This window comes from Micromonospora sp. NPDC005173, assembly GCF_040608515.1.
Taxonomy (GTDB): domain Bacteria; phylum Actinomycetota; class Actinomycetes; order Mycobacteriales; family Micromonosporaceae; genus Micromonospora.
This window is the reverse complement of record NZ_JBEXIK010000053.1, coordinates 1-44,901: the sequence shown is the minus strand read 5'-3', so window position 1 is coordinate 44,901 and position 44,901 is coordinate 1. Positions and strand designations below refer to the sequence as shown.

General features: G+C 72.2%; 42 protein-coding genes, 1 tRNA gene and 2 pseudogenes. 36 read left to right on the top strand and 9 right to left on the bottom strand.

Going from position 1 to position 44,901, the window contains the following annotated elements:
- The coding region (locus ABZV00_RS32950) for a hypothetical protein (protein WP_355613476.1) at nt 1-1,716 on the bottom strand (1,716 nt) is incomplete at its 3' end.
- On the opposite strand from ABZV00_RS32950, the pseudogene ABZV00_RS32945 reads away from it, so the two are divergent.
- Both ABZV00_RS32945 and ABZV00_RS32940 read left to right on the top strand, forming a co-directional pair.
- Nucleotides 1,609-2,241: pseudogene (locus ABZV00_RS32945) on the top strand (hypothetical protein); the annotation flags it as partial. The gene ABZV00_RS32950 and the pseudogene ABZV00_RS32945 overlap by 108 nt on opposite strands.
- A 443-nt stretch (nt 2,242-2,684) precedes the next feature.
- Nucleotides 2,685-3,710 (top strand): HAD-IIA family hydrolase, encoded by a 1,026-nt coding sequence (locus ABZV00_RS32940; protein WP_355613470.1) that lies wholly within the window; start codon nt 2,685-2,687, stop codon nt 3,708-3,710.
- A 67-nt stretch (nt 3,711-3,777) separates the two neighbouring features.
- Here ABZV00_RS32940 and ABZV00_RS32935 read toward each other — a convergent pair whose 3' ends face one another.
- Nucleotides 3,778-4,116: an SCP2 sterol-binding domain-containing protein gene (locus tag ABZV00_RS32935; protein ID WP_355613468.1), complete on the bottom strand. Its 339-nt coding sequence runs from the start codon at nt 4,114-4,116 to the stop codon at nt 3,778-3,780.
- Nucleotides 4,117-4,227: 111 nt separating this feature from the next.
- Between ABZV00_RS32935 and ABZV00_RS32930 the strand changes: the two genes are divergently transcribed.
- From ABZV00_RS32930 to ABZV00_RS32910, 5 genes are all read left to right on the top strand, one after another.
- Nucleotides 4,228-4,812, top strand: coding sequence for a hypothetical protein (locus ABZV00_RS32930; RefSeq protein ID WP_355613466.1), 585 nt, complete (start codon nt 4,228-4,230; stop codon nt 4,810-4,812).
- 28 nt (nt 4,813-4,840) lie between these two features.
- Nucleotides 4,841-5,137 (top strand): hypothetical protein, encoded by a 297-nt coding sequence (locus ABZV00_RS32925; RefSeq protein ID WP_355613465.1) that lies wholly within the window; start codon nt 4,841-4,843, stop codon nt 5,135-5,137.
- Between the two features lie 38 nt (nt 5,138-5,175).
- Nucleotides 5,176-6,036 (top strand): TlyA family RNA methyltransferase, encoded by an 861-nt coding sequence (locus ABZV00_RS32920; protein WP_355613463.1) that lies wholly within the window; start codon nt 5,176-5,178, stop codon nt 6,034-6,036.
- A 106-nt stretch (nt 6,037-6,142) separates the two neighbouring features.
- The gene (locus ABZV00_RS32915; protein ID WP_355613461.1) at nt 6,143-7,027 is read left to right on the top strand and encodes an NAD kinase; all 885 of its coding nucleotides are present in this window, start codon (nt 6,143-6,145) and stop codon (nt 7,025-7,027) included.
- Between the two features lie 231 nt (nt 7,028-7,258).
- Complete coding sequence (locus ABZV00_RS32910; RefSeq protein ID WP_355613459.1) at nt 7,259-10,987, top strand: S8 family serine peptidase; 3,729 nt, start codon at nt 7,259-7,261, stop codon at nt 10,985-10,987.
- Nucleotides 10,988-11,038: 51 nt separating this feature from the next.
- Here ABZV00_RS32910 and ABZV00_RS32905 read toward each other — a convergent pair whose 3' ends face one another.
- Nucleotides 11,039-12,043: a helix-turn-helix domain-containing protein gene (locus tag ABZV00_RS32905; protein WP_355613457.1), complete on the bottom strand. Its 1,005-nt coding sequence runs from the start codon at nt 12,041-12,043 to the stop codon at nt 11,039-11,041.
- A 101-nt stretch (nt 12,044-12,144) separates the two neighbouring features.
- Between ABZV00_RS32905 and recN the strand changes: the two genes are divergently transcribed.
- The 9 genes from recN (at nt 12,145) to ABZV00_RS32860 (ending at nt 25,051) form a co-directional block, all read left to right on the top strand.
- A complete protein-coding gene (recN, locus tag ABZV00_RS32900; RefSeq protein ID WP_328414239.1) occupies nt 12,145-13,902 on the top strand; it encodes a DNA repair protein RecN in 1,758 nt (585 codons plus the stop codon).
- A 119-nt stretch (nt 13,903-14,021) separates the two neighbouring features.
- Entirely contained in the window at nt 14,022-15,200 is a 1,179-nt protein-coding gene (steA, locus tag ABZV00_RS32895; protein WP_355613455.1) for a putative cytokinetic ring protein SteA, read from the top strand.
- A 27-nt stretch (nt 15,201-15,227) separates the two neighbouring features.
- Nucleotides 15,228-16,169 (top strand): copper transporter, encoded by a 942-nt coding sequence (locus ABZV00_RS32890; protein ID WP_355613453.1) that lies wholly within the window; start codon nt 15,228-15,230, stop codon nt 16,167-16,169.
- 43 nt (nt 16,170-16,212) lie between these two features.
- Nucleotides 16,213-17,079, top strand: a complete 867-nt coding sequence (locus tag ABZV00_RS32885) for a hypothetical protein (protein WP_355613451.1) — start codon at nt 16,213-16,215, stop codon at nt 17,077-17,079.
- 1 nt (nt 17,080) lies between these two features.
- A complete protein-coding gene (locus tag ABZV00_RS32880; protein ID WP_355613449.1) occupies nt 17,081-18,805 on the top strand; it encodes a lipid II flippase MurJ in 1,725 nt (574 codons plus the stop codon).
- A 79-nt stretch (nt 18,806-18,884) separates the two neighbouring features.
- Nucleotides 18,885-20,045 carry a glycosyltransferase family 4 protein gene (locus ABZV00_RS32875; RefSeq protein WP_355613474.1) on the top strand — a complete coding sequence of 387 codons (1,161 nt, stop codon included), beginning with the start codon at nt 18,885-18,887 and terminating at the stop codon, nt 20,043-20,045.
- Nucleotides 20,045-22,534 (top strand): hypothetical protein, encoded by a 2,490-nt coding sequence (locus ABZV00_RS32870; RefSeq protein WP_355613447.1) that lies wholly within the window; start codon nt 20,045-20,047, stop codon nt 22,532-22,534. The genes ABZV00_RS32875 and ABZV00_RS32870 overlap by 1 nt, the downstream gene beginning before the upstream one ends.
- Nucleotides 22,535-22,697: 163 nt before the next feature.
- On the top strand, nt 22,698-24,449 hold the full coding sequence (locus tag ABZV00_RS32865; protein WP_355613445.1) for a CTP synthase: 1,752 nt from the start codon (nt 22,698-22,700) through the stop codon (nt 24,447-24,449).
- A complete protein-coding gene (locus tag ABZV00_RS32860; protein WP_355613443.1) occupies nt 24,446-25,051 on the top strand; it encodes an NUDIX hydrolase in 606 nt (201 codons plus the stop codon). Before ABZV00_RS32865 ends, ABZV00_RS32860 begins: the two co-directional genes overlap by 4 nt.
- Nucleotides 25,052-25,147: 96 nt before the next feature.
- Here the strand turns inward: ABZV00_RS32860 and ABZV00_RS32855 are convergent, their stop codons facing one another.
- Complete coding sequence (locus tag ABZV00_RS32855; RefSeq protein WP_355613441.1) at nt 25,148-25,405, bottom strand: TM2 domain-containing protein; 258 nt, start codon at nt 25,403-25,405, stop codon at nt 25,148-25,150.
- A 293-nt stretch (nt 25,406-25,698) separates the two neighbouring features.
- Here ABZV00_RS32855 and ald point away from each other — a divergent pair, with 293 nt between their 5' ends.
- From ald to ABZV00_RS32795, 12 genes are all read left to right on the top strand, one after another.
- Nucleotides 25,699-26,814 (top strand): alanine dehydrogenase, encoded by a 1,116-nt coding sequence (gene ald, locus ABZV00_RS32850; RefSeq protein ID WP_328414256.1) that lies wholly within the window; start codon nt 25,699-25,701, stop codon nt 26,812-26,814.
- Nucleotides 26,815-26,825: 11 nt separating this feature from the next.
- On the top strand, nt 26,826-27,818 hold the full coding sequence (locus ABZV00_RS32845) for a site-specific tyrosine recombinase XerD (RefSeq protein WP_355613472.1): 993 nt from the start codon (nt 26,826-26,828) through the stop codon (nt 27,816-27,818).
- A gap of 180 nt (nt 27,819-27,998) precedes the next feature.
- Nucleotides 27,999-28,922 (top strand): AAA family ATPase, encoded by a 924-nt coding sequence (locus tag ABZV00_RS32840; RefSeq protein ID WP_328426481.1) that lies wholly within the window; start codon nt 27,999-28,001, stop codon nt 28,920-28,922.
- Between the two features lie 41 nt (nt 28,923-28,963).
- A complete protein-coding gene (locus ABZV00_RS32835; protein WP_355613438.1) occupies nt 28,964-29,983 on the top strand; it encodes a segregation/condensation protein A in 1,020 nt (339 codons plus the stop codon).
- Nucleotides 29,976-30,932 carry an SMC-Scp complex subunit ScpB gene (scpB, locus tag ABZV00_RS32830; RefSeq protein ID WP_355613436.1) on the top strand — a complete coding sequence of 319 codons (957 nt, stop codon included), beginning with the start codon at nt 29,976-29,978 and terminating at the stop codon, nt 30,930-30,932. The genes ABZV00_RS32835 and scpB overlap by 8 nt, the downstream gene beginning before the upstream one ends.
- Nucleotides 30,919-31,689 (top strand): pseudouridine synthase, encoded by a 771-nt coding sequence (locus tag ABZV00_RS32825; RefSeq protein ID WP_355613434.1) that lies wholly within the window; start codon nt 30,919-30,921, stop codon nt 31,687-31,689. Before scpB ends, ABZV00_RS32825 begins: the two co-directional genes overlap by 14 nt.
- Nucleotides 31,690-31,884: 195 nt before the next feature.
- Nucleotides 31,885-32,565 carry a (d)CMP kinase gene (gene cmk, locus ABZV00_RS32820; protein WP_355613432.1) on the top strand — a complete coding sequence of 227 codons (681 nt, stop codon included), beginning with the start codon at nt 31,885-31,887 and terminating at the stop codon, nt 32,563-32,565.
- Nucleotides 32,562-33,965, top strand: a complete 1,404-nt coding sequence (gene der, locus ABZV00_RS32815) for a ribosome biogenesis GTPase Der (protein WP_355613430.1) — start codon at nt 32,562-32,564, stop codon at nt 33,963-33,965. The genes cmk and der overlap by 4 nt, the downstream gene beginning before the upstream one ends.
- Before the next feature lie 196 nt (nt 33,966-34,161).
- Nucleotides 34,162-34,235 (top strand) — tRNA-Pro (locus ABZV00_RS32810).
- Nucleotides 34,236-35,149: 914 nt separating this feature from the next.
- Complete coding sequence (locus ABZV00_RS32805) at nt 35,150-35,737, top strand: hypothetical protein (protein WP_355613428.1); 588 nt, start codon at nt 35,150-35,152, stop codon at nt 35,735-35,737.
- Between the two features lie 583 nt (nt 35,738-36,320).
- Nucleotides 36,321-37,223 carry an SdrD B-like domain-containing protein gene (locus tag ABZV00_RS32800; protein WP_355613426.1) on the top strand — a complete coding sequence of 301 codons (903 nt, stop codon included), beginning with the start codon at nt 36,321-36,323 and terminating at the stop codon, nt 37,221-37,223.
- Nucleotides 37,224-37,601: 378 nt separating this feature from the next.
- Nucleotides 37,602-38,297 carry a L,D-transpeptidase family protein gene (locus tag ABZV00_RS32795; RefSeq protein WP_355613424.1) on the top strand — a complete coding sequence of 232 codons (696 nt, stop codon included), beginning with the start codon at nt 37,602-37,604 and terminating at the stop codon, nt 38,295-38,297.
- Nucleotides 38,298-38,406: 109 nt separating this feature from the next.
- On the opposite strand, the pseudogene ABZV00_RS32790 reads toward ABZV00_RS32795, so the two are convergent.
- From ABZV00_RS32790 to ABZV00_RS32780, 3 genes and pseudogenes are all read right to left on the bottom strand, one after another.
- Nucleotides 38,407-38,490: pseudogene (locus ABZV00_RS32790) on the bottom strand (IS6 family transposase); the annotation flags it as partial.
- Nucleotides 38,491-38,517: 27 nt separating this feature from the next.
- Nucleotides 38,518-39,030: a polyketide cyclase gene (locus ABZV00_RS32785; RefSeq protein WP_355613422.1), complete on the bottom strand. Its 513-nt coding sequence runs from the start codon at nt 39,028-39,030 to the stop codon at nt 38,518-38,520.
- A gap of 214 nt (nt 39,031-39,244) precedes the next feature.
- Entirely contained in the window at nt 39,245-39,877 is a 633-nt protein-coding gene (locus tag ABZV00_RS32780) for a helix-turn-helix domain-containing protein (RefSeq protein ID WP_355613420.1), read from the bottom strand.
- A 59-nt stretch (nt 39,878-39,936) separates the two neighbouring features.
- On the opposite strand from ABZV00_RS32780, the gene ABZV00_RS32775 reads away from it, so the two are divergent.
- From ABZV00_RS32775 to ABZV00_RS32750, 6 genes are read left to right on the top strand one after another with little or no spacing between them, the layout of a single operon-like run.
- A complete protein-coding gene (locus ABZV00_RS32775; protein ID WP_355613418.1) occupies nt 39,937-40,227 on the top strand; it encodes an antibiotic biosynthesis monooxygenase in 291 nt (96 codons plus the stop codon).
- Nucleotides 40,217-41,206, top strand: a complete 990-nt coding sequence (locus ABZV00_RS32770; protein WP_355613416.1) for an ATP-binding cassette domain-containing protein — start codon at nt 40,217-40,219, stop codon at nt 41,204-41,206. The genes ABZV00_RS32775 and ABZV00_RS32770 overlap by 11 nt, the downstream gene beginning before the upstream one ends.
- Nucleotides 41,203-42,039, top strand: coding sequence for an ABC transporter permease (locus ABZV00_RS32765; RefSeq protein WP_355613414.1), 837 nt, complete (start codon nt 41,203-41,205; stop codon nt 42,037-42,039). Before ABZV00_RS32770 ends, ABZV00_RS32765 begins: the two co-directional genes overlap by 4 nt.
- 50 nt (nt 42,040-42,089) lie before the next feature.
- Entirely contained in the window at nt 42,090-42,518 is a 429-nt protein-coding gene (locus tag ABZV00_RS32760; protein ID WP_355613413.1) for a hypothetical protein, read from the top strand.
- Nucleotides 42,519-42,575: 57 nt separating this feature from the next.
- Nucleotides 42,576-42,887, top strand: coding sequence for a TrmO family methyltransferase (locus ABZV00_RS32755; protein ID WP_355613411.1), 312 nt, complete (start codon nt 42,576-42,578; stop codon nt 42,885-42,887).
- Nucleotides 42,884-43,036, top strand: coding sequence for a hypothetical protein (locus ABZV00_RS32750; protein WP_355613409.1), 153 nt, complete (start codon nt 42,884-42,886; stop codon nt 43,034-43,036). Before ABZV00_RS32755 ends, ABZV00_RS32750 begins: the two co-directional genes overlap by 4 nt.
- 124 nt (nt 43,037-43,160) lie before the next feature.
- Here ABZV00_RS32750 and ABZV00_RS32745 read toward each other — a convergent pair whose 3' ends face one another.
- Nucleotides 43,161-43,397, bottom strand: a complete 237-nt coding sequence (locus tag ABZV00_RS32745) for an integrase core domain-containing protein (RefSeq protein WP_355613407.1) — start codon at nt 43,395-43,397, stop codon at nt 43,161-43,163.
- 40 nt (nt 43,398-43,437) lie between these two features.
- Nucleotides 43,438-43,791: a DDE-type integrase/transposase/recombinase gene (locus tag ABZV00_RS32740; RefSeq protein ID WP_355613406.1), complete on the bottom strand. Its 354-nt coding sequence runs from the start codon at nt 43,789-43,791 to the stop codon at nt 43,438-43,440.
- Nucleotides 43,792-43,835: 44 nt separating this feature from the next.
- Here ABZV00_RS32740 and ABZV00_RS32735 point away from each other — a divergent pair, with 44 nt between their 5' ends.
- Together ABZV00_RS32735 and ABZV00_RS32730 are read left to right on the top strand one after the other, a co-directional pair.
- Complete coding sequence (locus tag ABZV00_RS32735) at nt 43,836-44,147, top strand: transposase (protein ID WP_221629431.1); 312 nt, start codon at nt 43,836-43,838, stop codon at nt 44,145-44,147.
- A complete protein-coding gene (locus ABZV00_RS32730; protein WP_355613403.1) occupies nt 44,144-44,818 on the top strand; it encodes an IS3 family transposase in 675 nt (224 codons plus the stop codon). The genes ABZV00_RS32735 and ABZV00_RS32730 overlap by 4 nt, the downstream gene beginning before the upstream one ends.
- Nucleotides 44,819-44,901 lie beyond the last annotated feature (83 nt).

Below are 44,901 nucleotides of genomic sequence, written 5' to 3'. Positions count from 1 at the left end.
GACCGTCGTGAAGGCGGTTTCCGTGGTGGCGACCGTGACGGTTCGCGTTCGGGTGCTCCGCGTGAGGGTGGCTTCCGTGGCGGCGACCGTGACGGTTCCCGGTCGAGCGCGCCTCGTGAGGGTGGCTTCCGCGGTGGTGACCGTCGTGAAGGCGGTTTCCGTGGTGGCGACCGTGACGGTTCGCGTTCGGGTGCTCCGCGTGAGGGTGGCTTCCGTGGCGGCGACCGTGACGGCTCGCGCTCCGGCGCGCCCCGTGAGGGTGGCTTCCGTGGCGGTGACCGTCGTGAAGGCGGCTTCCGTGGTGGCGACCGTGACGGCTCGCGCTCCGGCGCGCCTCGTGAAGGCGGCGGCTTCCGCGGTGGTGACCGTCGTGAAAGCGGCTATCAGGGTGGTGACCGCACCCGTTCCGGCCCGTCCCGTGAGGGCGGTTTCCGCGGCGGCGACCGCGAGGGCGGTTTCCGCGGTGGTGACCGTCGTGAGGGCGGCTTCCGCGGCGGCGACCGTGACGGTTCCCGGCCGAGTGCTCCGCGTGAGGGCGGCTACCGCGGCGGTGACCGCGAGGGCGGTTTCCGTGGCGGCGAGCGTCGCGAGGGTGGCTTCCGGCCCGGCGCGCCGCGTGAGGGCGGCGGTTTCCGCGGTGGCGACCGTGATGGTTCGCGTTCGGGTGCTCCGCGTGAGGGCGGCTTCCGTGGCGGCGACCGCGAGGGCGGTTTCCGTGGTGGTGACCGTCGTGAAGGCGGTTTCCGTGGCGGCGACCGTGATGGTTCGCGTTCGGGTGCTCCGCGTGAGGGCGGTTTCCGTGGCGGCGACCGTGAGGGCGGTTTCCGTGGCGGCGACCGCGAGGGCGGTTTCCGTGGCGGTGACCGTCGTGAAGGCGGTTTCCGTGGCGGCGACCGCGACGGCTCGCGTTCGGGTGCTCCCCGTGAGGGCGGCTTCCGTGGCGGCGACCGCGAGGGCGGTTTCCGCGGTGGCGACCGTCGTGAGGGCGGTGCGCCCCGTGAGGGTGGCGGTTTCCGTGGCGGTGACCGTCGTGAGGGCGGCTACCGCGGCGACCGTGACGGTTCGCGTTCGAGCGCTCCGCGTGAGGGCGGCTTCCGCGGCGGCGATCGCGACGGTTCGCGTTCGGGTGCTCCGCGTGAGGGCGGCTTCCGTGGTGGCGACCGTCGTGAAGGCGGCTACCGCGGCGACCGTGACGGTTCCCGGTCGAGCGCTCCGCGTGAGGGCGGCTTCCGGGGTGGTGACCGCGACGGTGCGCGTTCTGGCGCGCCTCGTGAGGGCGGCTTCCGGGGCGGCGACCGCGAGGGTGGCTTCCGGGGTGGTGACCGCGAAGGCGGCTTCCGCGGCGGTGACCGTCGTGAGGGCGGCTACCGCGGTGGCGACCGTGAGGGTGCTTCCCGGGCTGATGACCGGCCGCGTCGCGAGGGGGAGTTCCGCCGCGACGACCGCGGCGCGGCCTCCGAGTCGTTCGAGGGCGGGCGCAGTTCGGCCCCGGCGTTGCCGGACGAGATCGTCGCGACCGACCTGGACAAGGACGTTCGAGCTGAGCTGCTCTCGCTGAACAAGCCGGTCGCCGAGACGGTGGCCCGGCACCTGGTCGCCACCGGTCAGCTGATCGACGAGGACCCCGCCGAGGCGCTGGCGCACGCGCTGGCCGCCCGGCGGCTCGCGTCGCGCATCTCCGCCGTCCGTGAGGCGGTCGGCCTGGCCGCGTACCACGCGGGGGAGTGGCAGACGGCGATCGCCGAGCTGCGCACGTACCACCGGATGACCGGGTTGCAGAGTCACCTGGCCGTGCTCGCGGACTGCGAGCGCGCCCTGGGTCGGGCGGAGCGGGCTATCGACCTGTTCCGCGGCGCCGACCGGGAGAAGCTGGACCAGGCCGTCGCGATCGAGCTGCTGATCGTCGCCGCGGGCGCCCGGGGCGACCTCGGGCAGAAGGACGCCGCGGTGGCGATGCTCCAGGTCCCGGACCTCACGAGCGAAGCCACCGTGCCGTGGACCGCCCGGCTGCGCTACGCGTACGCCGACGCGCTGCTCGCGGTGGGCCGGCGCGAGGAGGCCCGCGAGTGGTTCTCCCGCGCCGCCGACGTGGACACCGAGGGCGAGACCGACGCCGCGGAGCGGCTGCTAGAGCTCGACGGTGTGGTCATCGAGGGTGACGACGAGGACGAACCGGCCGAGGACATCGCCGCTGGCCCGGGCACTCCCGGTGCGGTGCCGGCACGACCGGACACCGACCTGGCCGCTGGTGACGCCGACGAGGACGACGACGACGACCTCGACGACGAGGACGACGACGAAGACGACGACGACGAAGACGACGACGACGACGAAGACGAAGACGACGACGACGAAGACGACGACGAAGACGAAGACGACGACGACGACGAAGACGACGAAGACGACGACGACGACGAAGACGAAGACGACGACGACGAAGACGACGACGAAGACGAAGACGACGACGACGACGAAGACGACGACGACGACGACGACGAAGACGACCTCGACGACGACGAAGACGACGACGACGACGAAGACGACGAAGACGACGATCGCCAGCCGGGCGAGAGCGCCGAGGCGGACACCGCTGGCGACCGGGCAGTGGCGGCCGGCGACGGCGACGCGGTGAACACCGACGAGACTGCTCCGGCCCGGGGCGACGAGTCGGAGTCGACGCAGCGGTGAGCGCGGACGCCGGGGAGCGGCTGATCGACGGGTACACCCTGGTCGTCTTCGACCTGGACGGGGTGATCTACCTGATCGACCGGCCGATCCCCGGCGCCGTCGAGGCGGTGGCCCGGCTGCACGCCGAGGGACGGGCGGTGGCGTACGCCACCAACAACGCCTCGCGCCGGTCCAGCGACGTCGCCGACCTGCTGACCGGGATGGGTGTGCCGGCCCGGCCGGAGGAGGTTCTCACCTCCGCAGCGGCCTCGGCGGAGCTGCTGCGCGACCGGCTGCCGGCCGGCGCGCCGGTGCTGGTCGTCGGCGCTGAGGCGTTGCGCGCCGAGCTGCGCGCGGTCGGGCTGACCCCGGTCTCCCGGGCGGACGAGAAGCCGGCTGCGGTGGTTCAGGGCTACGGTCCGCAGGTCGGCTGGGCCGATCTGGCCGAGGCTTCGGTCGCCGTGCGGGCCGGCGCGATCTGGATCGCCACCAACACCGACCGGACCCTGCCCAGCGGCCGGGGACCGCTGCCGGGCAACGGCGCGCTGGTCGCCGCGCTGCGTACCGCGCTGGAGCGAGACCCGGACGTGGTGGTCGGCAAGCCGGAGTCGGCGCTGTTCGAGACCGCCGCCCGGCGCAGTGACGGCGGCCGGGCGCTGGTCGTCGGCGACCGGCTGGACACCGATATCGAGGGTGCCCGTCGTGCGGGGTTGGACAGCCTGCTCGTGCTCACCGGGGTCAGCGGCGTACCCGACCTGCTCGCCGCCGAGCCGAAGCGCCGTCCCACGTACGTGGCGCGGGACCTGGCGGGGCTCTTCGACCCGGCTGCGGCGGTGCGGGTCCCGGGTCCGGCGGACGCTGGTGGCTGGTCGGTGAGCGAGCACGACGGCACGCTGGAGTTGGGCGGCTCGGGTCGGGCACTGGATGCGCTGGCGGCGCTCTGCGCGGCGGCCTGGTCGGCCCCGACGCCTCCGCGGATCCGCCCGGCAGGTGACGACGCGGGCCGCGCGCTGGAGAGCTTCGGTCTGCCCACGGGCGGGTGACCCCGGCCCTGGTCGTCTGGGCGACCGGCGTCGGCCGTCGCCAGGTACCCGGCGGGGCCGGCGCTCGTCAGAGCAGCTTGCGCAGCTTCATCAGGTCGAAGGGGTTGGCCTTGATCGACACCCGGCGGGAGGCCACCGCGCCGGTGACGTCCAGGTCGCCGCGGACCAGGGCGAGCAGGTCGTCGCTGGACGTGCTCAGAGCGATCTTGGCTTTCGGGTCGTCGCCGTCGGTCAGCTCGATCAGCCGGCCGTCGCTGATCCGGCCGTGGAACGCGGTGTCCAGGTCGGTGATCCGGCAGGCGAGCGTCCGGTCCAGGTCGATCCGTTCGCGGACCGTATCGGCGTTGTGATCCAGCCGGGCGGCCAGCTCCTGCAATGCCTGTCGGCACTCGTCCACGCTGGCCACGTCTCCCCCTCGCTGATCGCCACGCCGTCCCCGGCACCGTACCGCACAGGACAGTCCGGGGTGCCCGGTAGCGTGACACCTGCACACCCCGCCCCGCGGAAGGACTCAGGCATGCAGGACGCGTGGCGCGCCTATCTCGAACTGGCCATGGGCCTGGCGGAGGCGCCCCGGAAGAAGGCCCAGGACGTGGCGCGTCGCCTCGTCGGCTCGGGCGGCGCGACCGCCGCCCAACTGCAGGCTCTTGGTGAGGAGCTGGTCACCACCGGCGCCGCCAACCGGGAGGCGCTGACCAAGCTTGTCCGCTTCGAGGTCGACCGGGCTCTCGGCGCGGTCGGCCTGGCCACCGCGGACGAGGTGGCCGAGCTGACCCGACGGGTGCGCGACCTGGAACGGCAGTTGCGCGAGGCGCGGGGCGCCGAGCCGGCCATCGCGCCGCCCGCCGCTCCCACCCCGCAGGCCGCGCCGCCGGACGCCGGTCTGGTGCCGTCGGACGGCCCAGCGGGCGCCCCGGTCTCCGCGCCGGTGGCCAAGAAGGCGGTCGCGAAGAAGGCCGTGGCGAAGAAGGCGGTGGCCAAGAAGGCCATCGCGAGAAAGCCACCGGCGACGATCAGCCGGACCACCGACGAGGCCCCGACGCCGTCGGACATGCCGGCCAAGAAGGCGGTCCGCAAGCGGCGGCCGGACGTCACCCCGTGAACGTCGCGCCGACCTGCCGGAGCCCCCGGTGACCGGCGACGGCCGCCCGGGCCCGCCGTCCGACGCCCGCCCGGGCCCGCCGCCGGGTATCCGGCCCGGTCCGCCGGCCAGCGGGGCGTTCGCCGCCCGGCCGAGCCCGCCGTACGGCGCCAGCCCGGGCCCGCAGCCGGACGTCGGGGACGACACGGCGCGGCACCCGGCCGTCGACGCCGCCGTGCAGGCGATGGCCAACGCGGCGACGCTCGCCCCGGCCGACCAGATCGCGCAGTACGAGGCGGCCTACGAGACGCTGCGGGAAACCCTCGCCACCATCGACCAGACCTGAGCGGGACCACCAGGCCTGAGCAGACCGGAGAAGCACCCATGGCACGTCGCAACCGGCTGGACGCCGAACTCGTCCGCCGCGGTCTGGCCCGTTCCCGCGAGCAGGCCGCCGCGCTGGTGGAGGCCGGCCGGGTCCAGCTGCGGGGGGTGCCCGCGCGGAAGGCCGCCGCGATGGTCGACCCCGCCGATCCGCTGCTGGTCACCGGCGCCAACCCGACCGAGGAGTACGTCTCCCGGGGCGGGCACAAGCTCGCCGGTGCGCTGGCCGTGTTCGCGCGCGGTGGGCTGAGCGTCGCCGGCAGGCGCTGCCTGGACGCCGGCGCGTCGACCGGTGGCTTCACCGACGTGCTGTTGCGCGCCGGGGCCGCGGAGGTGGTGGCCGTGGACGTCGGCTACGGGCAGCTCGCCTGGTCGCTGCGCACCGACGAGCGGGTCCGGGTCCTGGAACGCACCAATGTCCGTACGCTCGATCCTGACGCGATCGACGGGCCGGTCGACCTCACGGTGGCCGACCTGTCGTTCATCTCGCTGCGGCTGGTGCTGCCGGCGCTGGCCGCCTGCACCCGCGACGACGGCGACCTGGCGTTGATGGTGAAGCCCCAGTTCGAGGTGGGCAAGGAGCGGGTCGGCGCCGGTGGTGTGGTCCGCGATCCGGCGCTGCGCGCCGAGGCGGTGCTCGACGTGGCCACCGCGGCGGCGCAACTCGGCCTCGGCCTGGCCGACGTGGCGGCCAGCCCGCTGCCCGGGCCGAGCGGCAACGTGGAGTTCTTCGTATGGTTGCGCCGGGGCGCACCACCGGCCGACCCGGAGCGGGTGCGGACCGTGGTGGCAGCCGGGCCGGACGGCCCGACGACGGCCGGCGACGCGCCGGCCGCGGCGGCGGAGGAGGTCGCAGGGTGAACGCGTGCAGCAGCGAGGGCTCCGGCACGGCACGCGGGACACGCGGCCGCACCGGGGCAGTGGCAACGACGGCTGAGCGCCCGGACGCGGCCGAGCGGTCGGTCCGATGAACCGGACCGCGCTGCTGGTGACCCACACCGGCCGTCGGCGCAGCACCGAGCACGCCCGGGCGGTCGCCGCCGACCTGATCGCCGCGGGTTTCGAGGTCCGGGTGGTCGCCGAGGAGGCCGACGACCTCGACCTGCCCGGCGTGGTGCCGGTCGCCGGTCCGGAGGCCGCCGAGGGCGCCGAGATCGTCTTCGCGCTCGGTGGGGACGGCACCTTCCTGCGCGCGGCCGAGCTGGCCCGACCGGCGAAGGCGCCCCTGCTCGGCATCAACCTCGGCAAGGTGGGCTTCCTCGCCGAGGCCGAGATCGACGATCTGGACACGGCGGTCCGCGACGTCGTCGGGCGCAACTACACCGTTGACGAGCGGCTCACGCTCGACGTCACGGCCGAGTTCGACGGCGGCCCCACCATCGAGTCCTGGGCGCTCAACGAGATCAGCGTCGAGAAGGGCGAGCGGGCGCAGATGCTCGAGCTCCTCGTCGACGTGGACGGCCGGCCGCTGTCCCGCTACGGCTGCGACGGCGTGGTCTGTGCCACCCCCACCGGCTCCACCGCGTACGCGTTCTCCGGCGGCGGGCCGGTGGTCTGGCCGGAGGTGGAGGCGCTGCTGCTGGTGCCGATCAGCGCGCACGCGTTGTTCAGCCGTCCGCTGGTCACCGCCCCGACGTCCACCTTCGTGATCACCGTCGACCCGTTCACCACCCTCGCCGTGCTCTGCTGCGACGGCCGGCGGGTCTACGACCTGCCGCCCGGCGCCCGGGTCACGGTGCGTCGGGGCGCCCTGCCGGTACGCATCGTCCGGCTGCGGGCCCGCCCGTTCACCGACCGGCTGGTCGCCAAGTTCGGGCTGCCGGTGCACGGCTGGCGCGGCTCTCGTCGCTGACCCACCGCCGGCCGGCTCGGCACCGCCCTGGGCAGGGCCGACGGCACCCGGATGGTCGGCGGAAACCCGCCGGACACCCGATTGCCCCGCACCCGCCGCCCGATGTCCACCTGGCGACATGTCGCCGGTGCGGCGTGCCGCAGCTAGTGACCATTCGACGCGTTTCGTCGCAGACTCCGATCGGTTGATCTCCCTGAGATCGGCCCCCCCTGGAGTAGAGGAGCGCATCTCATGCACTGGCCCCCACGCTGGCTCAGCGCCGGCGCGGTCGGCGCGTTGGTGGTCGGACTCGCCGCACCGGCGTCCGCCGAACCGCCCGCCCGGCCCACCGGCCCGAGCCCGGGCACGTCCGCCCCGGGCACCGCGCCCGTCCGCATCACCCTCATCACCGGTGACCAGGTCGACCTGGTGCCGTCCGCGCCCGGCCGGGTCGCCGCCACCGTCCGCCCCGGCCCCGGCCGCGAGCGGATCACCTTCCACACCGTGGAGGCCGACGGCGGGCTGCGGGTGCTGCCCAGCGACGTCGTGCCGTACCTCTCCTCCGGGGTACTCGACCCCAACCTGTTCGACGTGCAGGAATTGGCCGCCGACGGGTACGGCGACGCCGCGCAGAGCGCGCTGCCGTTGATCGTGCGTTACCAGGAGCAGAGCGCCGGCCGGGTCCGGCCGCTCGCCGGTGCCACCGACGCCCGTGCGTTGGAGAGCATCAACGGCGCGGCGATGCGGGTCGGCAAGGGCGATCTTGGTGGCTTCTGGACGACGCTGCGTGGCGCGCCGCTGGCGCGTACCGCCGCGGGTTCGCCGGCCCGGCTGGGCGCCGGTGTCGCCCGGATCTGGCTGGACGGGAAGGTTCACCCGACGCTGGAGCACAGCGTGCCGCAGATCGGCGCCCCGACGGCCTGGGCGGCCGGCCGGGACGGCAGCGGCGTTCGGGTGGCGGTGCTCGACACCGGTGTCGACGCTACTCACCCCGACCTGGCTGGCCGGATCGCCGAGGAGCAGGACTTCTCCGGTAGCGGCAGCGCCCGGGACGGGCACGGCCACGGTACCCACGTGGCGGCCACGATCGCCGGCAGTGGAGCAGCCTCCGGCGGGCTGCGCAAGGGCGTCGCGCCCGGTGCGCGGCTGCTGATCGGCAAGGTGCTCGACGACGGCGGCTCCGGTTACGACTCGTCCATCATCGCCGGCATGGAGTGGGCTGCCCGCTCCGGCGCCAAGGTGGTCAGCATGAGCCTCGGCGGTTCCGCGACCGACGGCACCGACCCGATGAGCCAGGCGGTCAATGACCTGACCGCCGAGACCGGGGCGCTCTTCGTGATCGCCGCAGGCAACGAGGGCGCACCGCGTACCGTCGGCACGCCGGGAGCGGCCGCGGCGGCGCTCACCGTCGGCGCGGTGGACCGCGACGACAACCTCGCGGAGTTCTCCAGCCGCGGTCCGCGTCTCGGCGACAACGGACTGAAGCCGGAGATCACCGCGCCGGGCGTCGGCATCATCGCCGCCCGGGCCGCCGGCACCACCATGGGTACGCCGGTGGGCGACGCCTACACCCAGGCGTCGGGCACCTCGATGGCTACTCCGCACGTGGCCGGCGCGGCTGCGATCCTCGCCCAGGAACACCCCGACTGGGTCGCCGGGAAGCTCAAGGACGCGCTGGTCAGCACCACGAAGGCGAACCCGGAGCTGACGGTGTTCGAGCAGGGCGGCGGTCGGGTCGATGTGGCCCGGGCGCTCGGCCAGCGGGTGTACGGCACCGCCACCGCCGACTTCGGCCGGCTGAGCACCGGTGGCGTGGTGGCCGAGCGGTCCGTGACGTACACCAACAGCAGCGCGACCCCGCAGACCCTGCGGCTGGCCCTGGAGCTGCGCAACCTGGACAGCGGCACGGCCGAGCCCGACGGGGTCACCGGTGGTGGCGGTGAGGTGACCGTGCCGGCCGGCGGCAGCGTCGCCGTGCCGCTGCGCGCCGACCCGGCGAAGCTGGGCCGTGGCGTGCACAGCGGGTGGCTGGTGGCCATCGGCGCGGACGGCATCGTGGTGCGTACCGCCGTCGCGCTCACCCTCAGCGGCCCGGTGCACACCCTCACCATGAAGGTGCTGGACATGCAGGGTCAGCCGGGCGTGTCGCCGGTGTTGACCCTCTTCGGCGAGCAGCCCGAGTCCGACTACCTCGGCTGGAGCGGCGGCGAGACGCAGGTGCAGGTCGAGGAGGGCCCGTACCTGCTGGAGGCGCTGATCGAGCACGGCGCCCCGCTGGACGAGCAGATCACCCTGGTCACCGACCCGGAGCTGATGGTCGACCGGGACATGACGGTGATGCTCGACCCGCGGAAGGGCACTCCGGTGCGGATCGAGACGCCGAAGCCGGCCGAGCAGCGCGCGACGATCAGCTTCTACGAGCACCGGGTCTTCGGCAACGGCCGGCAGGTCGACCACGGTGTGATGACCTTCAGCACCATTCAGCAGGTCAACGTCACGCCGACCCGGCAGGTGCGCCAGGGCGAGTTTGAGTTCTCCTCGCGCTGGCAGCTGGTCGCACCGATGGTGGACGCCCGGATCAGCGGGGTGTCCGGTCCGCTGGACATCAACCTGATGGGCTACTCGCCGGCGCCCACCGACCGGCGGAAGCTGCCGCTGGTCTGGGCGGGCACCGGCACCGCGGCCGATCTGGCCCGGGTGCGCGGCGCTGCGGCGCTGCTCACCGAGAGCCCGGACGTCTCGGAGGAGGAGCAGATCGCGGCAGCTGCGGCGGCCGGTGCGAAGACGGTGCTCATCGTCCGGGCTGCGGACCGGAGCGCGTGGACGGTCTGGACCCCGCTGGGGGACCGGCTACCCGTACCCGCGCTGGCGGTGGCGTACGACGACGGGCAGCGGGTGATCGCGGCGGCGCGGAAGGGCCGGGCGACGCTGGACCTGACGTTGACCGTGGACAGCCCCTACCTGTACGACGTGTGGCAGGTCTCGAAGGGCCGGGTGCCGGAGCGGATCGTGCACACGGTCACCGCGAAGAACACCGCCGAGGTGACGGCCCGCTACGGCGACGTCGGTGGTTCGGAGTGGGCCACCGAGCAGCGGTTCAGCTGGCGTCCGTGGCAGGAGACCTCCTGGAACGACGACCAGCGGCTGGTGCGTACCGGCACCACCCGGCAGGAGTTCGTGAGCGCCGGGGACGCCTGGTGGCAGCACCGGGTCCTGCACAAGATGATGTTCTCGAACTGGGGGAAGCTCACCGGTGGTCTGACCCAGCAGCCCCGGCGGTACGCCGCCGACGACCGGGACACCGAGAGCTGGCACGCCCCGGTGATCCGGCCGGCCGTGCCGGCCAACGCCGGGCTGCCGGTGCCCAGCCGCACCGGTGACGTCCTGGACCTTCGGGTGCCCGAGTTCGTCGACGCCGACGGTCACTACAGCCCGGCCGGCGGCAGCGAGGAGTCGGACACCGTGCAGGCCCGGCTCAGCCGCGACGGGAAGCAGATCGCCGACCTCGCCGGTGGCTGGGCGCCGGTGCCCACCACCTCGGAGTCGGCCCGCTACCGGCTCGACCTGACCACGCAGCGGTCCTCGGACGAGTGGCGCTACGCCACCCGCACGGAGACGGCCTGGCAGTTCACCTCGGCCCGCCCGAGCGGGGACGCGGCTCGGCCGCTGTCGCTGCTGCAGGTGGACTACCGGGTCCCGGCCGACCTGCGCGGTGAGGTGGCCGGCCGTCGGCCGCACCAGCTCGGGTTGACGCTGCGCCAGCCGGCGGGTGTGTCGGCGCCGACCGGAACCAGCCTGAAGGTCGAGGTGTCGTTCGACGGCGGGCGCACCTGGCGGGCGGCGCCGGTGCGCGGATCGGGTACCCGGTTCACCGCCGAGGTGCCAACCGGGCAGGGCACGGTGTCGCTGCGGGTGCACGCCCGCGACCGGGCCGGTAACACCGTCGACCAGACCGTGGTCGACGCGTACGGGCTGCGCTGATCTGAGCGGGGTGGGGCGGCCGTGGGCCGTCCCACCCCGATCGGGTCCGACTCAGATCCAGCCCCGGCGGGCGACCTGGAAGGCCAGCCCGGGCCGGGTGTCCACGCCGGCGACGGCCATCAGGTCGGCGAGTCGCCGCTGCACGGTCCGCCGGCTCACCCCGAGCTGGGAGGCGATGGACTTGTCCGGTACGCCGGCCACGAACAGCGACAGCAGCCGCGCCTCGTCGGCGTCCGGCTGGTAGCCGTCGGCGTCGGCCCGCCGGCCGTCGGTCGGCGGTTCGGTGAGCGGGTCTTCCAGCCGTAGCCGGGTGGCCACCCGCCAGTGGCTCTCGAAGAGGGCGAGCAGCGCGTCGAGCAGTTGACTGCGGCCGATCACGGCGGCGCTCGGCTCGCCGCCGTCGCGGTCGGGTATCAGCGGGCAGATCGCGGTGCGAGCGTCCACGATGGCCAGTCGGACCGGCAGTCGGTCCAGGACCCGGGCCTGTTCGCCGGCGGCGACCCCCTTGGCCAGGTCGACCAGCGCGCCCGGTTCCAGCAGCATGTCCCGCTCGTAGATGGCCCGGTAGCTCACCCCGCGGGCCAGCGCGTCGAACTCCTCGACGTTCTCCGGCCCGGCCATGGCCAGGGGGTTCGCCCGGCAGAACCAGAGCACCTCGGTACGCGCCGAATTCTGCAGATCGCGCAGCCGATCCCGGAGCACCCGGGTGCCGGTGATCACCTCGACCAGGTGATCCACGTGGTGCCGACGCAGCCCGGACCGGTACTCCTCGGCCAGTTGGGTGACCCGCCGCCGGGCCGCCTCCAGGTCCTCCTGCCGGCGCAGCAACGCCGCGCCGAGGGCGACATCCGGGGCGGTCGGGCGCAGGGGAGCGTCCGGGTCGGTGTCGGTGGGCTGCACCAGGCCCTTGGTCCGCAGCGCCTCGACCTGGGCGACGACCTGCTCGCGCGGCCGGTGCAGCCGGTGTGCCAGCTCGTCGATTCGGGCCGTGGTGAGCTGGAGCAGGCAGCGGTAGAGCTCCTCCTCAGCCGGGGTCAGGCCGATCACGTCCAACACGGGGCAGAACTGTACGTCGGCCAGGTCGTGGCCGTACTGCGGCCCGTCTGCGGGCCGGTCGGCTGGTCAACTGTCGGGCCTCGCGTCTACTGTCGGGTGCTGTGCTGGAAGAGCTGCGCATCACCGGACTGGGCGTCATCGAGGACACCACGCTGCCGTTGACCGGCGGCATGAACGTCATCACCGGCGAGACCGGTGCGGGCAAGACGATGGTGGTTACTGGCCTCGGCCTGCTCTTCGGCGGCCGGGCCGACGCCGGGCGGGTTCGTGCCCAGCCTGGCCGGGCTGTGGTGGAGGGGCGGCTGCGTCTGGAGGGCCGCGTCGCGGACGCGGTGCACGCCCGGATCACCGATGCCGGCGGCGAGCCCGACGAGGACGGCTCGCTGCTGCTGAGCCGCACGGTGACGGTGGAGGGCCGGTCCCGCGCCCATCTCGGTGGCCGGAGCATGCCGGTGTCGATGCTCGGTGAGGTCGGCGAGCAGGCGGTGGCCGTGCACGGCCAGTCCGACCAGTTGCGGCTGCTGCGTCCGGCCGAGCAGCGGGCCGCGTTGGACCGCTTCGCCGGTCCGGCGCACGAGAAGCTGCTCGACGCGTTGCGTGAGGCGTACACCGGGTGGCGGCGGGTGGTCGACGACCTGGCCGACCGGCGGCGCAACGCCCGTGAGCGCAACCAGGAGGCTGACCTGCTGCGGCTCGGTCTCGACGAGATCACCCGGGTCGATCCGCAGCCCGGTGAGGATGACGAGCTGAAGACCGAGGCGCAGCGGCTGGAGCACGCCGAGGGGCTGCGCACGGCCGCGCAGGTGGCTCAGCAGTGCGTGGCGGGCGGCGCGGAGGCGGCCGACGAGACACCGGACGCGGCGGTGCTGCTCGGCACCGCCCGGCGCACCCTGGAGGCGCAGGCCGGCACCGATCCGGCGTTGGGTGAGCTGGCGGCCCGGCTGGAGGAGGCGGCCACCCTGGTCACCGACGTCTCCGCCGAGCTGTCGGCGTACCTGGCGACGCTCGACGCGGACCCGGCCAGGTTGCAGCACGTCTACGAGCGGCGTGCCGCGCTGCGCGCGCTGACCCGCAAGTACGCCGACGACGTCGACGGGGTGATCGCGTGGGCCGAGCGGGCCCGCACCCGACTGTCCGACCTGGACACCTCCGACGACCTGCTCGACGAGTTGGAGCGCGACGGTCAGCGGTTGGCCGGTGAGGTGGCCGACCTGGCCGGGCGGGTGTCGACCTCCCGACAGGAGGCGGCGGTCCGCTTCGCCGACCAGGTCACCGTCGAGCTGGCCGGGCTGGCCATGCCGCACGCCCGGATCGAGGTGGCGGTGCTGCCCCGCCCGGCGGGGCGGGCCGAGCCGGCCCTGTCGGTCAACGGCGTCGAGGTGGGTGTCGCCCCGGACGGCGGCGACGAGGTGGAGCTGCGGTTGCTGGCCCACCCGGGCGCGCCGTCGCTGCCGTTGCAGCGGGGTGCCTCCGGCGGTGAGCTGTCCCGGGTGATGCTCGCCATCGAGGTGGTCTTCGCTGGCTCGGGTGGCCCGCCCACGCTGGTGTTCGACGAGGTCGACGCGGGGGTCGGCGGTCAGGCGGCGGTGGAGATCGGCCGGCGGCTGGCCCGGTTGGCCCGCAGTCACCAGGTGCTGGTCGTCACCCACCTGCCGCAGGTTGCCGCGTTCGCCGACCGGCACCTGGTGGTGGCGAAGGACACCGGTGGCGCGGTGACCACCAGCGGGGTGCGGGTGGTGGAGGACACCGAACGGGCCCGGGAGCTGGCTCGGATGCTAGCTGGTTTACCCGATTCGGATCTGGGTATCGCCCACGCCGAGGAGCTTCTGGCCGTGGCGGCGAAGGAAAGGCGTCCGTGACGCCGCGTATTGTGATGGCAAGCACACCGGCGTGCGCCGACGTGTGCTTCCCTGGGTAGGCGGCCCTGCTCAGGCATGTCGCGACAGAAAAGCCTGCCCCACATGCCAGGATGGTCACGATGCGTCTACCCACGTTGCGCCGGCACCGGAACGCGGAGCCGGGCAGAGTCCTCGGCACCGCGCGCCTTGATCGCCGGACAAAACGCCTGGTCGGCCGGCTGCGCCCGGGTGACATCGCGGTCATCGACCACGTCGACCTGGATCGGGTGGCGGCCGATTCGTTGGTCGCCGTCGGGGTCGCGGCGGTGCTCAACGCCAAGCCGTCGGTCTCCGGCCGTTACCCCAACCTCGGCCCGGAGGTGCTGATCGCCGCCGGCATTCCGCTCCTGGACGACCTCGGGGAGGGCGTCTTCGAGCGGATCCGCGAGGGCGACCAGGTCCGGATCGAGGGCAACACGGTCTTCGCCGGGGACGAGCCGGTGGCGCACGGAAGCCTGCAGGACGCCGAGTCGGTCGCCAAGGCGATGGCCGACGCCCGGGAGGGGCTCTCGGTCCAGTTGGAGGCGTTCGCCGCCAACACCATGGACTACCTCCGCCAGGAGCGCGACCTGCTGCTCGACGGCGTGGGCGTGCCGGAGATCCAGACCCAGATGCAGGGCCGGCACTGCCTGATCGTGGTGCGCGGCTACGACTACAAGGCCGACCTGGACGTGCTGCGCCCGTACATCCGGGAGTTCAAGCCGGTGCTGATCGGCGTCGACGGCGGCGCGGACGCGCTGGTCGAGGCCGGCTACACCCCCGACATGATCATCGGGGACATGGATTCGGTCACCGACGACGTGCTGCGCTGCGGCGCCGAGGTGATCGTGCACGCCTACCCGGACGGGCGGGCGCCCGGCCTGCCCCGGGTCAACGGCCTCGGCGTCCCGGCTGTGACCTTCCCGGCCGCGGCGACCAGCGAGGACCTGGCCATGCTGCTGGCCGACGAGAAGGGCGCCTCGCTGCTGGTCGCGGTCGGCACCCACGCCACGCTGGTCGAATTCCTGGACAAGGGTCGCGGCGGAATGGCCTCGACGTTCCTGACCCGGCTGAAGGTCGGCGGCAAGCTGGTCGACGCCAAGGGCGTGAGCCGGCTCTACCGGCAGAGCATCTCCGGTTCGTCGCTGCTGCTGCTGGTGCTCTCGGCGATCGCGGCGATGGCTTCGGCGGTGGCCGTCTCCACCGTCGGAAAGGCGTACTTGGGCGTGGCCGCCGAGTGGTGGGACAATTTCGTGTTCCAGCTGTACCGGCTTTTCTAGTTCCCGACCGATCAAGAGGCTGCAAGCGTGATCAACTTCCGCTACCACGTGGTGTCCCTCACCGCGGTCTTCCTGGCTCTGGCGATCGGCCTGGTGGTCGGCACAGCCGCCCTCAACGGCCCGGTCGCCGACTCGCTCAAGCAGCAGGTCACCGGGCTGCGCAAGGACAACCAGCAGTGGCGCCAGACGGTCAACAACATGGAGAAGCAGCTCGGTCTGGAGGAGGAGTTCGCCGAGGAGATGTCCCAGGTCGTCCTGCCGGGCACCCTCGCCGGGCGCCGGGTCGTGGTGCTCAGCCTGCCCAACGGGCGTGACCACACCGAGGGTGTGCTCAAGAAGCTCCAGCTCGCCGGGGCCACCATCACCGGCCGGGTCGACGTGCAGGACAAGTTCATCAACCCGGACAACAACTCCAACCTCCTGGAGCTGGCCGTCACCGCCGCCCGGCCGACCGCGCAGACCACCGGCCTGCCGGGCAACGGGCACGGTGTGGAGACCTCCAGCGCGCTGCTGGCCAGTGTCCTGCTGGACCGGGCCCAGGGCGCCGCACCGGTCAGCGACGCCGACCGGCGGGCGGTGCTCGCCGCGTACAACAACGCCGGCTACCTGACCACCGACAACACCAAGGTCACCGGCTCGGCGGAGGCCGTCGTCGTGGTCAGCGGCCAGCCGTACGTCGACAAGGACTCCGAGAAGCGGGACGAGTCGGTCGTCAAGATCGCCGAACAGTTCGACCGCACCGGGTCGATCGTGGTGGGCGGCAACGGTTCCGTCGGCGGCAACCTGGTCGCCGTGGTCCGCGGTGACCCGGTGCTGGCCCAGACCATCTCCACCGTCGACAACGCCAACACCGTGCAGGGCCAACTGGTCACCAGCCTCGCCCTGGTGCAGCAACTCACCGAAAAGAAGGCCGGTCAGTACGGCGTCGGCGACAACGCCGCCTCGCTGCTGCCTAGACTGCCCCAGTGAGCGAACCACGTACCCCCGTGTCCGAAACCGACGAGGCGACGGCGTGAGTGGGCTGGGCCGGCTGCTGATCGCCGGCGCCGGTGCCGCCGCCGCCCGCTACGCGCTGCGCGAGGTCCGCACCGCCCCGGTCGCGTCCACGCTGGAGCGCACCAACTTCCGCGGCCGGACGGTGACCCTGGCCGCCGGGCCGGCGCTCGCCGCCGGTGCGGCCGCCGCCAGCGCGTTCGGCTCCACCAGCGCCGCCTCCGGTGGGGCCGCCCTGGTCGCCGGCCTCGGCGCCGGCGGCGTCGGGCTGTACGACGACGTGGTCGGCGCGCGCCCGGAGCAGAAGGCGTCCAAGGGCTTCGCCGGCCACCTCGCCGCGCTGCGCGAGGGGCGGGTCACCGCCGGGCTGATCAAGGTCGTCGGCGTCGGCGCCGCCGGGCTGGGAGCCGCCGCGCTGCTCGCCGCCGACCCCCGGGTCGCCGCGCACCCGCGCCGCCAGCGCCACGGCGCGTTCGGCCGCGGCGTGGACGTGCTGCTCGGCGCCGGGGTGATCGCCGGCACCGCCAACCTGCTCAACCTGCTCGACCTGCGGCCCGGCCGGGCCCTCAAGTCCGGGCTCCTGCTCGGCGCGCCACTGACCACAGGCCCGCACGGCGGGATCGCCGCGGGCGCGGTCGGCGCCGCCGCCGGCCTGCTCCGCGATGACCTGAGCGAGGAGGTGATGGTCGGCGACAGCGGCGCGAACGCGCTCGGTGCGCTGCTCGGCGTCGCGCTCGCCGCCCGGACCGGCCCGCTCGGCCGGGCGGGGCTGCTCGCCGTGCTCGCCGGTCTCACCGCCGCCAGTGAGAAGGTCAGCTTCACGTCGGTGATCCAGCGGACCCCGGGGCTGCGGGAGCTTGACGCACTGGGCCGGCGCGCCGACTGACGTGACCAGACCGGCACCCCTCGCCGGCGCCGGCCGGCTGGCCGGGGCAGCCGCGCTCATCGCCGTCCTCACCGTGTTCAGCCGGCTCGCCGGCTTCGGCCGTACCGCCGTGTTCACCTGGAGCCTGGCGCCCACCGACCTCGGCGGCGCCTACGTGGTGGCCAACGCGGTGCCGAACTTCATCTTCGAGATCGTCGCCGGGGGAGCGCTGGCCAGCCTCGTCGTACCGCTGCTGGCCGGCGCGGTCGCCGTCGGCGACCGGACGGCGGTGGCCCGGACCACCGGGGCGTTGCTGACCTGGACGCTGGCCCTGCTGGTGCCGCTCGCCGTGCTCGTCGTGCTGTTCGCCGGGCCACTGATCGGGTCGCTGGGCGACGGCCTGACCGCCGCCCAGCAGCAGAGCGGCGCCCGGATGCTGCGGGTCTTCGCCCCGCAGTTGCCGCTGTACGGCGTCGGCATCGTGCTCACCGGGGTGCTCCAGGCGCACCGCCGCTTCGCCTGGCCGGTGCTCGCCCCGCTGCTGTCCAGCCTCACCGTGATCGTCGTCTACCTGGGGTTCACCGCGACCCAGGGCCGACTGGCCACCGTCGGCGGGGTGACCCCCAGCGGCGAGTTGCTGCTCTCGGCCGGCACCACCCTCGGCGTGGTGGTGCTGTCGCTGTCGCTGCTGATTCCGGTCCGGCGGCTGCGCCTGCGCCTGCGGCCCGGGTTCGGGTTCCCCGCCGACGCGCGGGCCCGGGTCGGCGGCCTGGCGGTGGCCGGCGCGGTCACCGTCAGCGCGCAGCAGATCGCGCTGATCGTCAGCCTCCACCAGGTCACCTACGGCGCGCAGACCAACCCCGGGGTGTACAACCTGGCGCAGACCGTCTATCTGCTGCCCTGGGCGGTGCTGGCGGTGCCGCTGGCCATCGCCGCGTACCCGACCCTGGTCGCCGCCCAGGCCGCCGGGGACGAGGACACCTACCGGGCGACCCTCGCGCCGGCCGTGCGCGGGGTGCTCCTGTTCAGCTGCCTCGGCGCGGCCGCGCTGATCGGCACCGCCGGGCCGATCGGGCAGTTCTTCTTCAACAACGCGTCGACCGCGTCGACCGCGTCGACCGCGTCGACCGCCGCCGCCGCGATCATCGGGTTCGCCCCGGGTCTGCTCGGCTACGGCCTGTTCGCGGTGCTCACCCGGGCGCTCTACGCCCGGGGGGAGACCCGGGCGGCGACCGTGGCCACGGCGGTCGGCTGGCTGGTGGTTCCCGCCGCCGTCCTGCTGCTCGGCGTGCTGCTGCCGCTGCGGGAGCGGGTGCTCGCGGTGACGGCCGCCAACTCGGTGGGCATGCTGGTGCTCGGGGCGCTGCTGGTCGTGGCGGTGTGGCGCAGCGCCGGCCGTCCGGCGTTGGCCGGCGCGGCTCGGGCCGGGGCGGCCGGCGGCCTCGGTGGGGTGCTCGCCGCGCTCGCCGGGCTCGGCCTCACCCGCTGGCTCGACACGCCGGGCGGCGGCACCCCGACGATGGCGGCGGCACTCGGTCAGGGCATGCTGTCCGGGGTTCTGGTCGGGGCCGTGTTCCTCGCCGTGGTCTGGTTCGTCGACCGGCGGGACGTACGGCCACTGCTCGCCGGGGTGCTGCGGCGCCTGGGCCGGGCGGGCCGGCGGGGGTCGCGGGACCGGGCCGGCACGCCGCCGCCGGGCACGGTCCCCCCGGAGCGGGGCGACGGGAAGGAGACGGTGTCTCGGTGAGCGCGAGGAGTGAGCCGGGCCTGCGAGCCCCGCAGTCGCGAACGGCGGCGGCGCGGTGAGCGCGAGGAGTGAGCCGGGCCTGCCCATTCTGCCCACCGGATGGTCGGGCACCATTGCGCTGCTGCTCGCCTCCAGCACCGGCGGAGTGGGCCAGCACGTCCGTTCGGTGGCGCGTGGTCTCGTGGCGGCCGGCGCCAGCGTGCTGGTCTGCGGACCGGCGGCGACGCAGGAGCAGTTCGACTTCACCGGTGTCGGCGCGCGTTTCCAGCCGGTGGAGATCCCGGCCAGCCCGACCCCGGCCGACGCGCGTGCGGTGCTCGCCCTGCGCCGGACGCTCGCCGTCGAGCAGGTCGATGTGGTGCACGCGCACGGGCTGCGTGCCGGGTTGGTGGCCGTGCTGGCCCGCCCGTCCGCCCCGCTGATCGTCACCTGGCACAACGCGGTGCTCGCGGGCGGGCTGCGGGGCGGTGTGTCCCGGCTCGCCGAGCGGGTGGTGGCCCGGGGTGCCCGGGTGGCCCTGGGCGCCTCCGCGGACCTGGTGCAACGGGCTGCCGCGCTGGGCGCCGCCGATGCCCGGCTCGCCCCGGTCGCCGCGCCGACGCTGCCCGCGCCGCGCCGACGTCCGGCCGCCGTCCGGGCCGAGTTCGGTGTCCGCCCGGATCAGCCGCTGATCGTCTCGGTCGGTCGGCTGCACCCGCAGAAGCGCTACGACGTGCTGATCGACGCGGCGGCCCGCTGGCGTACCCGCACACCGCCGCCGGTCGTGGTGATCGCCGGGAGTGGCCCGGCCTACCTGCCGTTGGCCGCCCGGACGTCCGCGGCCCGCGCCCCGGTGACCCTGCTGGGGCACCGCACCGATGTGGCCGACCTGCTCGCCGGCGCGGACCTCGCGGTGGTGACCAGCGACTGGGAGGCCCGGCAGCTCTTCGCGCAGGAGGCGCTGCGGGCCGGCGTACCGCTGGTGGCCACCGCGGTCGGCGGGCTGCCGGAGCTGGTCGGCGACGCCGCCACGCTGGTCCCCGCCGGCGACGTGGACGCGGTCGACGCGGCGGTGCGCGCGTTGCTGGACGACCCGGCGGCCCGCGCCGAGTTGGGCCGGCGCGGCGCCGAGCGGGCGGCGACGTGGCCCACCGAGGCGGACACCGTCGCGGCGCTGGCCGCCCTGTACAGCGAGTTGGCCGCGGACCCTGCCGGTCCGGCGGCCCCGGACTCCGACGCCCCGATGACGGGACACCGGTGATGCTGCGCCGACTCGCCCCCGCCCTGTTGACCGTGCTCGTGGTGGCGCTGGGCATCACCGCGCTGGCGGCCCGCCCACCCCAGGGCACCCCGCAGCGCACCGCCGACTTCGTGGTGCTCGCCGGGATCGCGGGCCTGCGCTGGGAGGACGTGGATCCGCAGAGCACCCCGACGCTGTGGCGGATGGCCCAGGACGGGTCGATCGGTTCCCTGTCGGTGCGCTCCGCGCACCGGCCCACCTGCCCCGTGGACGGGTGGTTGACCCTGGGCGCGGGCAGCTTCGCGGCCTGGAACGGCAGCCGGACGGCCGGCGGCTGCCCGGCGACTGGGGTGGCCGTCGAGCAACCGGACGGCATCGGCGCGAACCTGCCCGACCAGGAGAGCGTGGTCCACTACAACCAGCAGGTGCTGCCCTGGGGCACAGTGCCGGGGTCGCTGGCGGAGTCGGTGCGCTGCTCGGTCGCGGTCGGCCCGGGCGCGGCCGTGGCCGCCGCCCGCCCGTTCGGCCGGGTCGACCGGTACGCCTCCGCGCTGCCGGAGGATCCGCGCGGGCTGCTCGGCTCGTGTGTGCTGAGCATCGTCGAGCTGGGCACGGTCGACGGGTCCGACCCTGCGGTGCGCGCCGAGGAGGCCCGCGCGGCGGACGCTCAGCTGGCTCGGGTGCTGGCCGCCCGGCCGCCGCGGTCGCTGGTGCTGGTCGCCGGGATCTCCGACACCGCCCAGCCGTCCCGGTTGCACGTGGCGGTCGCCGACGGGCCGGGCTGGGAGCGGGGCTGGCTCACCTCGGCCAGCACGGGGCGGGACGGGTATCTGCAACTTGTCGACCTCGCACCGACCGCCCTGGCCGCGCTGGGTCGGCCGATGCCGGAGCGGCTCTTCCTCGGCCGGCCGGCGGTGAGTACGGACGGCCGTCCGGCCGACCTGGCGGAGGCGATCAACGCTCCGGCGGACGCCGACCGGGAGGCGGCCGCCCAGCGGACGGTCTCCGGTGGGTTCTTCACCCTGCTCGCCGGGGTGCAGGTGCTGCTGGCCCTCGCGGTGCTGCCGCTGCTGCGCAGGGCACGCCCGCACGCGGGCCCGAGTGGGCCGACGCCGGTGTCCGGGCGGGTCATGTCGGTGGCGGAGCTGGTGCTGGTGGCGGCGGCGTTGACCGTGCCGGCCGCGCTGCTCGCCGACGCGGTGCCCTGGTGGCGGGGCGAGCACCCCGGCTGGATCTTCGCCGGTGTCACCGCGCTGCTGGTGGCGGCCGGCACCGCGGCGGTCCGGTTCACCCCCGGGTACGCCGGCACCCTCGGCCCGTTCGGCGCGGTGGCCGGCCTCACCACCCTCGTCGTCGGGCTGGACGTGCTCACCGGCGCCCGCCTGCAGCTCAACGGGGTGGTCGGCTACTCGGCGTTGCAGGGTGGCCGGTACGCCGGCCTGAGCACGGTCGGGCTGGGGGTGTTCCTGGCCGGCGCGCTGTTGAGTGGCGGCTGGCTCGCCCAGCGGGTGCACCGCGGTTGGCGGCCGGCGGTGATGGTGGCCGTGGGTGGGCTCGCCGTGGTGGTGGTCGGGAGCCCGTATCTGGGTGCCGACCCGATCGGAGCGATCGCGCTCACCGCCGGGCTGAGCGTGGCCGCGGTGATCAGCGCTGGCGGCTGGTTGACGATCAGCCGGCTGGCCTGGGCCACCATGGCCGCCCTGGCGGTCGGCATCGGCTTCGCCGTGGTGGACCTGCGCCGTCCGGCGGCGGAGCGGGGCAGCCTGGGCCGGTTCCTGTCCGCCGTCGGCGACGGCACCGGCGGGTTCGCCATGCACCGGTCCAGCACGGAAAACTTCGAGACGTTGGTCAACAGCCCGCTGACCGTGCTGGCTCTGGCCGGGGCGCTGTTGGTGTGGTTCGCCCTGTTGCAGCCGTGGGGCGGGCTGATGCGGCTGTTCGGCATCTACCCGGCCGTCCGGGCCGCACTGGCCGGCACCGCGGTCGCCGCGGTGCTCGGTGGTGTGCTCGACGGCGCGGCGCTGGACGTCGCGGGCGCCGCCGCCGCGTTGGTGGTGCCGATGGCCGCGCTGGCCTCGCTGCGGGTGCTCGGGCACGCCGCCGACCGGACCCGTCCGGGCGGGAGCCGCGCTCGTGACGACGGTGCCGACGACGATTCCGGCTCCGGCTCCGGCGGCGCTGGTCCGGCCGGTGGTGGTGACGGCCCGACCGGCGGTGGTGGGCCGCTGGGCGCGGTGCACCCCCGTCCGATCAGCGGCGCACCCGCCGGTCCACCACGGCCGGTCGCGTCACCCGCGGTTCCCGACGTGCCGGCTGACCGGGTCAGCGACGGCTCCAGCGCTGACGAACCGGTTGAGCCGCCCTCGGGCGGGCCGAAGCCGAACGCCCCGGCGGGGTCGCCCGTGGCGCCGGCGCAGCGACCGGCCGATCCGTCGGAGGAGGTCACCCCGACGGTGGCGGGGCCGCCCCGGGAGGGCACCCGGTCGTCGAGCGAGGTGGCCGCTCCCTGAGCGTCGGGCGTCGTCGTGATGGCCCGTTGGTGTCCCAGCCGGGTGCGGCCTGCGAGTACCCGCTCGGGAGGTGTTACCGTGGAATCCCGTGGATCGCGTGATCAATTTTGCTGATCAAGCACGGCGGTCTGCATGACCGCGACAGACGACACGGGAGCAGGCCTTGGCCCCATCAGCACGGACGACCAGGCACATTTTCGTCACCGGGGGCGTCGCCTCCTCGCTGGGTAAGGGCCTCACCGCCTCCAGCCTCGGCAACCTGTTGACCGCGCGCGGGCTGCGCGTGGTGATGCAGAAACTCGACCCCTACCTCAACGTCGACCCCGGAACGATGAACCCGTTCCAGCACGGCGAGGTCTTCGTCACCGAGGACGGCGCCGAGACCGACCTCGACGTCGGGCACTACGAGCGGTTCCTGGACCGGGCGTTGTCCGGTAAGGCGAACGTCACCACCGGCCAGATCTACTCCGACGTGATCGCCAAGGAGCGGCGCGGCGAGTACCTGGGTGACACCGTCCAGGTCATCCCGCACATCACCAACGAGATCAAGTCGCGGATCGTGGCGATGGCCGACCCGGACGACGACGGTCACCTGCCCGACGTGGTGATCACCGAGGTCGGCGGCACGGTCGGCGACATCGAGTCGCTGCCGTTTCTGGAGGCGATCCGCCAGGTCCGCCACGACCTGGGCCGGGACAACTGCTTCTACCTGCACGTTTCGCTGGTGCCGTACCTGGCGCCGTCGGGTGAGCTGAAGACCAAGCCGACCCAGCACTCGGTGGCGCAGTTGCGCAACATCGGTATCCAGCCGGACGCCATCGTGCTGCGCTGCGACCGGGAGATCCCGCAGAAGCTCAAGGAGAAGCTGTCGCTCTACTGCGACGTCGACGCCGAGGCGGTCGTCGCGGCGCCGGACGCGCCGAGCATCTACGACATCCCGAAGGTGCTGCACCGTGAAGGGCTGGACGCGTACGTGGTGCGCCGGCTCGGGCTCTCCTTCCGGGACGTGGACTGGGCCAGCTGGGACGACCTGCTGGAGCGGGTGCACCGGCCCCGGCACACGGTCACGGTCGCGGTGGTCGGCAAGTACGTCGACCTGCCCGACGCGTACCTGTCGGTGAGTGAGGCGATCCGGGCGGCCGGCTTCGGCCACCGGGCCCGGGTGCAGCTGCGCTGGGTGCCCAGCGACGAGTGCGTCACCCCGGCCGGCGCCGCGGCGGCCCTGGCCGGCGTGGACGGCATCCTCATCCCCGGCGGCTTCGGGGTACGCGGCATCGAGGGCAAGATCGGCACCGCCCGGTACGCCCGGGAGAACGGCATCCCGCTGCTCGGCCTCTGTCTCGGCCTGCAATGCATGACGATCGACGTGGCCCGCCACCTGGCCGGCCTGGACGGCGCCAACTCCCTGGAGTTCGACGAGCAGGCCAAGCATCCGGTCATCGCCACGATGGCCGACCAGGAGGACATCGTCGCCGGCAAGGGCGACCTGGGCGGCACCATGCGGCTCGGGGCGTACCCGGCGACGCTGACCGAGGGCTCGATGGTCGCCGAGGCGTACGGCAGCACTGACATCAGCGAGCGGCACCGGCACCGCTACGAGGTGAACAACGCCTACCGGGACGCGCTGACCAAGGCCGGCCTGCACATCTCCGGCACCTCGCCGGACGGTCGGCTGGTCGAGTTCATCGAACTGGACCGGGGTCTGCACCCGTTCTTCGTGGCCACCCAGGCGCACCCGGAGCTGAAGAGCCGCCCCACCCGCCCGCACCCGCTGTTCGCCTCGTTCGTCAAGGCCGCCGTGGCGTACTCGCAGGCCGACCAGTTGCCGGTCGACCTGGACGCTGCCACGGAGGCCCCGACGGCGCGTAAGGCCGCCCGCAACGGCGCCGCGACGAAGGCGACGTCCGCGTCGTGAGCGCTGTCGAGCACCGCTACGAGGTGCGCTCCAGCGAGGAGCGTTACCGGGGCCGGATCTTCACCGTGGTCAGCGAGGAGGTGACCATGCCGGGCGGCGGGACCGCGCGGCGGGACCTCGTCCGGCACGTCGGGGCGGTGGCCGTGGTGGCGCTCGACGACGCCGGCCAGGTGGTGCTGATCCGGCAGTACCGGCACCCGGTCGGGCGGCACCTGTGGGAGCTGCCGGCCGGGCTGATGGACGTCTCCGGCGAGGAGTTGCCGGCCGCCGCGTTGCGGGAGTTGGCCGAGGAGGCCGACCTCACCGCCGGCCGCATCGACGCGCTGGTCGACCTGCACAGCTCGCCCGGGTTCACCAACGAGCTGGTCCGGGTCTACCTGGCCCGGGAGTTGGCCGACGTGCCGGCCGATGAGCGCCATGAGCGCAGCGACGAGGAGGCCGACCTCCAGATCGTCCGGATCGACCTGGACGAGGCGGTCGGCATGGTCCTGGCCGGCGAGATCACCAATGCCTCCGCGGTGGCCGGGCTGTTGGCCGCGGCCCGGGCCCGGGACACCGGCTGGTCGGCGCTGCGCCGCGCGGACACGCCGTTGCCGCGCTGAGAGTCGTCGCCGGGGCCGCACACATGGCACCGGCGAGGAGTACACGCAGAGGGGCCCCGCGGCACGCCGCGGGGCCCCTCTGCGTTGGTCCGACGGTCAGTCGCGCAGCGGCCGGCCCTGCGCGTCCGTGCCGCCGTTCACCAGGATGAGGATGCCGTCGATGACGCCCCAGAGCGCCCCGACGCCACAGGTCACGATGCTCACCACGAGCTGCAGCACAGCGATCTTGGTGTGTCCGGTGTAGAACCGACCGGCGCCGAAGGTGCCGAGCAGGATGCCGAGGATGCCCGCGACGACCTTGCTCTTGTCGGAGTAACCGGGGGCGTACCCCGGCTGGTATTGAGGAGTGGTCATGGGCCGACACACTAGTGATCCACTCGCTCCTTGTCCGCACCGGTATCCGCCAGATGGGACGATAATGGGCGAACATTGTCCTGTCGGCTGAGGTGGCCTCCCACCGCCGGCCCGGTCGGTCGCCCTGACACTCCGTCAGGACACCCGGGCACCGATTGCCACTGTGCTGGCTCGCGGCGGCGCCGGGCGCGCCTAGACTGCCGCCGGCGGGACCGGTGGACCGTGGTGGCAATGGGGCCATCGCGGCACCGAGCAGTCGGGGGAGAGCAGCCCCGAAGAGAGGTGTCTGCATCGTGAAGGTCGGAATCCCTCGCGAGGTCAAGAACCACGAGTACCGCGTGGCGATCACGCCGGCGGGCGTCAACGAGTTCACCCGCAGCGGTCACCAGGTCTTCGTCGAGTCCGGCGCCGGGGTCGGCTCCAGCATCACCGATGAGGAGTTCGCCGCGGCGGGCGCCAAGATCCTGGCCACCGCCGACGAGGTGTGGGAGACCGCCGAGCTGGTGCTCAAGGTCAAGGAGCCGATCGCCGAGGAGTACCACCGGATGCGCGAGGGGCAGGTGCTCTTCACCTACCTGCATCTGGCCGCCTCCAAGGTCTGCACCGACGCGCTGGTCGACCGGAAGGTCACCGCCATCGCGTACGAGACCGTCGAGCTGCCCGACCGGTCGCTGCCGCTGCTCGCCCCGATGTCCGAGGTGGCCGGCCGGCTCGCCCCGCAGGTGGGCGCCTTCTACATGATGCGTACCGGCGGTGGGCGCGGCGTGCTGCCCGGCGGCGTCTCCGGCGTGTACGCGGCCAAGACCGTGGTCATCGGCGCCGGCGTCTCCGGCATGAACGCCGCCGCCATCGCGCTGGGCCTCCAGTCCGAGGTGCTGCTGCTGGACAAGAACGTCGCCCGGCTGCGCCAGGCCGACGCCATCTACCGCGGCCACCTGCAGACCGTCGCGTCCAACGCGTACGAGATCGAGCGGGCCGTGCTCGACGCCGACCTGGTCATCGGCGCCGTGCTGGTGCCCGGTGCCAAGGCGCCGACCCTGATCTCCAACGAGTTGGTCTCCCGGATGAAGCAGGGCAGCGTTCTCGTCGACATCGCCATCGACCAGGGCGGCTGCTTCGAGGACTCGCGCCCGACCACGCACGCCGACCCGGTCTACAAGGTCCACGAGTCGATCTTCTACTGCGTGGCGAACATGCCCGGCGCGGTGCCGAACACCAGCACCTACGCGCTGACCAACGTCACCCTGCCGTACGCCTTGGAGCTGGCCAACCAGGGCTGGCGCGAGGCGCTGCGCCGCGACCCGGCGCTGGCGCTGGGCCTGAACACCCACGACGGCCAGGTCACCTACGGCCCGGTCGCCGAGGCGCACGGCATGAGCGTGCTCCCGCTGGCCGACGCGCTGGCCTGAGCGGTGGCGGGCTGACCGGCATTGCGGCCCCGGTCGGCGCGGGCGAGCAGCCCGCGCCGGCCCTGCGCCGTGCCGTGCGCGGCTACCTCGACCACCTCACCGTCGAGCGTGGCCTGTCCGCGAACACCCTGGCCTCGTACCGCCGGGATCTGGACCGTTACCTCGCGACCCTGGTCGATGCCGGCGTCGCCGACCTCGCGTCGGTCGGCGCCGGCGTCGTCGAATCGCACCTGGCCCGGCTGCGCGCCGGCGACGACGCGCACCCCCCGCTGGCGGTCTCCTCAGCCGCCCGCGCGGCCAGCGCGGTGCGCGGCCTGCACCGCTTCGCCCTGCGGGAGGGCCTGGCCGGCGCCGACCCCAGCCGCGACGTCCGCCCGCCCACCCCGCCGCGCCGGCTGCCCCGCGCGTTGCCGGTCGACGACGTGGTCCGGCTGCTGGAGACCGCAGGCCCGGTCACCGCGACCGGCGACGGCGCGCCGCTCGCGCTCCGCGACCGGGCGCTGCTGGAATTCCTGTACGGCACCGGCGCGCGGATCTCCGAGGCGGTCGGCGCCGCCGTGGACGACCTCGACACCGACGAGGGCACCGCGCTGCTGCGCGGCAAGGGCGGCCGGATGCGGCTGGTGCCGATCGGCGGGTACGCCGTCGAGGCGGTGCGCGCCTACCTGGTCCGGGCCCGGCCCGGGCTGGCCGCCGCCGGCCGGGGCACCCCGGCGGTCTTCCTCAACGCGCGCGGCGGAGCGCTGACCCGGCAGGGCGCCTGGGCCATCCTGCGCCGCGCCGCCGGCAGGGCCGGGCTACCGGTCGACGGGCCCGCCGCGGTCTCCCCGCACACCCTGCGCCACTCCTACGCCACCCACCTGCTCGACGGCGGCGCCGACGTACGGGTGGTTCAGGAGTTGCTCGGTCACGCGTCGGTGACCACCACCCAGGTCTACACCCTGGTCACTGTCGAGCGGCTGCGCGAGGTGTACGCCACCGCCCACCCGCGCGCCCTCGGCTGAGCCCGGTCGGGGTCGGTCCCGACACGCCGGGCCGGTGCCGAACCCCCTGCTGGTCGGTGGCGTACAGTCGGCATCGGCGCGGACCTCCTGGGGCGACACGACCGGGGTGCGCAGCGGCGCCGCGAAGGACGTCGGACGGCTCCGACGCCGGGTGGGTCGTCGGGAGGGGGCAACGAGGACATGGCTGGCAACGGTGACCGTGCCGAGACCTGGACGTCGGAGCTCCGCGAGCAGCAGGCCACGCTCGGTGCGGACCTGGGTCCGGCGGATCCGGCGGCCTACACGATGCGCAAGCCCATCCCCGAGCCGATGCCCACCGATCGGCACGGTCCGGCGCGCATCATCGCGATGGCCAACCAGAAGGGCGGCGTCGGAAAGACCACCACCACCATCAACCTGGGCGCGGCGCTGGCCGAGTACGGCCGCAAGGTGCTGCTGGTCGACTTCGACCCGCAGGGCGCGCTCTCGGTGGGGCTGGGGGTCAACCCGCACAACCTCGACCTGTCCATCTACAACCTGCTCATGCAGGACGACATCCTCGCCGAGGACGTCGTCATCAAGACGGACGTGGCGGGGCTGCACCTGCTGCCGGCCAACATCGACCTCTCCGCCGCCGAGATCCAGCTCGTCAACGAGGTGGCCCGGGAGATGGCCCTGGCCCGGGTGCTGCGCACGGTCCGCAAGGAGTACGACTACATCCTGATCGACTGCCAGCCCTCGCTCGGCCTGCTGGCGATCAACGCGCTGACCGTCGCGCACGGGGTGCTCATCCCACTCGAATGCGAGTTCTTCAGCCTGCGCGGTGTGGCGCTGCTGCTGGACACCATCGACAAGGTGCGCGAGCGGCTCAACTTCGACCTGGAGCTCGAGGGCATCCTCGCCACCATGTACGACAGCCGCACCACGCACTGCCGGCAGGTGCTCCAGCGGGTGGTGGAGGCGTTCGGCGACAAGGTCTACCAGACGGTCATCACCAAGACGGTGAAGTTCCCCGAGTCCACCGTGGCCGGTGCGCCGATCACCACACTGGACCCGGCGTCCTCCGGGGCGCGCAACTACCGTCAGCTGGCCCGTGAGGTGATCGCCGCCCAGTCGGAGCGGTAGCCGGAACGCCCGGTGTCCGTCTCGTGCACTACGGTCGTCCGGTGACCGCGCCACCCCTCGACCCGCCGGCCGGGCCGCCCGAGGCCACCGCCCCGACGGTCGCCGCCGAGCTGGCCGCCGAGGTCGACGGTGTGCTGCCCGCCGGGGACGCTCCCGAGGTCAGCGGCTTCACCGTCCGGCTGGCCAACTTCACCGGCCCGTTCGACCTGCTGCTGCAACTGATCGGCAAGCACAAACTCGACGTCACCGAGGTGGCCCTGCACAAGGTCACCGACGAGTTCATCGCCTACATCCGGGCCATGGGCGACAAATGGGACCTGGACGAGGCCAGCGAGTTCCTGCTGATCGCCGCCACCCTGCTCGACCTGAAGGCCGCGCGGCTGCTGCCCGCCGCCGAGGTGGAGGACGAGGCCGACCTCGCCCTGCTGGAGGCACGGGACCTGCTCTTCGCCCGGCTGTTGCAGTACAAGGCGTACAAGGAGGCGGCGGCGCACATCGCCGAGCTGGAGGCGGTCGGCGGTCGGCGGTACCCACGGGCGGTCAGCCTGGAACCCCGGTACGCCGAGGCGCTGCCCGACCTGGTGCTCGGCATCGGCCCACAGCGACTGCTGAAGCTGGCCGTGAAGGCGATGACCCCGAAACCGGTGCCGGAGGTCTCCATCGCCCACGTGCATATGGTCCGGGTCAGCGTCCGGGAGCATGCGGCGATCCTCGCCGGCCGGCTGCGCCGGGCCGGCACGGCAACCTTCTCGCTGCTCTGCGCCGACTGCGAGGCCACGCTGGAGGTGGTGGCCCGGTTCCTCGGGCTGCTGGAGCTCTACCGGGAGGGCCTGGTGGAGTTCGTGCAGGAGCAGGCCCTGGAGGAGCTGACCGTACGCTGGACCGGCCCGGCCGACGGCGACACGGAACTGCACGTCGACGAGTACGCCGGCACCCCAGCCGACCCGGAGTCAGCCGCCGCGCAGGCGGGGCCGACCGACGCGGAGCCGACCATCGCGCTGGCGGGAGAGGTCGGGGGACCGGACGGGACGGAAACGACGGAGGGTGAGCGGGATGAGTGACGAGGAACGCCAGGACTCCCTGGCCGACCAGGCCGCCGCGTGGGTCCCCCCGTGGGAGCGCCCCCGCCTGCCCGCTCCCACCTCCTCCGAAACCGACGAAGACGCCGTCGGTGAACTGCCCCTCGACACGCCCGTCCCGCCAGAGAGCAACCTCGCTGAGCCCAGTGAGGTTGCTGAGGCCGATGAGCCCGGCGAGTCAACTGAGGTGCCTGAGTCCAGCCACTCCGACGAGTTCGGTGAGGTGGGTGGGCCGGGCCAGTCGGATGAGGCCAGCCGGCCCGACGAGGCGGGCGGGGGCGAAGCGGGCGCGGCCGTGGGGGAGAGCGGCGCTGGGGACGTACCCCATCGGTTGGCGGCGGGGCGGCGGCGGGCGCCGGTCGTGCCGGAGCCCGCGCCGGAGCTGTCCGACGCCGAGCTGCGCGGCGCGCTGGAGGCGATCCTGCTGGTGGTCGACGAGCCGGTCAGCGAGTTGATCCTGGCCCAGGTGCTGGAGCAGCCGGCCGAGCGGGTCGGGCCGATGCTCGACGAGATCGCCGCCGGCTACACCGCCGCCGGGCACGGGTTCGAGCTGCGCAGGGCGGCCGGCGGATGGCGGCTGTACACCCGGCCGGAATACGCGACCTATGTCGAACGGTTCGTGTTGGACGGGCAGTCCGTACGGCTGACCCAGGCGGCGCTGGAGACGCTCGCCGTGGTCGCCTACAAGCAGCCGGTGACCCGTTCGCGGATCTCGGCCATCCGGGGTGTGAACTGCGATGGGGTCATCCGTACGCTGGTAACTCGCGGCCTTGTCGAGGAGTGCGGCGCCGAACCGGACAGCGGGGCGTTCCTCTACCGGACCACCACGCTGTTCCTGGAAAAGCTCGGGCTGAACACCGTCGACGAGCTGCCGCCCCTCGCACCCTTCCTGCCCGACGACGTAGAAGAGCTTGCTGATGCGACCCGATAACCGTTCCCCCAAACCCGACGCCCCCGTCTACGAGGGTGCCGAGCGCCTGCAGAAGGTGCTCGCCGCCGCCGGCGTGGGTTCCCGGCGTGCCTGCGAGGACCTGATCTTCCGCCGCCGGGTCACCGTGGACGGGCGGGTGGCCAAGCTCGGCGACAAGGTCGACCCGGCCACCGCGGTGATCCACGTGGACGGCGAGCGCCTCCAGGTCGACACCCGCCTGGTCTACGTGGCGATGAACAAGCCGCGCGGGGTGGTTACCACCATGGCGGACGATAAGGGACGCAACGAGCTGGCCGAGTTCATTGGCAACCGGGTGGAGCAGCGGGTCTACCACGTCGGGCGGCTCGACGCGGACAGCGAGGGCCTGCTGCTGCTCACCAACGACGGCACCCTCGCGCACAAGCTCATGCACCCCTCGTACGAGGTGCTGAAGACATACCTCGCCGAGGTGGTCGGGCCGATCCCGCGCAACCTGAGCAAGCGGTTGCTGGCCGGCGTCGAGCTGGCGGACGGGCCGGTCAAGGTCGACTCGTTCAAGGTGATCGACACCCTGGGCAAGACCGCCCAGGTGGAGCTGAGCCTGCACGAGGGGCGCAAACACATCGTCCGGCGGTTGCTGGCCGAGGTCGGACACCCGGTCACCCGGCTGGTACGTACCTCGATCGGGCCCATCCGGCTGGGTGACCTGCGGACCGGGCGGATCCGGCGGTTGACCAACGCCGAGGTCGCCGCCCTGTTCAACGCGGTGGGTGACTGACCCCCGGGTTCGGGGTACGGCTTTCGGTAGGCTCCCCGACGGCCCGGACGCCGGCCGCGCGGGTGGCGCGGGTCGCGTCGCGCGGCACCGCGCGCGGTGCGCGGCGAGCTGCGGGCATGATTGATGACGATAAACAAACCGCTTGCGGCGCCGGAAGGCCGGCGATCCGTGAGGTACGGGCTGAGGAGGACGACGGTGGAGGAAAACGTACGGGCCGGGCGATGTGTGGTCGCCGTGGACGGGCCGTCCGGTTCGGGTAAGTCCACCGTCTCGCGGCGGCTCGCCGTCAGCATCGGTGCGCGCTACCTGGACACCGGGGCGATGTACCGGGCGATCACGTGGGCCGTGCTGCGCTCCGGCGTCGACCTCACCGACGCCGCGTCGGTGGCGAAGGTCGCCGGCGAGGTGGACCTGCGCGTCGGCACCGACCCCCAGGGGTACGGCGTGACCGTCGACGGGGTGGGCGTGGACGCGGAGATCCGCGGTGCCGAAGTGACCGGGGCGGTCTCCGCCGTCGCCGCGGTGCCGGCGGTCCGCGAGCTGCTGGTCGGCCGGCAGCGCGAGATGATCGTCAACGCCGGCCGGATCGTGGTCGAGGGCCGTGACATCGGTTCGGTGGTGGCACCGGACGCCGACCTGAAGGTCTTCCTGACCGCCTCCGAGGCGGCCCGGGCGGCCCGGCGCAGCGCCGAGGACGCCGCCGACGTGGCGGCCACCGCCGCGGACCTGGCCCGCCGGGACCAGCTCGACTCGACCCGCAAGGTCAACCCGCTGGCCCAGGCCCCGGACGCCGTGGTGCTGGACACCACCGAGTTGGGCATCGACGAGGTCGTGGCCCGGCTGCGTGACCTGCTCACCGAACGGAGCGTGGCATGACCGAGGGTGCAGGGTGGGTCGAGCTGCGTGAGCCCGACATCGCCGTCGAGGAACCGACCGGCCCGCAGCCGGTGGTGGCCGTGGTCGGCCGCCCCAACGTGGGTAAGTCCACACTGGTCAACCGGATCATCGGCCGCCGGCAGGCGGTCGTCGAGGACATCCCCGGGGTGACCCGGGACCGGGTGCCGTACGACGCACAGTGGAACGGCCGGGCGTTCACCGTGGTGGACACCGGCGGTTGGGAACCGGACGCGAAGGACCGGGCCGCCGCCATCGCGGCGCAGGCCGAGACGGCGGTGGTGACCGCCGACGTGGTGCTCTTCGTGGTCGACGCGATGGTGGGCTCCACCGACGTGGACGAGGCCGCGGTGAAGATGCTGCGCCGCAGCGCCAAGCCGGTGATCCTGGTAGCGAACAAGGCCGACAACACCTCCATCGAGATGGAGGCGACGTCGCTCTGGTCGCTGGGCCTCGGCGAGCCGTTCCCGGTCTCCGCGCTGCACGGACGGGGCTCAGGCGACCTGCTGGACGCCATCCTCGCCGCGCTGCCGGAGGCGCCGGCGATCGTCGAGAACCGGCCGCGCGGGCCGCGCCGGGTGGCGCTGGTCGGACGGCCGAACGTGGGCAAGTCCAGCCTGCTCAACCGGTTCTCCGGCGAGGAGCGGGCGGTGGTCGACTCGGTCGCCGGCACCACCGTCGACCCGGTGGACAGCCTGGTCGAGATCGGCGGTCAGACCTGGCAGCTGGTGGACACGGCCGGGCTGCGCAAGCGGGTCGGCCAGGCCAGCGGCACCGAGTACTACGCCAGCCTGCGCACCGCGGCGGCGATCGAGGCCGCCGAGGTGGCCGTGGTGCTGCTGGACTCCAGCGAACCGATCAGCGAGCAGGACCAGCGGATCCTGTCGATGGTCACCGAAACCGGCCGGGCGCTGGTCATCGCGTTCAACAAGTGGGACCTGGTCGACGCCGACCGCCGGTACTACCTGGACAAGGAGATCGACCGGGAGCTGCGCCGCATCCCCTGGGCGATCCGGTTGAACCTGTCGGCGATGACCGGCCGGGCGGTCGACAAGCTGGCCCCGGCGCTGAACAAGGCGCTGGCCAGCTGGGAAACGCGGGTGCCGACCGCGCACCTCAACCAGTGGCTGACCGCGCTGGTGCAGGCCACCCCGCACCCGGTGCGCGGTGGGCGCGCCCCGCGGATCCTGTTCGCCACCCAGGCCGGGGTGGCGCCGCCGCGGTTCGTGCTCTTCACCACCGGCCCGCTGGACGCCGGCTACCAGCGCTTCGTCGAGCGCAAGCTCCGCGAGGAGTTCGGGTACGAGGGCAGCCCGATCGAGATCTCGGTCCGCCCCCGCAAGAAGCTCGGCCCCGGCGGCCGAGGCAAGGCACACGGCTGACGTTCTCTCTGCAAAGTGCCGGATGGGCCCTCGCCCATCCGGCACTTTTCTACCCACCCTCCCACCCATCCTCCTAGGACGCTCTAGGGGTTGTGCGGTGATTCGGTGATGCCGCGACCCGGGTGGGGCCTGTGCGGACGGCCGGGGGCTGCTGCGCTAAGCTGTACCGGCTGTCGCGGGGGAAACCGCGCGGGGGCGGGACGTGGCGCAGCTTGGTAGCGCACTTGACTGGGGGTCAAGGGGTCGTCGGTTCGAATCCGGCCGTCCCGACGCAGGTCAGAGGCCATTCGGGATCTCCCGGATGGCCATTTCTGATCTTGTACAGCAGCGAAGTACAGCAACGCTGCCGCAAGGCGTGCCGGTGCATGTGTTCCATGGACTCCAGGACGAAACTGCTCAACCGTCGCATGCTGACCTGTACACGCGCGTCATCCCGCAGGCATAGCTGCACCGGCTGCCGGGGCGCGATCACCAGCTGGACACGGACCTGAGCGAGGTGGCGAAGGTGATTGAGCTTGACGGCTTCGACCCGTCGCCCAGGAGTAGCGAAGGGCCCGGAGTCATCCTGATCGACGGCCACGGCTTCGGCGCTCGGGCTAGTTGAATACGACGTCACGCTGCTGCCGCACTAACGCCGCCTGGTATCAGCGGAGCCGCCACCGGCGCCCGCTGGTACTTGGGTCAACCTCCGTACCCACGCTGCCCCTCGCAGAAAAGCCCCGCATGCCGGCTGGAGTCCGCGGACATTTCTGTAGCCGGTCGGTTCGCCCCCCGAATCGGGGAGCAGATAGGGAGCAACAGGGTGCCCTGAACGGCCTTGAACTGCGCCCAACGGCCGACGGTTGTCGTGAGGGGAGCGTTGAGGGATCGCCGGCGCAGTGCCGCGGAAGGCGTGGCCGGGAGCGCGGACGGCTGACCGAGGGATGGCTGTGACAGCAACGGGCCCCGGACGGCGGCGACTGGGTCCGTCGAACTAGGTACGCCGAGCCGCGTGCTGGACACCTGCACGATCATGGGCAGCCAGCCCGCACAGATCTTACAAACTAGGGGCCGGCGGTGGGGTGGCGCTGCCAACGCGCGTCGACGATGAGGACCAGGTCCAAGCCGTCACCAGCCCGTCAAGGCAGACCGAGGCGACCAATGATGACCACTGGGATGCACGGCGGTGAGTAGGCTTCTCGGTCATGCCCTCGGAGAACGTCACGGCCCACCCCGTGCAGCTGCACTACACCCTCACGTCGGACGACCTGCTAGACGGCTTCGCCGCCCATAACCGCAGCATCCCGCGTCCCTGGTATCTGCGGTGGCTGAGCACCCTACTGACGGTCGGCGTGCTCGCTGTCGTGTTCGTTTCCTCAGCGGTGTCTGGGAATGTGGCGGCGGGCACCGCTGTGATAGGTGCCGTCGTCGTGTTCATCGTGGTGGTGCCCGTCGCCGTCGGGTTCAGCCTGCTGCTGCGCCGGCTCTTCGGCGCCTCCCGCTGGATCTACCGGCTTCAGGTTCGGCAGATCATGCGCGGCAATCCTGCGCTGTCCCAGCCTATGCAGGCCTCGGTTACCGACACGGGGGTGCATCTCAGCAGCGCCGCCGGACAATCGACGACAAGTTGGGCCCAGCACCCACTGCACGTCGAGACGGATCGATCGTTCGTCCTGCTTGCATCGGAGCGGCGCGGCGGGGCAGTGCTCGTACTGCCGAAGCGAGGGCTTGAGGCGGCGGGCCTGGCACCGCTGCGGTCGTTGCTCTCCGCCCACTCCCGCCGGCTTTCCTGACCCGGACAGCGCCGTATCTGGGCGGACCCGTTGAGCAGGACCGGTGAGGCTGACCCTCCTGTGCCGAGTCCTGGCGGTGTGGGCTCATGCCGGTCTCGTAAGCCTTGGAGACCAGGCAGGCCTAAACTGTTTCAGGGGCAGACTGTACGTCCGGAAGGCAGGTCGCAGCGGGGTGTTGGTGGCAATAGATGAAGGGGTCCGGCCAGCCCTGCCAGCCCTGCCACGCTCCGAGCCTGCTCGCCGGCCAAGCGCCCCAGCCGTACAGCATGAAGTACGCGTGGTGCAGCGACTCCCACGGGAGGTCGTCGAGTCCGGCCAGCGGGTCGGCCAGTTGATCCATCCGGCGGTTCCACCAGCGGGCAGGGAGCCGATAGCAACGGCTGACATCACTCGTTGACATCAACGATGGCGGCCGAAGCTCGCCCGAGTCGTCCCCCGTCGCCGACGATGCTCTCGATCCGGCGAGCGCCGCCCCTCATACGTAACGCCGGCCAGACCGACGACGCCGGATGAGTGGAGTCAGTTGATCTCCAGCGCGGCCCTCGCCGTTCGCGAGGGTCGTCACCTGCGACGTGAGGAACTTATGCGGCCTCGTTCCCTGTCCCGCTCGATCCGACGTACCTTCTCCAGCTCGCTCGCCACCCTCGCCCTGGTCGGGGGCGCGGCGGTGCTCGCTCCGGCCGACGCGGTGGCGGCCGGGAAACTCCAGCCCGATCTGGCCGTCGACCTCATGATGACCAGCGTGCTGAACCCGGCGGAGGGCGAGACCTTCAACGCGGAGATCGACGTCCGGAACTACGGCCCTGGCGGGTCGGACCCGGTCAGCGTCACTGTCTCGGTGCCCTCGGGGCTGCGGACGACGACCCCTTCCGGCACCGACAGCGGCTGGGCCTGCGCGGTGGCGAGCACGACGAGCTACACGTGCTCGTACCCGGAACTGGCGGCTGGCGGTCGGGCCATCCGGCTGCACGTGCCATTCGTCGTGGCCGGCGCGACGCCGGGCAGCGCTGTGCCGATCACCACGACCATCGCCCCGCAGAGGCGGGAAGCGAACACCGACAACAACGCCGGCTCCGTCACGGCCGCGATCTCCGGCACCTGCATTATCCGCGGCACCGTCTGGCACGACCTGGACCGGGACGGGCAGCGCGAGGAGGGTGAGCCGGCGATAGCCGGAGGCCCGGACGGCGTGTTGAACGTGCGTCTGGGTGCTCGGCAGGGGCGGGCCATCGGCGGCGGCTCCGCCACCGTCAACCCGGACGGAACCTGGTCGATTATCGCCCGCACTGAGCTTCTGTACTCGGTCTGGCTGGAAGCGTCCGGCGCATACGGTCGGACCGTCGCCGACGTGGGTGACGACGCCACCGACTCGGACATAGTGACGTCGTACCAGTTCGAGCCCACCCTGCTCGTCGCCAGCGCCGAGTTCGAAGCCGTGCACGGCGGCGAGTACGTGGTCGACGCCGGCCTGGTCCCCCAGAGCTGAGCGGGTAGCCGCCCGCCCGAGACAACTCGGGCGGACGATGGTCCGTGCAATCCAGCGGCCGGCCCCCAGACCAACTACGCGGCAAGAGCCACCCCCTGAATCGCGGTCGCCTTCCGGCTAGACGAGCGGGGCTGGCGGACATCAAGAACCATTGGAGGAGTAGGAATGCGAACGCCGTTCAGGCGGGCAGTGTTCGGTGCCATCGCGGTGGCGCTGCTCGGCGGGCTCGGACTCACGTCCTGCGCAACTCCGGGCCGGAACGGCACGGTGGACGCCGGGTCGGCTCCGGTCGATACCTCGGTGACCGGCGCTCCCGGACCGACTGACTCCGCAAGTCCCTCCTCATCGCCTTCGGCTAGCCGGTCCCCGTCGCCTTCGGTGAGCCGGTCCACGAAGGCGTCTCTCAGCCGGTCGCCGTCGCACGTCCCGACGAGCAAGGCCGCGACGCCGGCCGCAGAGAGCAACATCGCCTCCCGGCTACACACCATTCCGGCCAGCACCCGCCAGCTCATCGTCGTCTACAGCAGCGGCTACGGTACGAGCGTCGCGTCCCTCGAGACGTTCGAGAAGGTGAACGGCGTGTGGCGGCCGAAGTTCGGGGTGATGAGCGCGCGGATCGGCACCAAGGGGTTCAGCGACAGCCATGTGGAGGGCGTCCCCACGACGCCCACAGGCGTCTATGGCATCGGCTCCACCATGTACGGCGTGCACGCCAACCCCGGCGTCAAGTACAGCTACCACCAGCTTGTGGCGAACGACTACTGGGATGAGAATCCCAGCTCGTCCACGTACAACAGCTTTGTGCATGGCACGAACCCGGGCGGGTACAGCGAGGCGCTGTGGCAGACCGTGCCGCAGTACAACTACTTCGCGGTCATCAACTACAACATCCCGGTGAGGGCAGCCACCCCGGCCCGCGGCAGCGGCATCTTCCTGCACGTCATGGGGAGCGGCGGTACCGCCGGCTGTGTCTCGTTGGCACAGTCCAACTTGCTCCGGGTACTGGAGTGGCTGGATCCGGACGCCTCTCCACGCATCGTGATGGCGCCCAGCCAGAACCTCGGCCGTTACTGACCGCCCCGAGGGCCGCGCGGTCGGCAGCCGAGGCAACGGGAAGGAAGCAAGACGGCGCCGATGCGTTATCGGATCGGCGGATGTGTTGAACCCGGTGTCGGGTCCGCGGTCAGATCGCTTGGGCGAGTTCGGTAACCGCAGCGGCGACCCGCAGTGGGGGCGGGGTGTCGACGGCGAGTTCGTAGTGGCCGCGGCACGCTCCTGCCGATGAGGCTGATCCTCAATCCTTGGCCGTGCCCTGGTGGTGGCGCTCGGCGAGTTGCTTCAGGTTCAGTAGCTGACGTCGAGCCATGATCAGGTCGCCGACGGACAGCCCGAGGGCGGCCCAGCGGGTGGTCTGCATGACGACCTTGAGCAGTAAGCGCGTGTCGTGCTCCTGGGGCACGAGGACGTAGGACATGAAGGCGCCCATGATGGTGCCCGTCAGCTGTTTCCCCGGGTCGACCGAGACGATCCTGCCCAGCTCCCGCCCGCCAGCAGTAGTGAATCTCTCTCCGACTTGCGGCTCGGGAAGGCCCACCAGCTCCCGAGGTGAACGGCGGCCAAGGTTATCGATCCAGTCATAGGAGTACGGCGCAAGCCGCACTTGTGCAACCCACGGCCACACCACTTCGGCAGACGCCTCGACGCGCACACCCCGCCACGCCTGCAGCGCGGGTGAGACGACGAAGTCGTCGCACGGATAGCAGCGCAATTTCTCGCTGTCGGTCACGCCCCACCGGTCACCGATCATGCATCTATCCTTCACCAACGCCCGGCATCCGGACATGGCGCCGACCGGGCGTCACGGTACGTGACGGGGCGTGCGGTGGCGCTCGATGCGCAGTCTTGCCGATGACAGTGACTGGATCATGAAACTTGGGACAGCGTGAGCGGTGCGCTCGTGCGGCGTGTCGTCGGCCAGCAGCGCCACTACCACCTACGGGCCGCCAGTACTCGCGCTTAGGTTAGGGGGCACAGAGCTGTGCTCGTAGCGTGTCGAACGTCCATTGCTGCCATCGTTCGGTCGACCAGCCGCGTTCGCGCACGAACAGCAGGTAGAGAGCCGGACTCAGCAGCGCGAACAGGATGTCGGCCGCCGTCTCGGCGGTGATGCCGGCTCGTGCATCCGGTTTGGTGACGATGGTTTCGGCAACCGTCGTTTGCACCTGGAGCCGGGGCCGCTCCCCGTCCGGCCAGAGCTGCGCGATCTCGGCGTCGGAGGCCACCGCGGTGGCCACCATGTCGGTGATGGCCGCCACGCGGTGCAACACCTCGCCGACGCCCCGGACATGCGCACGGAGCAGGGCGTCGGCGGTCTTCGATGCCAGGGCCTCACGGAGCCACGGCCGGTCCATTGTGGCGATCGGCTCATCGTCGCCTGCGATCGTGACGTCGACGAGCTCCTTGAGCAGCTTGCGCTTGTTCCCGAAAACGAAGTAGATCGTCTGGATCGCCACCCCCGCCCGGTCGGCGACCTCTTGCAGGTTAGTCGCGCCGTACCCGTTGGTGATGAACAGCTCACGCGCGGCGTCGAGGATGCGTCCCCGCGTCTCCGCCGCCCGCTGGGTCCGCGTCTTCATGCTCTTGACTTCAGTCACCGCAGTAGTCTATCTCTAGAACCGTTCACTAGAGGTACTTTCTAGAGATTGGTTCTGGCATGTCTGTCATCACCGTTACCCGATTCACGATCGAGCCTGACACTGCGGCCGCGTTGCGCACCCGGCACGCCGACCTTGTCGCCGCGATCAGGGCGGCGACCCCCGGCCTCGTCGAGACGCGACTCGGGCAGGTCGACGAGCAGACCTGGATCGGCATCTGGCGGTGGGACTCGGCCGAGCGTCTCCAGGCGGCCCGTCGGATCGCCCCCGAGCTTCCGGAGACCGCCGCCACCTTCTCGCTGGCCCGCGCGGTCACCGCCGATGATGTGGCTGTCGTCGATGAGCACTGAGCCGGTGCACGGCGAACTGGCGATCGAAGCCATCGGTCTGGTCAAGGCTTTCGGCGACCACCGCGCCGTCGACGGGGTGGATCTGGCCGTGCCCGCCGGCGGTGTCTTCGGCTTCCTCGGTCCGAACGGGGCCGGTAAGACCACCACCGTCCGCATCCTCGCCACCCTGCTGCGACCGGACGGCGGCACCGCTCGGGTGCTCGACCACGACGTCGTACGCGAAGCTGGCCGTGTCCGCGACCGGATCAGCCTGACCGGCCAGTTCGCCACGATCGACGCGGAGCTGACGGCGTTCGAGAACCTCACGATCCTGGCCCGGCTCCTCGGCTACAGCAGGGCCGGAGCCAGGACCCGCGCCGAGGAACTGCTCGATGGATTCGGGCTCACCGAAGCCGCTGGCACGACCGTCAAGACGCATTCGGGCGGCATGCGGCGCCGGCTGGACATCGCCGCCAGCATCATCGTCACCCCGGACCTGCTGTTCCTGGACGAGCCGACCACGGGCCTGGATCCACGCAGCCGCAACCAGGTGTGGAGCATCGTGCGCGCCCTCGTCCGCGAGGGCACCACCGTGCTACTCACCACGCAGTACCTCGACGAGGCCGACCGGCTCGCCGACCGGCTCGCCGTCATTGACCGGGGCCGGATCATCGCGGCGGGCACACCCGCACAGCTCAAGGCGTCGGTGGGTGCCGGAACCCTCCAGGTCCAAGTGCTTAAGCCCGACCGCCGGGCCGAGGCCGCGCGACTCCTGACCGGGGCCCTCGGCGTCACGGTCCAGACCGGCACCGACGACGGTCTGCTCTCGGCTCGGGTGGACGACCCCGCCCGTGCCTCGGTCGCGTTCGCTGACCTGACCCGGGCTGGGATTCACCTCACGACGTTCGCGCTCGGCCAACCCAGCCTCGACGAGGCGTTCCTGGCCCTCACCGGACGCAGCACCCAGGTCGGCACCGACGCAGCGGAGAAGGCGGCATGACCACGACATCGACGACGCCGGACATGATCGGCCAGACCCTCCCCGACGCCGTGTCGACGCGTCCGCGACCGCCGCGTGCCAGCGCGTTGTCGGCGTCCCTCACGTTCGCCCGGCGCGCCCTACTGAAGATCAAGCACGTTCCGGAGCAACTCGCCGACGCGATCATGATTCCGGTGCTGTTCACCGTCATGTTCACGTACCTGTTCGGCGGCGCCATGGTCGGCTCGACGCGTGAGTATCTCCAGTACCTCCTCCCTGGCACCACGGTCTTCGCGGTGCTGCTTATCACCGTGTACGCGGGCGTCAACCTCAAGACCGACATCACCACCGGCGTGGTCGACCGCTTCCGGTCCATGCCGATCTGGCGCCCGGCCCTCATCGTCGGTGGCCTGATCAGCGACGCCGGCCGCAACCTCCTCGCCGCAGGGATCGTCCTCGCCCTCGGACTCGTCATGGGCTTCCGCCCCGAGGGCGGTGCCGCCGGCGTTCTGTCGGCGGTCGCCCTGATCCTCGTATTCGCGTTCGGCCTCTCCTGGGTCTGGGCAACGCTCGGGCTCGTCCTTCGCACACCGAGCGCCATCTCGGCGGTGAGCTTCCTCGTACAGTTCCCGCTCACCTTCGCCAGCAACGTCTTCGTCGACCCGAAGACCATGCCCGGATGGCTGCGGACGTTCGTCGAGGTCAACCCGGTCAGCCTGCTCGTCGACGCCGTCAGAGGGCTCATGCACGGCACCGCCGAGCCCGACCAGATCGGCGTCGTGCTCCTCACGGCGGTCCTGCTCGTGGCGATCTTCGGTCCGTTAACCATGCGCCTGTACCGCACCCGCACGTGACCACCGACAGCGCTCACTCGCCGCGACCCATGCCCATGAGGAGTAAGACGATGCTGACCCGCCTCCACCTGCTCGCTGCCGCGACAGCGGTCACCACGACAACGTTGCTCGTCCTCGCCGCGCTCAGCTCCGCGCTGCTCGACGCGCACCATGCCGTCGACGTCCGGCGGGCCGTGCTGTGGGCACTGCTCGTCCTCGTCCCGGCCCTGCTGCTTACCGCAGCGACCGGTTTCCGTCTGGCCGACGCCTCGACTGACCCGAAAATCACGGCCAAGCGAGGCCGTATGCCGTACATCGCCGGTATCGGACTGTTCCTGCTGACTCCCGCCGCGTTCATCCTGGACCGGCTCGCCCTGCGCGGCGAGTTCGGTGCCGTGTACCTACTGGTTCAGACCGTCGAGGTGCTCGCCGCCGCGACGGCGCTGGCCCTGATGGCCGGCAACATTCGCGATGGCCTCCGGCTCACCGGACGCCACTGACCGCTTCTCAACCATCGCCGGCCGCACCGCGCGGCCGGCCTCGTCGAAGGGCACGCCATGCAATTCCTCGTGCAGCCAATCGGCACCGTACACAACAGCCGCATGGACATCGCCATCACCGACCATTGGGGGGCCGTGACCAGCACCATCACGGTGGACCAGCGGTTCGGTGAGGACTGCCTACTCGGCCTGGACGGGTTCTCCCACGTCGATGTCTTCTTCGTCTTCGACCGGGCGACGGAACGGCCCCACTACCGACCCCGCCCGCCGCGCGGCCGGGCAGACCTCCCGCCGGTCGGCGTCTTCGCCGACCGCGGACCCCACCGCCCCAACCGCATCGGCATGACCACCTGCCCCATCACATCGTGAACGGCCGGACACTCGAAGTGCTCGGCCTCGACGCCGCAACTGGCACCCCCATCATCGACCTGAAACCCACAACGATCGAATTCCAACCCACCGACATCCGGCAACCGGAATGGGTCACGCGCCTCATGACCAACTACTTCCTGCCATGACCCACGGCACGGCCTTCGAACCTGCCCACCGTCGAACAGCCCGACAACGAAGAGGATCCGCAGCGCTCTGCACTGATCAACTGCACGCTCATGTGTCAATCCCCTGGAAGCGTGGAGGGCTCCGCTATGCGGCTTGAGCCTCCACAGCTCGAGCCGTTGATCGTTCGTAGTCGATAGGTGAGCGTCCGTCGCAGACGGAGTGCCGTCGGCGGCGGTTGTAGAAGTCGGTTATCCAGGTGGCGATCTTGATTCGGGCCTCATTGCGGGTGCGGAACTGCCAGCGGTGGACGTACTCGACCTTGATGGTGGAGAAGGTGGCCTCGGCTACGGCGTTGTCAAAGCACGACCCGACCCGGCCCATCGACTGGCGCGCCTGCCACCGGGCGCAAGCCTTCGCGAAGTCAGCAGAGGTGTTCGCTGCCGCGGTCGCTGTGAAAGATCACGCCGGCGACGTGGCCGCCGCGGGTGACCGCGGCCATGTTCAACGCCGCCACGACGAGGCTGGCATCGTGATGCTCGCCCATCGCGTAACCGAGGATGCGCCGCGAGTAGAGGTCGATGACGGTAGCGAGGTAGAGCTTGCCCTCGCCGGTGACGATCTCGGTCATGTCGCCGCACCAGGCGACATCGGGTGCGGGCGCGGTGAACACCCGTTTGATCAGGTCCGGCGCGGCTGGGCGCTTGCCCTGCCGTGTCAGTCCCCGGCGGCGCCGCTTGGCCCGAGCGATCTGGGCCTGCCCCGTTTTGATGGACATCCGAGATCAGGGGACCTGGGGTCTCCGGGAGGATGTCCAGCATCATGGAGAGCATGGGAAAGAAGCGGCCACGGCCTCGGCGTTCGTTCACGCCGGAGTTCAAGGCCGAGATCGTCGAGTTGTGCCAGCGTGGTGACCGCACGCTCCGGCAGGTCAGCCAGGACTTCGACCTGACCGAGACGGCAGTGCGTGAGTGGGTCAAGCAGGCCGAACTCGACACCGGCGTCCGCGCCGACGGGCTGACCACCGACGAACGGGCCGAACTCGCACAGCTGCGCAAAGAGAACCGCAGGCTGCGCGAAGACGTCGATGTGCTCAAACGGGCGACGGCTTTCTTCGCGAAGGAGACCCGGTGAACGTCTTCCCGTTCATCGCCGCGGAGCAGGCCGGCAAGCACAACGTCAAACGTGCCTGCGAACTGCTCGAGGTCTCCCGATCCGCCTACTACCAGCAGAAAACCGGCGCCCAGTCGCAGCGCGAGCGGGTCGATGCCCGGCTCACCGACAAGATCACCGTGCTGCACGAACGGTCCAAGGGCACCTACGGGGCGCCGCGGATCCACGCTGACCTCACCGAGCAGGGGCTACGGCACGGCCGCAAACGCGTCGACCGGCTGATGCGCACCGCCGGACTCGCCGGCAAGAGCCCACGCCGCTGGCGCACGACCACAATCCCGGATCCGGCCGCCGGGCTCCGGCCTGACCTGGTCGGCCGCGACTTCCGCGTTGATCCTGGCGTAATCGATACCCGCTGGTGCGGCGACATCACCTACATCAACACGTGGCAGGGCTGGCTCTACCTGGCCACCGTCATCGATCTCGCATCACGCCGGGTCGTCGGCTGGGCCGTGGCCGACAACCTGAAGACCGACCTGGTCGACGCCGCCCTCGCCGACGCTCTCGCACGCCGCCGACCCGAGCCCGGGCTGGTGTTTCATTCCGACCGCGGCACGCAAGGCGGATTCCAGTGGTCGTCGCAACACCTCGATCAAGGGGTGTGCGAATGGGGAGACCACCGGGCTGGGTGACGGCGATGACGGGTCGAGCGGCGATGCGGTCACCAGGACGGCCTGACCTGAACGCCAGGGATGTCCAGCGACAGTTCTGGCGG

What these genes read in the sequence shown, in the direction of transcription:
- ABZV00_RS32765 (WP_355613414.1), top strand. Translation starts at nt 41,203, where the DNA reads ATGACCACGACATCGACGACGCCGGACATGATCGGCCAGACCCTCCCC.
- ABZV00_RS32915 (WP_355613461.1), top strand. Translation starts at nt 6,143, where the DNA reads ATGAACCGGACCGCGCTGCTGGTGACCCACACCGGCCGTCGGCGCAGC.
- ABZV00_RS32770 (WP_355613416.1), top strand. Translation starts at nt 40,217, where the DNA reads ATGAGCACTGAGCCGGTGCACGGCGAACTGGCGATCGAAGCCATCGGT.
- ABZV00_RS32800 (WP_355613426.1), top strand. Translation starts at nt 36,321, where the DNA reads ATGCGGCCTCGTTCCCTGTCCCGCTCGATCCGACGTACCTTCTCCAGC.
- ABZV00_RS32740 (WP_355613406.1), bottom strand. Translation starts at nt 43,791, where the DNA reads ATGTCCATCAAAACGGGGCAGGCCCAGATCGCTCGGGCCAAGCGGCGC.
- ABZV00_RS32735 (WP_221629431.1), top strand. Translation starts at nt 43,836, where the DNA reads ATGGAGAGCATGGGAAAGAAGCGGCCACGGCCTCGGCGTTCGTTCACG.
- ABZV00_RS32910 (WP_355613459.1), top strand. Translation starts at nt 7,259, where the DNA reads ATGCACTGGCCCCCACGCTGGCTCAGCGCCGGCGCGGTCGGCGCGTTG.
- ABZV00_RS32870 (WP_355613447.1), top strand. Translation starts at nt 20,045, where the DNA reads ATGCTGCGCCGACTCGCCCCCGCCCTGTTGACCGTGCTCGTGGTGGCG.
- ABZV00_RS32930 (WP_355613466.1), top strand. Translation starts at nt 4,228, where the DNA reads ATGCAGGACGCGTGGCGCGCCTATCTCGAACTGGCCATGGGCCTGGCG.
- ABZV00_RS32840 (WP_328426481.1), top strand. Translation starts at nt 27,999, where the DNA reads ATGGCTGGCAACGGTGACCGTGCCGAGACCTGGACGTCGGAGCTCCGC.
- ABZV00_RS32855 (WP_355613441.1), bottom strand. Translation starts at nt 25,405, where the DNA reads ATGACCACTCCTCAATACCAGCCGGGGTACGCCCCCGGTTACTCCGAC.
- scpB (WP_355613436.1), top strand. Translation starts at nt 29,976, where the DNA reads ATGAGTGACGAGGAACGCCAGGACTCCCTGGCCGACCAGGCCGCCGCG.
- ABZV00_RS32755 (WP_355613411.1), top strand. Translation starts at nt 42,576, where the DNA reads ATGCAATTCCTCGTGCAGCCAATCGGCACCGTACACAACAGCCGCATG.
- ABZV00_RS32920 (WP_355613463.1), top strand. Translation starts at nt 5,176, where the DNA reads ATGGCACGTCGCAACCGGCTGGACGCCGAACTCGTCCGCCGCGGTCTG.
- steA (WP_355613455.1), top strand. Translation starts at nt 14,022, where the DNA reads ATGCGTCTACCCACGTTGCGCCGGCACCGGAACGCGGAGCCGGGCAGA.
- ABZV00_RS32775 (WP_355613418.1), top strand. Translation starts at nt 39,937, where the DNA reads ATGTCTGTCATCACCGTTACCCGATTCACGATCGAGCCTGACACTGCG.
- ABZV00_RS32805 (WP_355613428.1), top strand. Translation starts at nt 35,150, where the DNA reads ATGCCCTCGGAGAACGTCACGGCCCACCCCGTGCAGCTGCACTACACC.
- ABZV00_RS32785 (WP_355613422.1), bottom strand. Translation starts at nt 39,030, where the DNA reads ATGATCGGTGACCGGTGGGGCGTGACCGACAGCGAGAAATTGCGCTGC.
- der (WP_355613430.1), top strand. Translation starts at nt 32,562, where the DNA reads ATGACCGAGGGTGCAGGGTGGGTCGAGCTGCGTGAGCCCGACATCGCC.
- ABZV00_RS32760 (WP_355613413.1), top strand. Translation starts at nt 42,090, where the DNA reads ATGCTGACCCGCCTCCACCTGCTCGCTGCCGCGACAGCGGTCACCACG.
- ABZV00_RS32745 (WP_355613407.1), bottom strand. Translation starts at nt 43,397, where the DNA reads ATGGGCCGGGTCGGGTCGTGCTTTGACAACGCCGTAGCCGAGGCCACC.
- ABZV00_RS32825 (WP_355613434.1), top strand. Translation starts at nt 30,919, where the DNA reads ATGCGACCCGATAACCGTTCCCCCAAACCCGACGCCCCCGTCTACGAG.